This window comes from Marinobacter sp. UBA2688 (genome assembly GCF_002352785.1).
Taxonomy (GTDB): Bacteria; Pseudomonadota; Gammaproteobacteria; order Pseudomonadales; family Oleiphilaceae; genus Marinobacter; species Marinobacter salarius.
Map to the genome: position 1 here is coordinate 6810 of NZ_DELU01000007.1, position 57671 is coordinate 64480.

Genomic DNA, 57671 nt, shown 5'->3' on the forward strand with positions numbered 1-57671 from the left:
GCTCCGCCATCCATGGCTCCACACAGTTTTGGAAAGCATCCCCCACCCACTCCCCGAACTAATGCAGATGCCTACTAATTAAAGGCAGGAGACAACGAATGAGAATTGGTGTTTTAGGGGCCGGTCAGCTTGGCCGGATGTTGGCTCTGGCTGGCTACCCGTTGGCCAAGACGTTTGTTTTCTATGATATGTCCGGTAATCCCAGTGCCGGGCTGGGTGAAGTGATTATTGATCGAGACGGTCAATACCTGGACGACCTCATTTCCCGGGTAGATCGGGTCACCTATGAGTTCGAACACTTGCCGGTGGACGTAGCAGAGCGAATTGCCAAAGAAAAGCCGGTTCACCCCTGCCCCCGAGCGCTGCAGGTTTGCCAGAATCGAGAAGCTGAAAAGACGCTCTTTGGCGAGCTTGGCATTCCCACACCAGAATGGAGAATTGCAGACAGCGCAGAGTCATTGCAGGCCGCTGCCGAAGAACTCGGTTGCCCGGTGGTTGCCAAATCCAACACCGAAGGTTATGACGGCAAGGGACAGGCAGTTCTTCGTTCACCGGAAGACGCAGCAGAGGCCTGGAAATCCATTGGTCATCCGCGTCTGATCGTCGAGAAATTCGTCGAGTTTCGCCGCGAAGTCTCCATTATTGCCGTGCGTGCCGAGGTTGGCGAACTGGCCTTCTATCCGATGGCGGAAAACGCTCATCACGAAGGCATCCTGCGTTATTCCATTGCTCCGGCACCAAAGCTGGAAAAACATGTCCGGGAAGACGCAGAACGTTACATCAAGGCGCTGCTGAACGAACTGAATTACGTCGGCGTACTAACGCTTGAACTCTTTGAAACCGCCGAAGGTCTGGTCGCCAACGAAATGGCACCGCGGGTCCACAACTCTGGGCACTGGACCATCGAGGGTGCCATGACCAGCCAGTTCGAGAACCACATCCGCGCCGTGAGCGGCCACCCCTTGGGAAGCACCGACGCTCGAGGTGTCAGCTGCATGATCAACATTATTGCCGAGCATGGCGACATTGAACGAATCCTTGAACTGCCTTACGCTCATGTACACCTCTACAATAAAGGCGAGCGCCCGGGCCGGAAACTTGGCCATGTGACCGTTCTGGCGGACAGCTACGAAGAATTGGTCTGGCGGGTAAAGAACTGCGCCCAGTTTTTACCCGGTTGTCCAGAGTTTAAGAGCACCCTGTCTGAGCAGTAGGCAGGGTGCACACAAGGGGTTGATATAACTCAAAGCGCCCCTATATTTAATAATGGCTTACATACACATAAACAGAGAGAATCAGGGAGAACGACCTCATGGCATTTGAACTTCCCGCACTGCCCTATGAAAAGAACGCACTGGAACCACACATCTCTCAGGAGACTCTTGAGTACCATTACGGCAAGCACCACAACACTTACGTAACCAAGCTCAACGGTCTGGTCGAAGGCACCGACAACGCCAACAAATCGCTCGAAGACATTATCAAGAGCGCCAGCGGCCCACTGTTCAACAACGCTGCCCAGGTCTGGAACCACACCTTTTACTGGCACTGCCTGAGCCCGAACGGTGGTGGTGAGCCTACGGGAGCGGCCAAGGACGCGATCGAAAAAGCCTTTGGTTCTTTCGAAGACTTCAAGAAAGAATTTAACGACAAGGCCGCCAACAACTTTGGTTCAGGCTGGACCTGGCTGGTGAAGAAGGCCGACGGCAGCGTTGCCATTGTTAATACCAGCAATGCCGAAACGCCGCTGACAACCGCCGACAAGCCGGTACTGACGGTCGACGTCTGGGAACACGCGTACTACATCGACTATCGCAATTCCCGTCCGAATTATCTGGAAGCGTTCTGGAAACTGGTTAACTGGGATTTCGTCAACGAAAACCTGGCATAACAGCGCTTCGGATACCTTGCAGGCCACAACCTGCACGCAAAAACGCCCGCACTTCGCGGGCGTTTTCGTATCTGTGATACAAACGATCTTACAAATTGATACACCCGTAGCCTGAATTATCTGGAAGAATTGCCGATACTGGGTACAGTAGGTAAAAACTGAACCATACTTGAAAAAGAATATGTCAGCCGAGAGCCCCTTTGCCCCAGGTGAGCGATACCGGGTCTCATTCAGTTGGAACGAATCAAACAGGCCTCCATGCAAAATTCTTATGAGGTAGAACATCGCCTGGGGTACCGGGTGCTGCGATGGGTACTCGCCGTGGCGTTAATTAGTGGGGTCATCGTCAGCACCGTGCAGGTCATCCTTGATGCCGGACGGGTATCGCAGTCTCTCGATGATCAGGCGCGGCAAACCATGGCACTGGTCAAGGACGCATCAACCCAGGCCGTTTTCAGTATCGATGCTGACCTTGCCCAACAGGTGGTCGACGGCCTGTTTGCTCAGGAAGCCATGCGTGTCGCACGCATTACCCACCCCGACGGCGAACCTCTCGGCAGCCGTGACCGCCCTTTGAAAGAAAGCGCCTCCCGCCGGATTACGGACCCGATTTTTGAATCTGAACGTTACTATCGCAAAGAGCTTTCCCGGGACACTGGCACCGGCAATGTTTACGGTTACCTTGAACTAAAGTACGACACCGGTCCGGCTGCCCGAACCTGGCTTGAGCGCGCTTCCATCACCTTCGCCTCCGGCATCGCTATTGCCGTCATTCTCGGAATGGTGCTGTTTGTGGTTTTCCATCTACTGCTGACGCGCCCACTGCTACGAATTGTACGCTCAGTTAAACAGGTCAACCCGGATCACCCCGATGACAATCTGATCCACCTGCCTCACGGCCATCAGAAAGATGAATTGGGCCTTTGGGTCAACGCCACCAACAACCTCCTGGTTGCGATTGGCGACAGCCAGACCCGCCACCGGGAAGCAGAAGATCGTGTTACCCGGCTCTCAAGGTACGATCAGCTAACCGGCCTGCCCAGCCGAGACACCTTCATGGAGTTGCTCCAGGCCGATATTGCAGACGCCAGTGATGACAACTTGGTCCTGTCACTGATCTGTTGTGGCATCGATGACTTCAAGTCCATCAACGAGCAGTGCGGTTTCCGCACCGGCGACATGATCCTGCAAACCGTGGCCGATCGCCTTACGCAGAAGCTCGGCGGTACGCGCTTTACCATCGCCCGACTGGGCAGCGACCAGTTTGTTGTGGTGGAGAAGGGATTGAGAGACGGATTTCAGGCCGCCGACACTGCCGACCGTATACTGGCCACCCTAAGCAGCCCGATGATCTTCGATGAGCAGACCATCACCATGACCGCCACCCTCGGCATCGCCCTATTTCCAGGAGACGCGAGTCAAGCCGACAGGTTGCTGCAAAACGCCGAACAAACCATGGCCCTGGCCAAGGAAGGCGGACACAATTATTTCCAGTTCTACGTTGCCAGCGTTGACCAGGAAATTCGTGAACGTAAACAGCTTGAGAAAGATCTCTCCATCGCGCTCCACAACCAGCAGTTCCACTTGGTTTACCAACCACAGATCAACCTGGAAACCCACCGGATTATCGGGGCGGAAGCTCTGATTCGCTGGGAACATCCAGAGAAGGGCCTTGTGCCACCGGATCACTTCATACCGGTGGCCGAGATGAACGGCAGTATCGTGGAAATCGGCCAGTGGGTTCTGGATCAGGCCTGCTGGCAGGCGGCGCGCTGGGCCAGAGACGGCATGCCCCTGCGCATTGCGATCAACCTTTCAGCGGTACAATTACGTCAGAACCACATCGTGGACGAGATTCTGGATACCCTGAAACGCCACAACATCCCCGCCGGACGTCTTGAACTGGAAGTGACCGAAACCAGTTTCATGACCAATCTGGAAGACGCCGTGAAGAAGCTGAAACGCCTGCATAAAGCGGGCATCAGCATAGCGGTGGATGATTTCGGTACCGGTTACTCTTCCCTGACCTACCTCAAGCGCATGCCGGTCCAGCATCTGAAAATCGACAAGCAGTTCATTCATGACCTGCTTGTCAACGAGGAAGACACCCGCATTGCCAACACCATCATCGACCTTGGCAAGAGCCTGAATCTGACGGTGGTGGCTGAAGGCGTTGAGACAGCTGAACAGGAATACTACCTCGCGCAGCGTGGCTGCAAACTGGCCCAGGGCTACTACTTCAGCAAGCCGCTCAAACCCCACGATTTCGAGGTATTTGTTGCTGGCTTTCACAACAAAATTGTCGAGAATAATGTCTGACCACTGAGTCACCCCACCAGGAACGCAAGGAGCCGCCCATGGGAACCACACTGATCGGCCTGATTGTTATTGCAGTCGTTGTTGTCTACATCGTGTTTATCTACAACCGCCTGGTATCCCTGAGAAACCAGTTCAAGAACGGATTTGCCCAGATTGATGTTCAACTCCAGCGCCGCCACGACCTGATTCCCAACCTGGTGGAATCGGCCAAGGCCTACCTTTCCCACGAGCGCAACACCCTTACCGAAGTGATGGAAGCCCGGAATAATGCGGTCAGCGCTCAGAAGGACGCTGCGGGCGACCCAGCAGATGGAGGCAAAATCCAGCGCCTGGGAAGCGCCGAGAACATGCTCTCTAAGGCGCTCGCCAACTTTTACGCCGTGGCGGAAAACTACCCAGAGCTTAAAGCCAACGAAACCATCCAGCAGTTGATGGAAGAGCTTTCCAGCACAGAGAACCGGGTTTCCTTTGCCCGCCAGGCCTACAACGATGGCGTCATGGGCTACAACATCTTCCGTGAACAGTTCCCCAACAACATCGTGGCCGGACTGTTCGCTTTCAAACCTTCCTCCCAGCTGGAGCTGGAATCTCCTGAGGCCCGTCAGGCGCCGAAAGTCGCCTTCTGAGGCCCGTTGCCATGGCACATCCCGGTTTTTTCCAGCGCCAGGCCAGCGCCCGTCGCAACACGGGCTTGCTGGTGGCTCTGTTTCTGGCCGCGGTCGTGATCATCACGCTCCTGGTTTGTCTGGTGGGTTATCTGGTAACCCGCAGCGAATACACCGGGCTGGCGTTTGCCGACTGGCTACTGAGCCGCCATGGGCTGTATACAGCGATAGCGGTCGTTGCCCTGATCGGTATTGGCTCTCTGATCCGCTGGGCGGACCTGTCGGGCGGTGGCGAGCGTGTTGCAAAAATGGTCGGCGCCCGTGCGATTGACCCCGCCACCAGGGACACCGACGAGCGTAGGCTTCGCAATATCGTGGAAGAAATGTCCATCGCCAGCGGCATCAGTGTGCCCGAGCTTTACGTGATGGACCACGAGACCGGCATCAACGCCTTTGTGGCCGGCTATACGCCCGGCGAGGCGGTCATGGTGGTGACCCATGGGGCCCTGACACAACTCACCCGTGATGAGCTCCAGGGCGTCGTTGGTCACGAGTTCAGCCATGTTCTCAACGGCGATATGCGTCTGAATGTCCGTTTGATCGCCATCCTGGCCGGCATCCTGATGATCGGACAGATCGGTGCCTTCCTGCTCAGGGCATCCTTCCACCGCTCCCATGTATCCAGCCACTCATCCCGTGACCGTCGGGGCCAGGCTGTTTTCGGGCTGGTAGGTTTGGCGCTGCTGGTAATCGGCTATGTGGGCGTATTCTTCGGAAGACTGATTCAGTCCGCGGTATCACGGCAACGGGAAATGCTGGCGGATGCCTCCTCGGTACAATTCACCCGTAACCCCGAAGGCATTGCCGGCGCGCTGTTCAAGATTGGCCTCAAAGGGGGCTATCTGGACACCACCAGCCATGCCAGTGACATGAACCACATGTGTTTTGGCGAAAGCGCACGCATGAAATTTGCAGCATTGCTGGCGTCCCACCCTCCGGTTCAGGAGCGTATCGAAGCCATCCAGCCGGGTATGTTTGCCCGCCTTCGCAGCAGGCTTAGAGACAGCGAACCGGGAAGTGCCCTTCGATCCATGGGCTCGCACCAAACCTCCGAAACCAGTGCAGATACGGCCCATGGAGCGGTTTCCGGCTTCAGCGCAGCCAGCCCTCGCGCCTCCACATCGCCCCTGAACACCCGGCCATCGGCAGATATCTCAACAACGGTAGGCACCGTCAACAAACGCAGCGAAGACTACGCCGTGGACCTTCTCAACCGACTGCCATCAACATTTCGCAACCTGCTTTACACCCGGGCCGGCGCCATTCAGCTGTGCTATGCGCTACTGATCTACCAGCTTCCTGAGTCATCGCAACAGAAACGGCTGGCGCTGGTCACCGCCAACGCCCTCTTTGCGCCCAACGCCGACCTGTTGAACAAACTGCTGCCCGCCCTTACCTCACTGGGCGAGGCAGTACGATTCCCGGCGCTGGAACTGGCCATGCCGGCCCTGAGAAAGCTCGATCCGGATGAGCGCAACCAGTTAATGTCGTGTACGGAGGTGTTGATCAGGGCAGACAACCGTCTGAGCCTCTACGAACTGGCCATGCATACCTTTCTTCGACGCCACCTGGCGGGAGACTCGGCCCGCCCGGTTCCGGTACGCCACCGCAGCTACCGGACAGTAACCGACGAGTTGCAAGTGCTGTTCAGCCTGATGGCCCGGGCGGGTGCTCGTCAGGGCATCGACAGCCAGGGACTGTTCACTGAGGCGATGGCAGGTTTTACCGACGGACGTAAGGAGCCGGAACTTCTGGAGACGGTGTCGATCAAGCATCTGCGGGATGCGCTTTTGGTGCTAAACACCCTGTCGCCGCTGCTAAAACCGGCAATTCTCGACGCTTGCGGCCATTGCGTGCTTGCGGATGGAGAGATCAAGACCACGGAATATGAGTTGATCCGCCTGGTGGCGGATCAACTGGACTGCCCGATGCCGCCACTGGCAGCCTGAGATCAGCCCCTTGGCCAATCAGTCAGGCTGAGGCCGGAACAGCGAGTCTTTCGTTGGCGGTCCTTCCGGGTCTGGCAGGCCCAGCTTCTTGCGCACACCGAGATTGATCTCCCACAAGCTCTGGAATTTCTCATCCGTGGCGGCTACAGCATCGGCCTTGCCAAGCATGATCGTCGGGCGCAGGAACACCAGCAGGTTACGTTTCACCCGGCGCTCGGATTCGGAGGAAAACAGACGCCCCAACACCGGGATGTCGCCCAGCAGGGGAACCTTACTCTTATTCACCTGCAAATCATCGGTCGTCAAACCACCCAGAACGATGGTTTCACCATCATCTGCCAGGACCGTAGTCTTGATTTCACGCTTGTTGGTAATGATATCGGAGGCGGACTCCACGCTGTCACCAATATTCTCGGTGGTCTGCTCCACCACCAACCGTACAAGACCATCGGCGCTGATAGTGGGTGTCACCTTCAGGGTGAGACCGATATCGCGACGCTCAATCGTGGTAAATGGGTTGGTTGTACCGTCACCTGTGACAGTGGACTGACCGGTACGGAAAGGTACGTTCTGGCCAACGATGATTTCGGATTCCTGGTTATCCAGGGTAATGATACTGGGAGTAGACAGCAGATTTGCCGCCGCCGAGGTCGACAGAGCCTGCAGCAGCACGCCCCAGGAAACGCCGTTTTCATTCCGCTGGCCTGCGCCAATGGTAATACCGCCGGTGGCCGGTGCAATCACCGAATCAGAAAGGATCGCACCCAATACGTCGCCCAGGCTTCGGCCGACGTTGTTGAAGTTGGTGCCGGCTATTGGCGTAGACTCGCCGGATTCATCACCCAGTGCCAACTGGACGCCCAGATCCTGCCCCAGCTCGTCGCTGATTTCGACGATGGCCGCCTCAATCATTACCTGGGCACGGCGAACATCCAGGGCCTTAACGATCATTTCAGCTTCCTGCATCATCGACGGTTCACCGCGTACCACAAGCGCGTTCAGCCCCTCGTCGGCGAAAACGGAAAAGTTGGTGTTACGTCCGCTTCCGGCACTGCCGCCAGCACCACCAGCCCCCCCGGAAGATTCCTTGGCCACCTCACCCATCACGCCCTTGAGAATCTCAGTAAGATTCTCCGCGTCCGCGTGGCTCAGGCGAATGACCTTGGTCGTACCGCCGGTGGCTGAGGGCTGGTCCAGCTTCCTGATCAGCTCCCTCATCTTGTCACGGAAGGTTTCATCACCCCTGAGAATAAGCCGGTTGCTGCGCTCATCGGCCGTTACGCTGTACTTGCGGGCAGCGTTATCGCCACCACCCTGGCCCAATTCCGCCGGAGCCAGTTCCTGCAGCAACTCGACCATATCGCCCACCCAGGCCTCTTCGAGCTGGATCACCTCCACCTCGTATTTGGACGGACTGTCGAGCTCTCTCACAATCTGTTCGATGCGCTGGATATTGGAAGAGTGGTCGCTGACGATCAGGGCGTTGGCGGCCGCCACCCCCGCCAGGTGGCCATACTTGGCCACGAGCGGGCGCAGGATGGGCACCAGTTCGAGGGCATTGGCGTTATCGATCTGAATAACACGGGTAATCAGCTGCTCTGAGGGCACCTCCGTAAACCGCTCCAGCGACTCAGCGGATTGTTTGGCGTCCACCTGCTGAACCACCTTGATCACTTCCTCGCCGGGAATGGCGGTGAAGCCATGCACCTGCAACACGGCCAGGAACAGGTCGTAAATCTCGTCCTTGTTCATGGGGGCGCTGGACAGGACGGTCACCTTTCCCTTTACCCGTGGATCCACAACAAAGCTGTAGCCGGTGATATCGGCCACCTGGGTCACAAAGGCGCGAATGTCGGCGTCCTTGAGGTTCAGTCGCCAGGTCTCCGTTTCCTGCCCGTAAGCAACAGACATCAGGGGCATCAGCAGGGCCAGAACAAAGGCCCGGAATAATTTGGATCTGTGGTTAAGCATCTGGCGTTATTGTCCTGTATCGTTAAATCCGTTCATCGCCACTGTTCAGGTATGGCATAGCTCACGGTCAGAATGGATCCGTCCCGTTCAATTTCTATTTCCAATTGCGGCTCAGACCGCCAATTCTCAAAAAGCATCATATCCTGCTCAAGATCCCCCAGCCGCTGGCCATTGACGGCAGTGATGACGTCACCGGCCCTGAGGTTGACAGCATTGAGCATGGCATTGGAACCATCGTACACATAACCGGACGTACCTCCCTCCCCGGTCGGGCTAAGCCCGTATGGTGCAAGCGCCGCAACTCCCTGGGAATCAAGCTGTTCCCGTGCCTCACTCAGGAACTGCTCCGGCGAAGACGCCGGTTCCGCCAAATCTTCTTCCACGCCCTCAACCAGGCCAGTGGAAAGCTGTTCTTCAAACGTCAGGGTTTCGTATTGCCCATTCCTGCGAATCAGCACCCGGCCTGGTTCCACTTCCGCCAGTTCGGCGTTACCGGGCAAGACCTCACCCACACGATAGTGCTCAGTTACTCCATTGCTTCCCGCAACTATAGCACCGGAGTCCTCCGGGCGCTCTGCCACCAGCACACCTTCAAGCCTGAGGTTGAGCCTGGTTTCCGGTGCCGACCGGCGTACCACTTCTGCGACACGGGTTTGCTCTTCCGCCCTGCCAAACACCTGATGGGCCGCCAGTGGCTGTAATCGGCCGCCACCTGAAGCGCTCGCGCGGCTGTCAGAGGCGGGTGCCATGGCCACCGGGCGGTCATCCCAGGCGATGAGCCAGGTTGTCTGCGCCAGTACCAGGGCAACATAAACCACGAGGCCCGCCAGTAACAAATTGGCCAGCAACCGGGGCAGTCGCCGGCTACCGATAACAGCCGCCATTGCTGTCACAGAGCACCTCCTGGAATCAAGGGCTGCTTGACCCTGAAGACGACATCACTGGGGTTAGCAGAATCTGGCCAGGGTTGGTCGGCCAGGTCGATCATGCGTTTATAGACTCGCAACTCCATCATACCGTTCCAGCGAATCTCGGCATCCGCCGCGGGGCCATCGCCGCCCTGCTCCGAGATGACCAGCGCAACGCCATCGGCCGTACTGTCCATCGTCGCCAGCATGGGCGGGAAATCTGCCTGGCCAATATTATTCCCCATGGGCCAGGTAACCTGGCCTCCTGCCCAGCGGCCAACGCCGTCGGCCTGGGTCACGCGGTTGTCCTGCCACGACAACACCAATCGATCAATGGTGACGTCACCTTCGATGACTGCTCCACCGCTGCGTCGGATCAGGTCCTCAAATTCAGCGACTGCCAGATGGCCACTGGCGTTGAGGGTGCCTGCCCCCTGCCACCCGAGACTAACATTGCCATCCACGGAAGACTGTGACGACGACACTGAAAAATCGACGGGTAACGATAATCCAGAAACGGACGGCATGCCCAGCCGCCACTCAAGCCTCACAGGATAACCGGCGACCACCACGCCGGCAGCGCCTGACCAGACCCTGCCAGACACCTGACTGACCTGGACTTCCGGCGGAAGCGCAACATAGGCAGACGCCTGATGCCAAAGCCATCCGGCCGGTACGAGAACCACCAGCGCCACCAGATAAACCAGCACACCGGCCAAGGTCAGCAGGAACACTTTGCCGGGTCTGAGAAAGGCTTTTGCTGGGGTTTCGCTCATACAGTGTCACAAAGATAAATGGCCGGTTGCCGAGTCTAGCAAAGCCATTTCGCAAGTTCATGACAAAAAAACAAAAAACCCCGCATCGGTGTGAACCAATGCGGGGTTTTCCGGGTTTATGGGGCCATTCCTCAGAAATTGAGAATTGGTCCGGGTCCGGTCGGCATTACTACATCATGCCGCCCATGCCTCCCATTCCGCCCATGCCACCCATGTCCGGCATACCGCCGCCGGCGCCTTCTTCTTCCGGCTCGTCCGCAATCATCGCCTCAGTGGTGATGATCAGGGAAGCCACGGAAGCGGCTGCCTGCAGCGCGGAACGGGTCACTTTGGCCGGGTCAAGGATACCCATTTCCAGCATGTCACCGAACGCTTCGGTAGAGGCGTTATAGCCATAGGCACCTTCGCCTTCCATGATCTTGTTCACAACAACGGAGGCTTCACCACCGGCGTTGGTCACGATCTGGCGCAGCGGAGCTTCCATGGCACGGCGCAGGATGTTAACGCCCGCCTTTTGCTCTTCGTTGATGGCGTCAACCTTGTCCAGAGCCGCAATGGCGCGAATCAGGGTGACACCGCCGCCCGGCACAATGCCCTCTTCAACCGCAGCGCGGGTGGAGTGCAGAGCGTCTTCAACGCGGGCCTTCTTCTCTTTCATTTCCACTTCAGAACCGGCGCCAACCTTGATGACGGCTACACCGCCAGCCAGCTTGGCCACGCGCTCCTGGAGCTTTTCCTTGTCGTAGTCGGAAGAGCTGTCCTCAATCTGCTTACGGATCTGCTCAACGCGGGCTTCGATATCACCCTGAGCACCAGCACCGCCAATAATGGTGGTGTTTTCCTTGGTGACGTTGACACGCTTGGCAGTACCCAGGTCATCAATGGTGGTGTTTTCCAGAGACAGGCCGACTTCTTCGGAAATAACAGTGCCGCCAGTCAGAATAGCGATGTCCTGCAGCATTTCCTTGCGGCGGTCACCGAAGCCGGGTGCTTTTACAGCATTTACTTTCACAATGCCGCGCATGTTGTTCACGACCAGGGTCGCCAACGCTTCACCTTCGATGTCTTCAGCAATAATCTGCAAAGGCTTACCAGCCTTGGCCACAGATTCCAGAACGGGCAGAAGCTCACGGATGTTGGAGATCTTCTTGTCAACCAGCAGGATGTACGGGTCATCCAGTTCGGTGGACATGTTTTCCTGGTTGTTGATGAAGTACGGAGACAGGAAGCCACGGTCAAACTGCATGCCTTCCACTACGTCCAGCTCGTCTTCCAGGCCACGGCCTTCCTCAACGGTGATAACGCCTTCCTTACCCACTTTCTCCATCGCGTCTGCGATAAGCTGGCCGATGGTCTCGTCGCCGTTGGCGGAGATCGTGCCTACCTGGGCAATGTTGCGGCTGTCGTCACAGGGCTTGGACAGGTCACGGATGGCCTGTACTGCTGCGATTGTCGCCTTGTCGATGCCACGTTTGAGGTCCATCGGGTTCATGCCGGCAGTAACGGCCTTGATGCCCTCACGAACAATGGCCTGTGCCAGAACGGTCGCCGTGGTGGTGCCGTCACCGGCGGTATCATTGGCCTGGGAAGCAACTTCCTTGACCATCTGGGCACCCATGTTCTCGAACTTGTCTTTCAGCTCGATTTCCTTGGCGACGGATACGCCGTCCTTGGTGACGGTTGGTGCGCCGAAGGACTTGTCCAGAACAACGTTGCGGCCTTTCGGGCCCAAGGTTACCTTAACTGCGTCCGCCAGGATGTTAACACCCTGAACCATGCGTTTACGGGCGCTGTCACCGAATCTAACGTCTTTTGCTGCCATGTCATCTATTCCTGTTCGTTAAACCCAATTCAATCGTTCAATCGGATTGCTGCGTAACCGAGCGTTTACTCGAGAACGCCGAAAATGTCGTTTTCGCTCATGATGAGCAGGTCTTCGCCGTCAACCTTTACGGTGTTACCGGCGTACTGGCCAAAGACCACGGTGTCACCCACCTTTACCGCCAGCGCACGGGTTTCGCCATTGTCGAGAATACGGCCATTTCCTACGGCGATAACTTCACCCTGGGACGGCTTCTCTTTGGCATTACCCGGCAGTACGATGCCACCAGCTGTTTTCTCTTCTTCTTCCTTACGGCGCACGACAACACGATCGTGTAGCGGACGAATTTTCATTGCTCGATATCTCCAATGTCAGGTTAGGTTTGGCAATGATGGTTGCGTTAAAAGCCGGGGCTTTTAACCAACTGTTTTACAGCGGTTATTAGCCCGCAGCGAACTTGTGAAACCTATGTGGGGGTGGCCGATGCGTTTTCAACACTTCCCCTGAAAAATTTTTCAGTTTTTTTTCGGACCGCCATCGCCGTGATCACTATCCTCTCGGCCTTCGGTATTCCGGTTCAGGCGATCGTAGTCGCGCTCGGTTTCGTCGCGGTATTCCCCTTCAATAATGTCATCGTTCCTGTCGAAAGGATTTTGACGCCCGAACGGCCCTTCGCGGCCACCAAAGGGCCCCTGCCCCTGGAAAGGCCCCTGCTGGCCTGCGGTAAATGTGAAACCGCCGGACTGGCCGGCCACCACCATTCGCTTCAGGGCCTGGGCGGCGAACCAGTGGCGGGTGCCCGGAATCAGGCAAAGGAAGCCAATGGTGTCGGTGACGAATCCCGGCGTCAGCAGCAGGGCGCCGCCCACGGCCAGAATCAGGCCTTCCGCCACTTCCTTCGCTGGCAACTCACCACTATTGAGCCTCTGATTGGCTTTCAACAAGGTGGCGAGCCCTTGCTGCCTCAGCAGCGCGGCACCAATGATGGCCGTCAAGAGGACAAGGCCAATGGTATTCAGGGCGCCAATCATGGTGCCAACTTTGATCAATATCGTCATTTCGACGATGGGCATGACAATGAATAAAAACAGAAAAATGCCCAAGGGAGCCTCCGTGGATGAGCGTTGGTCTGGTTGCTGCGACCGTAAAAACCTCTGATATACTCGCCGCTTCCGCTAATGCTTAACCTTAGGGCAAAACATGAAACTTCAAGATTCCGTGATCGCAATTACTGGCGGCGGCCAGGGTTTGGGCCGAGCCATGGCTGAGTATCTGGCAGCCAAAGGGGCTCGTCTGGCGCTGATTGATCTGATGCCGGAGAAGCTGGAAGAGGCTGCAGCCGCCTGTAAGAAAGCCGGTGGCGATGCCAGAACCTATATCTGCAATGTTGCCAAGGAAGACGATGTCGAGCAGACATTTGAGGCTATCGTAGCGGATTTTGGTCAGCTTAATGGGTTGATTAACAACGCTGGCATCCTTCGGGATGGGCTGATGGTGAAGGTTAAGGACGGCCAGGTTGAGAAGCGCATGGAGCTGTCGCAGTGGCAGTCGGTGATTGATGTGAATCTGACGGGGGTTTTCCTGTGCGGCCGTGAGGCGTCTACGCAGATGATCAAGAATGGCGATCAGGGTGCGATTATCAACATTGCGTCGATTTCCCGTGCGGGGAATATGGGCCAGAGCAATTATTCTGCCGCCAAGGCGGGGGTTTCGGCATTGGTGCCGGTGTGGGCCAAAGAGCTTGCCCGTTATGGCATTCGGTGCATGGGCATTGCGCCTGGCTTTATCGAGACTGAGATGACGGCTTCGATGAAACCGGAAGCCCTTGAGAAGATGACCGCTGGCATTCCCCTGAAGCGTATGGGTAAGCCGGAGGAAATTGCGTCTGCGGCGGCGTTTATTTTTGAGAATGACTATATGTCGGGGCGGATGATTGAGGTTGACGGGGCTTTGCGGCTCTAGGGTTTGAGCTTTGCTCCCTGTTCCCTAGCCTTAAGGGTTTGGGGCTGGCTAGGGGGTGGTGCCAGATTTTTCTTGGAAAAAGAACTCGCTTTGCTCGGACATCTTTTTCTGGCAGAAAAATTTGGCACCGCCCCCTGCCCGACTTAACTTCTGGTGGGATCGCTACGTGACTCCAAGCTACACCACACTAGAAGTCACGGGCGCCACTGAAATTGCTTCATCGAAATCCTGCCATCAACCACCAGAACGCCTTCTTCCCGCAGGCTTTGGGCCTGTTTCTCATACGCCTCGCTGCCGATGGGGAATGCGATCTGGCCATTGCTTCTGATCACGCGATACCAGGGAATGGCGTGCCCTTCTGGGAGTTTTCCCAAAGCTTTACCGATGTACCGGGCCTGCCGGCCCAGGCCGGCCATATCTGCGATCTGGCCGTAGCTGGCTACGCAGCCAGGGGGGATAGCGGCAACAACCTGCCAGATTTTCTGGTCTTTGGTGGGTTCGGTCATGATGACTCGGCCGTCTCGTTGCGAGGCGCCAAGGCGTCCAGGCGTTCGCCTTTTTGCATCATGTAGATGGCGAGCAGTATGGCGGGGACGCCCATCAGCCCGGCCAGCAGGAAGAATTCCGCGTACCCATAACCGGCCACGACAATGCCGGAAAAGCCACCGAGGAATTTTCCGGGCAACGTCATCAAGGAACTGAACAGAGCGTACTGCGTGGCAGTGAACGAAGCACTGGTCATGCTGGATAGCCAAGCTATCAGGGCCACGTTGGCGATGCCGCCGCTGAGGTTGTCAGCACTGACCACGAGCGCCAGGGTGCCCAGGTCCGGGGGGTACTGAGCGAGTACCACGAACAGCAAGTTGGTCGCGGCGGTCATGACGGCGCCGGTCAGCAGCATGCGGCGAACGCCATAACGCACAACGAGCACGCCACCCAGAAGCGACCCGGCGATTGTCATGAAGAAGCCGAAGACTTTGGTAACGTCCGCCACTTCGGTCTTGGAGAACCCCATGAAATCGAGGTAGAACGGATTGGCCATCACGCCCATGGCGATGTCCGATATTCGGTAGACCGCCACGGTGATCAGGATCAGGATGGCCAGTTCCCGGTAGCGCCGGAAAAAATCCAGGAACGGCCCGGCGACCGCCGCGTAAAACCACCCGACAAACCTCGCCAGGCGTGGGTTCAGGTGGGTGCGCTTCGCCGCTTCCTGCTCAATTTTTCCGGCAATGTCCTGCGCAGCGGCAAAGTGATTGACCTCAGGCTCCCTTACGATCAGCACGGTGGCCATGCCCACACCAACCAGCAAAGCCATCACCTCGTAAGACACCTGCCAGGACCAGAACTCTGCCAAGTACAAGGCTCCCGCACCAGCCACCAACAATGCCAACCGGTAGCCGAAGATATAGGTAGCTGCCAATGCCGCCTGGAGCCGCTCTTCGGCAATTTCAATCCGATAGGCATCAATGGCCACATCTTGCGTAGCGGAGGAAAAGGCCACCAGCAGTCCGCACCAGGCCATCATCTCAGGCGCTGCCGTGGCGTCCACGTGAGCCATCAGATAAAGGCCGCTGGCAATGCCCGTCTGGGCGAGCAAAATCCAGCTTCGGCGTTTTCCCAACAGTCTGTCGAGAATCGGCAACTTCAGCCGGTCGACAATTGGCGCCCAGAACACTTTGATGGAGTAGGTAATCCCAAGCCAGCTGAAGAACCCAATGGTGGCGGTCTCCACACCGACATCCGCAAGCCTTGCGTTCAGGGTGGAGAACACCAGCAGGAATGGCAGCCCCGCCGAGAAGCCCAGAAACAGAAGCGCAATAACCTGCCACCGGGTGTAGGTGTCGAGTGTTTCTTTCAGCAGGGTCCGGTTCAAGCCGTATAAAATGGTGCTGCTCCCCGATCAGTCGCGGAAGTTGTTGAACTGGAGAGGAATATCGAGCTCTGCTTCCTTCAAAAGGGCAATGGCTGTCTGCAGGTCATCACGTTTTTTCCCTTTCACCCGCACTTTGTCACCTTCGATGCTGGCCTGGACCTTGAGCTTGCCGTCCTTGATCATCTTGACGATCTTCTTGGCCATGTCGGTTTCGATTCCCTGCTTCAATTGCAGATGCTGCTTGACCAGTTTGCCGGCTTTGCTTTCTCCGTCTTCGGACAGCGCCCGGGAATCGATATTGCGCTTGGCGAAGGCCATGCGCAGCATGTCCATCAACTGCTCCAACTGGAATTCCTGCTCGGCGCTGATGGTGATGCCTTTGTCGTCCAGTTCGATGTCCGCTTCCACGTTCTTGAAGTCCCAGCGATTGCCCAGCTCGCGCTTGGCCTGGTCCACGGCGTTGGTCACTTCGTGCATGTCGATTTCAGAAACGATGTCAAAAGAAGGCATGATGTGTTCTCACTTTTTACAATTATCCACGTCAGGGCACGTACAAAACGCTATACTGGTGCCCTTCTGGTTGCGCAAGGTGCCAAAGCATACCAAGACCGGGCCGGCACCGCATCTGACAATGGACTGGTGAGTAGTAGTTAACAATGCCAAATCTTGATCTTCCCATCCTCGTGGTAGACGACGCCAAATTCAGCAGTATGGTGGTGGGCCGAACCCTCCGCAATGCAGGGTACCGCGACGTGCGAATCGCCAACAATGCCCCTGCCGCGCTTGAGTTTATTGACCAACGCCCAGTCAGTGTGTTGATTGCCGACTGGTTGATGCCGGAGATGGACGGGCTGGAGCTGACCGATCAGGTCCGCCAGCAGGATGAGCAGAACAACCACTACACCTACGTGATCCTGCTCACCGCCCGGGAGAGTGTGGAGGCCCTGTCAGAAGCATTCGACCGGGGCGTCGACGATTTCATCTATAAATCGGACATGACCAAGCAGCTGATCCCAAGGATTTTCGCGGCCGACCGCATGGCGGACCGCCAGAACACCCTGCTGCGCGCCAATTCCCTGTTGATCGAGAACAACCGCGAACTGGAAAGCAGCAACATCATTGATCTTGAAACGGGCCTCTGCAACAACCGTTATGCCCGGAATAAGCTGGGCAAATGCCTGCGGCAGGCGGAATCCCGAGGCGGTGCTTCTGCCTATGTGCTCTGCGGCATTCGCAACTGGCAGGAACTCAAGCGTAAGCACGCTCCCTCGGTGATGAGTGAGCTGGCCGTTGGCATCGCCCGCCGCCTGAGCCACCTGATCCGGCCCATGGACTCCCTGTGCCGCGTGGGCGACAACCAGTACGCGATTATCGCTCACTTCCCAAACAGCGATCATTGCTCCACAACAGCTTTTCGCCGCGTATTCGACGGCATTAACCACAAAGCTCTGAAGACCACGGCGGGTTACATCTCGGTTGAGGCAGGCATGGTGCTTTGCAGGGCGGATGCCCAAAACGGCACCCCCTCGGTTCAGGAGATGGAGCGTGCAGCAGTTCAAGGCTTGGTTGATGCCTATGAGACCCGGCGGTTTACCGAGACCAGGCCAGAGCTTGAGAAAGCCTGAAGGAAGAGTGTCGGATTACGCTACGTAACACTGCGACACACATCACAAACAGACTTCCATGAGCGAAAACCCTATTCTGAAATTGTGGATTTAAGCAGTATCCCCCATGGCGGAGGAGCCGAGTAGTACCTCCGCCGCCAAATGGGGAAAGTCCGCAGAATTAACGAATTTTTCAGGCACTTTCGTTCTTTCCTTGTTTTTAAGCCAGCTTCTTAGCTGGCTTTTTTCTTTTCTGCTTCCGTTATACTGATGGCAACAATAACCCCAAGACGTTGCCGTAATCATGAAGACCCTCGGAACCGCCTCCGTAGCAGCCCTAAGACAATATGTCCGCGCCGCCAATGCCCAAGGCCTGGATACCTCAGCACTGTTCAGCAACGCCGGGCTTGATGCGTCGATTCTCCAGACCGACGACGAGCGTATAAACGGCGAGCAGTTCCAGGCATTCATACGGCTGCTTTGTGAACAAAGCAATAACCCCATCCTCGGCCTTGAAACCGGTGACTTCGTGCAACCGGGGTCCTACAGTGTTCTCGGGTATATCACCATGAGCTCCGCCACGCTGGGAGAAGCAGTAGCTCGTATAGCCCCGTTCGAGAAACTGGTCGGCGACATGGGAACGACGCAAATTGCGGGTAGCGGCGATCACATCAAACTGATCTGGGCCTGCAACTACACCGACCCGGTCGTTCGCCCCCAGATGGTGGACAACGTCTTCGCCTCCTGGATCAACTACGCCCGCTGGCTGGCCGACAACAACGCCGCCTCGCCAGTGGAAGTACACCTCGAACACCCTTCCCCCGGGCCGGAGTTGGAGAGCGCCTACACGGAACGCTGGGGCTGCCCGGTACGTTTTCGTTCCAACGAAGATGCCATTGTTCTGCACAAAGACCTGCTGGGCACTCCCCTACGCCAGCCTGACCCACTGCTGCGAAAAACCCTTGAAGCCCACGCCCTCAGCCAACTGGCCACGCTGGAAACCGACACAGCCCTCACCAACCGGGTTAAACACAGCATTCGCAAACAGTTGATGCACGGCATCACCCGCCAGGACATGGTCGCAGACCATCTGGGCATGACCAGCCGAACGCTGCAGAGAAAACTTAGCCAGGAAGGTGTTTCGTATCAGCAGTTGCTGGACGAGGTAAGACAGGCAATGGCGGAAGATTTTCTGACGAACAGCGAACTGGGCATTCCGGAGATAGCGTTGAGGCTGGGGTACAGCGAAACAACGTCGTTTCACCGAAAGTTCAAAGCAGAGACGGGGAAGACGCCCGGAGAGTTCCGGGCGTCACGGGAGGCCACTTAAAGCTTGCGACCCTTGCCAGCCGCAATCCTCAACCGAAGCGCATTCAGCTTGATAAAGCCTTCAGCATCCTTCTGATCGTAGGCGCCCTGGTCTTCCTCGAAGGTCGCAATCTTCTCATCGAACAGCGAATCGTCAGACTTACGCCCAACCACATCCACGTTGCCCTTGTAGAGCTTCAGGCGCACGGTACCGTTTACATAAGTCTGGGTCTGATCGATCAGCGCCTGCAGCGCTTCCCGCTCAGGGGACCACCAGTAACCGTTGTAAATCACCTCCGCATAACGCGGCATGATGCTGTCCTTCAGGTGCGCCACTTCGCGGTCCAGGGTGATGGACTCAATCGCACGGTGGGCGCGCAGCATGATGGTGCCGCCCGGAGTTTCGTAACAACCGCGGGATTTCATACCCACATAACGGTTCTCAACAATGTCCAGACGACCAATCCCGTTCTCGCCGGCGACCTTGTTCAGGTGTTCAAGCACCTCGTGAGGCTTCATGGCCTGGCCATCAATCGCCACGATATCGCCTTTCTCATAGGTCACTTCGATATAGGAAGGCGTGTCGGGCGCTGCTTCCGGAGACACACTCCAGCGCCACATATCTTCCTCGGCTTCCGCCCAGGGATCCTCCAGGTTGATGCCTTCATAAGAGATATGCAGCAAGTTGGCATCCATGGAGTATGGGCTCTTGCCCTTCTTCTTCTCCACCGGAATGTTGCGCTCGTCGCAATAAGCCAGCAGCTTCTCACGGGAATTCAGATCCCACTCACGCCAGGGTGCAATCACCTTCACACCTGGCTTCAGCGCGTAGGCACCTAACTCGAAACGAACCTGATCATTGCCCTTGCCGGTAGCGCCGTGGGAAATCGCGTCCGCACCGGTTTCGTTGGCAATCTCAATCAAACGACGGGAGATCAGCGGGCGTGCGATGGAGGTACCCAGCAGGTACTCCCCTTCGTAGATGGTGTTGGCGCGGAACATCGGGAACACGTAGTCACGAACGAATTCCTCGCGCAGGTCCTCAATGTAGATTTCCTTCACGCCGAGCGCTTTCGCTTTCTCACGCGCCGGCTCAACTTCCTCGCCCTGGCCGATGTCGGCGGTGAACGTCACCACCTCACACTCATAGGTATCCTGCAACCAGCGAACGATTACCGAGGTATCCAGGCCACCGGAATACGCCAGAACCACCTTTTTAATATCAGACATGCCCTTGCTCCAGACTGAACAGAATGGATGTATTAAAAATAAGGGGCGTATTGTACGGGACAGCGGGGGGAATGGCTATTGGGGCAAGAGGGCGACCTCGTTACTGGCCGCGGATGCCCCCGGCAGGGCACCAGGTGGCATCTTGGATAGAATGCACGGTATTCACACCAGAACGTCGTATTCAGACAGCCTGCTGTTGCTTGGAGGTAGCCTCTTCGCGGATGCCATCCCAGCCGTCTTTGATTGAGCGCAGAAGGTCCGCGACTTCATCAAGCTTAGCGACGTCATTCTTGGCATTCGCTTCAAAAAGGGTCCGCTCCATGTAGTCATAAAGCGATTCCAGGCGCACGGCCAGATCGCCACCCTTCTCGAAATCCAGAAAGCCACGGAGGCCACCGATGATTTCAATCGCTTTGGAAATCAATCGGCCTTTGCCCTCAAAATCCTTCGCCTGCATCCTGGCTTTGGCCATGTTAATGCGTTCCAACGCTCCGTTGTAAAGAAGCTGGATCAGCTTGTGAGGATCGGCATCCGTAATGCTGGTTTGGGCGTTTACGCGCTGGTAAGCCTGTAAACCGTTCATAAGTGACCTCTTTATTCGCTTTTCGTGCAATAAACATCAATTGTTATTGCGATTATTCTGTGGTGCCAGCGCAGCAAGCTGCTGGCTCACAAAGTCCTGTGTACTGTTCAGTTGCGAGATCAATGAATCCGCAGCTGTGAATTGACTCACCAAGCGCTCTCGATAGGCTGTAATTCTCTCTTCCAGCCGAATCTGATTTTCCTGAATTCGCTCCAGATCGCGGTTCAGGCTCTCGGTTCTGGTATCAATTGCACCATCGGCACCGACAAAGTTGGTGATCAGATCAACCGTACGTTCGCCAACACCTTCAATAAATTGTATCGAGCCTCGACTTCCAGTCTGATCGCCCAATATTTGTACCTGGAGCCCAGACGCAGCACCGCTGTTTTCGCCCAGAAACAGTGTTTGCCCTTCGCCTTCAGCTGTTCTTCCGTCAATGGTACCCGCAACATCGAGGCCATCCGTGCTTGTGGCGGCATCCAATCCAAACGTAGCCGCGCTTTCAGCGGACGACAAGGTGACCGAAGACTCGCTGCCGTAGGTGGAGGAAGAGAAAACCAGCTCACCCCCAGCCCCCAGGCTCACCTGAACGGACCCATCTGACGCGTTCAGCGCGTTGTTGCTATTAAGCTGAGCCTGAATCTCGTCAACCAGATCCTGTGCACTGTTGTAAGTCTGCTGTGTAAGCTGAAGGTTAACGGAGGTATCACCATTAACCAGCAGTGAAAACTCATCATTTGTTCCGTCAATAGTAACGGGAAAAGTGGCTGCGGCATTCCCGGCAAGCGTGCCTTGGGTCGCAGCCTGGGTCACGTTGATATCATAGGTTCCAGGTTCGGTGTTTACACCACTGCGAACAAACTCTACCTGGCTGTCGGTAGCCCTGCCCTGTTCGGCAAACAAGGCCGTGACATCGTCCGGATTAGCCTTTAACTGCGCCATGAACTCTTCGCGGTCAAATTCCAGAGAGCCAGTCTCGAAATTTGTGGTAATACCCACATCCGCCAGACTTCGGACACTTGCGTCTTCAAGCCCGGGAACAACGCGGGTCAGCACTTGGCGGAGTTGGTTCTGAATACCCCGAATAACGCTATCGCCAGTCAGAAGGCTTCCGCTACCGCTCTCTGCATTGAATCCTGCCAGCGCATCAATGGTTTCCTGCAGGCCATTAAATTTCTCGACAAAGCCCTGGACACGGTCTGCTACCGCTCCGAGATCCTGTTCAACCTTAACCGTGGACGTACCAGTGGCAGTCAGATCAAATGTCAAACCATCAATGACGTTCTCAAAACTATTGGTAGAACGGGTAACCTCTACGCCATTGATACTCATCACGGCGTCCGACGCGGCGATTGTCTCATTGAGACCGGCGCCCGCATCCATTGATGTGTTAAACGCAAAACGGGAAAGCCCCTGGGCATCGGTATCCGTGCCGGCGCTGTCGCCCGATACGGAAATACTAACGGCGTTTGCCGTACCGGTTTCGTCTGCCGATAGCACGAGCTGGAAACCACTACCGGTATCGATTACGCCCGCTGAAACCCCTGCATCAGAATCGTTGATTGCGTTTGCCAGGCCCTGCAACGTGTCGTTACTGCTGTCTATAACAATATTGGTGGTGTTGTCACCAACAGAAAGCGTCATTGTTCCCTGGCCAACACTGGTCTTGTCGCGATCCGCGAATACATCACGCGACGCGAGCGCCTGAGCGCTGGCGAGACTTGTCACATCGACACTGTAAGTACCGCGGTTAGCCTTGGAGCTGTCCACAGACACAGCAACGTCTTCGTTGGACGACGTTGCAGAAAAGGCTTTGAGATTATCTGGAGCACTCAATTGCCGCATTGGAAGGCGCAGCTCTGTTACTGCACTGCGAAGCGTGCCATAGGCAGAAATCAGCGCCTGGGTGCGCTCGGTTTTCTGAGCCAAACGATTTTCCGTCGGTGCCCGTTCCGCTTGCACCAACTGATCGACCAACTCGGAGGTCAGAACACCAGACCCGATACCCAACGATGATATATTTGCCATAGTATGTGCCTCCTCAGGAGGGCAATTTCCAATGCTATTCCATATATCGGCCTGAAGCGGCAAAACTTTGCCTTTTCTACCGACCAATTTTGTAACCACATGTAAGCAAAACACCGCCGGCCCCTTTCGGGTGCGGCGGTGCTGAACAACCGTTTTCAACGTCAGGCCAAGAGCGGCAAACTCTAGACCTTCGTGTTGAATAACGTCAGCGGTTCATCCTGCTGCAAGTTTTCTGCCAACCTCAACGCAACTTCATCCGGAATTTGCCGAATAACCTCTTGGGTGGACTGATCGACGACCTTGACGATCGTCTGTCCCCGCTCGTTATCCACTTCAAACTGCAAATCCCTCTGGACCGTCTGAACGAAATCGTTCAGTTGAGACACGGCATCATCCAATTTCTCTTTCTGTGCCTCACTGCGCCTTTCGAGCCTCTCAGCTTTCGAAAGTTCCTGAGCCCCGGACAACAACTCCGAACGCTCAGCAAGACCAGGTGATGAAGGTGCAGTCAGGGCGGAGGCATTCCTGCCTTCGGCCTGAGATGACGAAATTGCCCGAGCCGGAGCTTGCTCGCTGGAACGAATCAGCTTCAAATCCGGGCCATTCAGGTTAACGCCATTCATAGCTCACCTCGCTATCCTCATACAGCAGTAAACCGGGGCCCAAAGACCCCGGCCTTGCCGTTATGCCCCTGTTACTGCAGGAGGGACAGAACCTGCTGCGGGCGGGCATTCGCCTGCGCCAGTACAGAGATACCAGCCTGCTGGAGAACCTGCGCCTTGGACAGCTTAGCAGTTTCAGATGCGAAGTCTGCATCCAGAATCCGGCTGTTAGCGGCCGACAGGTTTTCGGCAGTTGTGCTCAGGTTGGCGATTGTGGATTCAAACCGGTTCTGGGCAGCACCCAGGTCGGCGCGGATACCACTGATCTGCTCAAGAGCCGCATCTGCAATCTCGATTGCGCTGTTAGCGCCTGCAACAGTACCGATGTCGATAGAAGACACTGACTGGAGGTTAGAACCAACCACGGTGTCTGCTGCAACGTTCAGAATGCTACCAGCGGTTTCCGCAACCGAGGAACTGACTGAGAACGCGCCGGATGAAGCGAACTCAACAGAACCAGAAGCAATCGTGCTGTCAGTGCTGCCAGCGGTCAAAGTAACCGCACTTGGATCACCACTGCCCTGCAGCGTGGCGGTACCGGTAGCGTTACCTGAGTTGGCAAAGTCCTGCAGACGGATGTCTTTACCATCAGCCTGGGTCAGTGTGATTTCGCCACCGTTTGCTTCAGCCGTAACACCAGTGGTGCCTGAGGTATCGTTGATCGCTTTGGCCAGCGCACCCAGGTCAGTGGTAGTTACCGCTGCGGAGATGGTCGCTGTATCGCCACCACTACCAAGCGTGAAGGAAACCGTACCATCGTCAGACAGACCAGCGAGGGTTGCCGTGGTCGATGCGGTGGCCGTTACACCAGTCGTGCCGGTTTCAGCGTTAACAGCAGCTGCAATCGCTTCTGCAGTATCGCCTTGGGTAATACCAATGACCTCAGAGCCTTCAGTTCCAGAAACGGTGATGTTCTGTGTAGCAATGGTGTTGTTGGCAACCGTTGCCACATCAGCCGCAGCTACCGCAACAGAACCTGTGCCCTGGCTGACAGTGGTATCACTTTCACCGGATACGGTGTTGTTACCAAGGTCGGCACCACGAGCACCGGTCACGGATACTGAGATGGTCTGGTTAGCGTTGGCACCAACCTGGAATGACTGAGCAGTGAAGCTGCCATCCAGAAGGTTGAGGCCGTTGAACTGGGTAGTACCGGCAATACGGTCAAGCTCTTGCTTCAGCTGGTTTACTTCGCCCTGAAGTGCAGAGCGGTCAGAAGAAGAGTTGGTAGAGTTGGCCGACTGAACAGACAGCTCACGGATACGCTGCAGGATGTTGGTGGTTTCTTCCAGAGCACCTTCAGCAGTCTGAGCCAGAGAAATACCGTCGTTGGCGTTACGCTGCGCAACGTTCAGACCAGAGATCTGGGACTGAAAACGGGTCGAAATTGCAAGGCCAGCAGCATCGTCCTTGGCGGAGTTGATACGCAGGCCGGAAGACAGACGCTCCAGAGCTTGGTTAGAAAGCTCCTGGGATTTGTTCAGCTGGTTCTGAGCTGACAGTGACGCAACGTTAGTGTTAATACCGAGAGCCATATTGCTTCTCCTTCGACATATGTCGTTATTTCATGGAAAAGGAATGGCGCCCATTTTCAGTTTGGGAGCGCCTCCCTGTTATTGCGCTTAACGGCGCCCCCGTCCGTACCTTTAGAAAAAATTAACGGTATTTTGTAAGGGAATGTAAAAGCGGCAATAGTCTTCCTTATACCGCTATATGCTGACGATTGGATTCATGCCCCAAACATCAAAACGACCAATAAAACCAATACTAATCAATATCTTAAAAACAAAACTCCGAAACTGGCACAACCTTCGCTTACCTCCCTGCAAAACGGCAATTAAATGAACTTCCGCCGGCAAGGCGTCCATTTTGATCGGGCACCGGGTTACCGGCATCTCTGAGCAGGGAGAAATGTTATGCCTCAGATCATCAACACCAATATCGCGTCGCTGAATGCTCAGCGAAACCTGAACACTTCACAGGAAGACTCCAACGTTGCCCTGCAGCGGCTGTCATCCGGCCTGCGCATCAACTCCGCCAAGGACGACGCTGCCGGGCTTGCCATCTCTGAGCGATTCACATCGCAGATCAAAGGCCTCAACCAGGCCATTCGAAACGCCAACGACGGTATTTCTCTGGCTCAGACTGCTGAAGGCGCGCTGGGCGAATCCGGGAACATCCTGCAGCGCATTCGGGAACTGGCGGTACAATCCGCCAACGCAACGAACTCCGCATCTGACAGGAAGGCCCTGCAGTCCGAAGTAAACCAGCTAAAAGGCGAGCTGGAGCGCATTGCCACTACCACCGAGTTCAACGGGCTGAAACTCCTGGACGGCACCTTCCAGGCCCAAAAATTCCAGGCTGGCGCCAATGAAAACCAGAGCATCGCCGTTTCCATCGAAGGCGCCCGAACCGCCGACCTGGCCAACAACACGCTCGACGCGGCCAACGCAACCCTGAACCAGGGCACCGGTTCAACAACCGCAGCGAATGCGACGTTACCCGCACAAAACACGATCGCCACGCAGAATCTCACCATTTCCAGCTCGTTGGACAGCCAGGTGGTGCCCATTACAGCAGGTGACACGGCAGAAGACATCGCCGCAGCCATCAACGACATCGGTGCCACGACGGGTGTGAACGCGACGGCAAGAACATCGGCGACCCTGAGCAACACCGCTACCACGCCAATCGCCGTGCCTCAAACCGTGTCGCTCACCCTTTCCAATGGGAGCAGCTCAGCGACCATTTCCGCGCAGATCACCGATGCAAACGACCTCTCAGCGATTGCACGTGAGGTGAACGCCGCGTCTGGTAAGACCGGCATTACCGCGGAAGTTGCTAACGACGGCAGTATCACGCTGATTCAGGAACAGGGTAAAGACATCACTATCGAAGACTTTACCGCTGCCGGCTCTCAACAGTTGGCGGTACAGGGTAGCGGCGACCCGAGCGCCATCGAACTGACAAGTGGTGGCGCTAATGCCACACGGATTGCCGGTGAGTTGACGCTGGACTCGTCCGTTAGCTTCGCCGCGACGTCTGACGCCACCCTGGCCGCAGGCAGCGTCCTGAACAGTGCACAGAATACCGCCGCCGGCTCTACGCCTGAAGAAGTGGCAGGTATCGATATAAGCACCGTTGACGGCGCAACCAGCGCACTCGCAGTTGTGGATGCGGCATTGGAAACCATCAGTGGCATTCGTGCCGACCTGGGCGCTGCCCAGAATCGACTCGAGTCGACCATTGCCAACCTGAGCACGACCTCTGAGAACCTGTCGGCCGCGCGTTCACGGATTCGTGATGCAGACTTTGCCGCCGAATCCGCAGAACTCGCCCGCACCCAGGTGCTGCAGCAGGCCGGCTTGTCGGTATTGGCCCAGGCCAACGCAAGGCCACAGCAGGTTCTGCAGTTGCTGCAGGGTTAATCGGGTTTCGTCACAGAGTCAAAGGGGTAGCCCCATGCAAGCACAGCACAACATCCATGCCACAGACGCACAAAAAGCCCACATTGCACGGCTACTGCTGCAGGCAAACCTGGCTTATGCCGAGTCAAACAGCCCGACATCGCTGGTTCAGCGTCTCAAGGCGCGGCAGGAATGCCGTGACTACCTGAATGAGGTTCTGGCGCAGGAACCCGGTAACGCAGGCGCGCTGGGCTTGATGGGGCGTGTGGAAATGGACGAAGGGGCACTTGATAAGGCACACACCCTGTTCACGGACAGCTTGAGCCATGACCCGGCACAGCCCCAGCAGTTCACCAACCTGGGCTACTGGGCAATCAAGTCCGAGCGCCCGGCCCTGGCGGAGCAGTATTTCATCCAGGCCCTGGAAATGGACCGGCAATCCGCCGCCGCTTTCGGCGGAGTCGCCCATGCCAAGCGCCTTCAGGGCCAGTTCGACGTAGCCTACCTGCACTACCGCAAACTGCTGGAAATGGGCCTGGAATGGCCGTCTATCTATAGTGGCATGCTGACCTGTGCGGAGCATCTGGATGTGAAAAGGGCTGACACCAAACTGGCCCGCGACGCTATCCTTTTGCTGCGACATGACGGCCTGCCCCACCAGGAAATCGGCCGTTTCGTAGGCGCCATCATCCGCCAGCAATACGATCTGGAAAACCCGAATGCTCAAGTCGCTCTGGACGCCGCCAGCGAGGACGAACTGCTGATCCTGGCACTGGAAAAAACCCTGATGCCAGACCCAGCCGTGGAAGAGCTGGCCACCCTGCTGCGCCGGGCGATTATCGCGGAAGTCGCACAGACTGTTGAACTGCGGGACGAACTTCAACCGCTGGCACTGGCCCTGGCGGTCTACGCCGATCGCACCGGTTACGCCCTGACCGCGGAGGACGACGAAGAACGGCTGGCCTCAGCCATCAACGACAGCATTTGCGCCCAACTTGCCATGGGCGAGCAACAGGATGGCATGATCGGTTCGCTGATCATCAGTGCCATGTACGGCGCTCTGTTCCATCAGAAGTATGCTGTACACCTTGGCCGCTGGAACCTGGTGGACTGGCCGGTTGCCATGCAGGGGATGATGGCCGCGAGCTACTATAACCGCGCGTCGGAAGAGGCCATCAAACAGAATTTCGACGAGAAATCAGCCGAGCTTTGTCTGGAGAAAACCGATGTGCCCCAGGCCTGGCCCAACTGGTCGAAACTTGCCTATCGCTCCGAAACCAGCCTGAAAGCCATAATGGCGACCGAGCTGGGCATGAGTACCGAGCAATTGCCGGAAACGATCCGAATCATGGTGTGTGGCGCCCAGTCCGGCCAGCGCGCCATGGAACTGGCGCACTACCTGAAAGACGTGGAAGTAATCGCCGTGGATGAATCCCTGGCCAACGTTGCCAAGGCAACGCGACTCGCGGGCGAGATGGGCATCAGCAACATCGTGTTCTGGCCCTGGTCCATCGCCCAGCAATTCGTCGCCGATGACCACAAGGTGCACTGGATCGAAATCGGGCGCCTGCCGTCAACAAGCATGACCGAGGTGTCCCTCGCAGCCCTGGTGAGTTCAGCGACCGGCAACGGTGCTGTTGTCCATATGCACACCGCCGTCAACGAACAGACCGATGGCGACAAACAGATCCGCCGCCTGATCTCCCAACACGACCTCAAACCGACACGTACGGCCCTGCGTCAACTCCGACGGATGGTACTGACCAATCGGCAGGATCCGATGTGGCAATCCTTGGTTGCCGAAACCGACTTCTACGGCCTGGGTGGCTGCCGCGACCGTTGGTTCAGTGAGCAGGATTCCAGGCAGCTAAAAGAGCTGATGGCGCTGCTCAGCAACGAAGTGGACTGGAAACTGGCAAAAGCCCGGGACACCGACGGCCACAGCCTCGCCACCAAGCCTGTACAGAAACAGATCCAGGCTGAGGCTCTGGGAAGCGAGGTGCAAAGCTTGATGGGTCAAGGCCTGTCCGTGTACTTCCAGCGCCGGCGCTAGACGTAAGGAATCAGGGATTCACCATAGAGGTGAAGCTCTTCCAGAACATGCCGCTTTTCCGGCGTAAGCTCCGGATCAGCGGCAAGATTCTGCAAAATCTTGAAGAACTCCTCCAGAGACCGCCACCCTTTCTTGGGCTGCATCAGCCGCTGCTGACGAAAGACTTCCCACTTCTCCTGCTCTTCGGATATCAGCGTATTGGGGTAATTCCTGGCGCGATAGCGAAACACCATTTCTTCCAGACGACCATCCTCAAACCGTACTTCCTGCTCTCCCAGGGTTTCTACCGGCTGTTGCAATAGCCAGTTGAGCTTCTCGCGGTCGGTTTTGCTGATAAAACCGCCAGCGTAAAGCTGTTCGTCCGGATCCGTCAGGTCACCTTCATGGGGGTGATCGAAGGCCTGAGCGATTCGGGCTGGCAGATCCGGCGCCTTGCGCAAAATGGCCAGGTGCTCACGCAGCTTGTCGCCGTCCAGTTCCAGCTCGGCAAGCCGCTCCTCAGAGAGGGATTTCAGCATGGTGGCGGGGGCCAGTACCGGGCACTTGTTCAGTTGCACGCCTTTGAGTGGAAAACGGCTGGTGCCCTCCCCTAACTCCGCCTGGGAAGTAAATACCCGCTCACGGATCTGCTCAGGCGTAGCGTAAATCAACTCGCTTGGGTCTTCGCGCAGGTCGTACACGATCACCAGGTTCTTGTTGGTGGGGTGATCAGCCAATGGCGCCACCATTGCGCAGCAACCACGGGTGGCCGGGTACTTTGCGGAAATGTGGAACACTGGCTTCATACTGGCAGTATCCAGCATGGCGCGGGCGGAGTGCTTGTCCTTGTTTTGCAGCACAAACTCAAACAGCTTTGGCTGCTTTTCCTTGATCAGCTTTGCCACCGCGATGGTAGCCTCTACATCCGACAGAGCATCGTGAGCGGCTTCATGGGCAATGCCGTTGGCGACCGTGAGTTCTTCCAACTTGAAACTGGGGCTGCCGTCTTCCTTCTTTGGCCATTGAATACCCTCTGGTCGCAACGCGTAGGTCAGGCGCACCATGTCGATGATATCCCAGCGGGAATTGCCGTTCTGCCATTCTCTGGCATAAGGGTCACGAAGGTTACGGTACAGGGTATGGCGGGACACTTCGTCATCGAAGCGCAGGCTATTGTAACCCACGGCGCAAGTGCCGGGCTGGCTGAAGGCCTCGTTGACCTGTGCGATAAACTCCGCCTCGGGAAAACCGTCTTCCAATGCCTTTTGTGGGGTAATGCCGGTAATCAGGCAGGCTTCTGGCGAGGGCACGTAGTCGTCAGCCGGTGCGCAGTAGATAATCAGCGGGTCTTCGATGATGTTCAGATCTGCATCGGTGCGCACCCCGGCAAACTGGGAGGGACGATCGTGTACGGGGTCGACACCAAAGGTTTCGTAGTCGTGCCAGTAGAAAGAACGGATCACCGAGAGAACTCCTGCATTGCGTGAATCGGTCGAATGCAGGGTAGTGTAATCAAAACATCCCGGTACCGCGATCCACGTAATGCGTGCGCTCCCGCTGAACACCGTTCTGCAGTGTCTGCATGTCCAGCGTCATGCTGGTGGGCAGATTCAGGAACACGCCTTCAGGCCCCTGAATGGCGCCAGGGCCTCCCAGGTCCTGCCAGTCCACAGACTCACGCTGGAACGCCAGGAACAGGTCTTCCGTAAAGCCAACCGTGCCATCGCCATTGTCCACACCAATATCCATGGACAGCAGATTGGTCAGCGGCACACATTGACTGCAGGTTCCGTCTTCACCCGCCAGACCGATCTGGGTTGCTCGGTGATTGGTGGCCACTCCTGCATCATCGAACAGCATGGCGTCCACCGGGTTGCCGTCTGCATCGTTGATTTTCAGGTTCAGGTTGCCACTGAAGCTGGCGATCTCGCCAGAAAGCGTGCCCCGAGCCTGGTTCAGACCAAAGCGGAAACCGGAGAGCTGACCATCCCGTTCAGCCAGTTCAAGATAGGGTTCAACACCCTCAAACGGAACCACCTCGTCCACGTTGTAGGTGTTGCCGTCGATCTGGACACGAGTGTCGTCGCGCACGTAGTGGCCGAGCGCGAAATTCTTGATATCGAGATCGGCGCCAGAATCATCCCCGCCCATCACCACACCATCGGCGTTCAGCCGGGTTTCTGCGTCCACGCCCAGTGTCACGCGGGTAAACCGGTGGTTTACTCCATCCACATGATCCACCGTCATCATTGCCTGCCCTTGCACCTGGCTCATTTCCTGTTCGGAAATAGGCTCCAACTCTGCCAGGGCAACAGGCGACATACCCAGACAGATGGTGAGAGGGACAGCATACCAACAAGCATCCTGTCTCATAGTGTTGTGTCTCTGAATCAATTCTTATTATGACTGCAGGAGCACTATATCCCAGGCTGCCGAGCCAATAGAGTGAGATAGTTCACAGGGCATAGAATTCACTTCAGGCACTGCTATACTGGGGTTAAATAATAAACGGAGCCCCCATGACCACCCGCGTTCTTATCTGCGACGATTCCTCTCTCGCCCGAAAACAAATGGCGCGCGCTTTACCCAAAAACTGGAACGCTGAAGTTACCTTCGCATTTGATGGCCGCAATGCTCTGGAAAAGCTCCGCGCCGGTGCCGGCGAATTGCTGTTTCTGGACCTCAATATGCCGGAAATGGATGGCTACGAGGTTCTGGACGCCATCAGGAAAGAGGATCTCCCCGTGTTGACGATCGTCGTTTCCGGCGACATCCAACCAGAAGCGCGGGCTCGAGTCCGCAAGCTCGGCGCCATCGAATTCATAAAAAAGCCTACGGACACCGACCTGGTTTTAAAGCTGCTGCAGGACTACGGTTTTCTGCGCCCTGAGGATCTGGTTGAAGAACACGAGCAGAGCGCTGCGTCCGATACGACCAACACCACTTCAACCAGCGCACCGATTAGCCTGAACGACTATCTCCAGGAGATCGCCAACGTTGCCATGGGCCGTTCGTCCGACTTGCTGGCAAGACTGCTGCGGGTATTCGTCAAACAGCCCATCCCCCGGGTGGAAATGATTGCTCGCTCGGAGCTCAGCATGGCGATTTCGGCCGCCCAGGCCGACAGCAGCTACTCCGCTGTCTGCCAGGGATTCACCGGCGCAGGCGTTGCAGGTGAAGCACTTCTGTTGTTTGCTGACGCCAGCTTCAATGACATGGCCGAACTGCTCCATTACGAGGACATGGACACCGAAAGCATTCAGGTAGAGGTGCTCATGGACATGTCCAGCATCCTGTTTGGCGCCTTCCTCAAAGGCATTGGCGACCAGCTGGATCTTAAACTCGGTCTTGGTCACCCAACCGTCCTGGGCCAGCATCGACAGATCGGAGACCTGCTGGAACACCACAGTACTCGCCACGAAAAGCTGCTGTGTATTGAAATCAGCTATGAACTGGAAGACCGGGAGATCAGTTGCGACATGCTGGTACTGCTGACAGAAGATTCAGTGCCCTTCCTTGAACAACGACTACAGTACCTGGTGGATTAACCATGGCCATTAAAGAGATCGGAGCAAGCACCTTCCACTGGCTGGTGGACATGCTGGAATCGGTGGAAGTCGGCCTGGTGGTTCTGGACCTGGACTTCCGCGTGCAGGCCTGGAATGGTTTCATGGAACACCATAGCGGCATCACCGCCAGCAAGATTCGCGAGCAGGTTCTGTTTGACGTGTTCCCGGACATCCCCAAAGCATGGCTGACCCGCAAGGTCGACTCAGTCGCCATGCTAAACACCCGGGCATTCACCTCCTGGGAACAGCGCCCTTACCTGTTCCGCTTTCGCAACACACGCCCGATAACCGGCACCGAAGACTTCATGTACCAGAATCTGACCATCAGCCCCCTCTCCGGGCCAGACGGCCAGGTCGAGAAAATCTGCCTGATGGTCTACGACGTCACCGACATCGCCACCAGCAAACGGGCACTGGAAACCGCCAACGAACAACTGGCCAAGCTGAGCATGACCGACCGCCTGACCGGTCTGCTCAACCGTGGTACCTGGGAAAACCTGATCGACGCCGAATACGAACGCTACCGTCGTTATGGTCACAACACCTGCCTGATCATGTTCGACATAGACCACTTCAAAGCGGTGAACGATACCTACGGCCACCTGGCGGGTGACGAAGTCATCAAGTACACCGCCAAGGTTATGAAAGACAACCTGCGCCAGTCAGACAGCCCCGGCCGCTATGGTGGCGAGGAATTCGGCATCATCCTGCCGGAAACCGATGCCGAAGGCGCCAGGGTGATTTGCGAGCGCATAAGGGAAGCCATACAGAACAGCACGGTTCAAACCACGGCAGCGCCGATCCAGTACACCGTCAGCATTGGCATCGCCCCCTTAACGGATAGGCCGGAGAATCATATGCAGTGGTTACAGCAGGCGGATGAAGCGTTGTACGCCGCCAAGGAAGGAGGAAGAAACCGTGTGGTGGTATTCGGGGAGCAATCGTAGGTCGGATTACGCAAAGCCGTAATCCGACACCACGTTAAAAACGACTCAATCAGTCCTGCTGCCAGCTCTGCACAGTTTCTTTTCCATGCTTCTGGCGCCACTCGTTCAATACCTTGTGGTTCCCACCACGCGTCTTGACCACTTCACCGGTGTTCGGGTTCTTGTAGGTCTTCATGGGGCGTTTGGGGCGGCTGCCGCTGGCTGTGTCGGCCTTGGCGCCTGAAATGGACGGATCAATGGCGCCCAGAATCTGCAGAACGTCTTTTGGCGACTTGTCATACTTCTTCATCAGGTCGCGAACCTTGTTTTCAAACTCAAGCTCGCTTTTCAGCGCCTGGTCCTGCTCCAGTTTCGCCAGTTCTTCAGAGAGCTTTTCCATAAGCTGTTTTTTCTGGTAGTAATCGTTAATCTTTGCCATGGATACAAACCCTTATTTAAATAACTGCTATTGATTTGCCGATATTCGAAGGCCGCAATTAGTTCAGACAACCAAGCACGGAACCTGCGAATGGATAATTTTTGAATATGACGGTTATGACTGAAAGTCACAAGAAATAGTAATCCATAAAACAGACCATGGCAAAGTAATTCATTTACGGAAAAGTAACCAAAAAAAACCAGCCCGCAGGCTGGTTTTTTTATTTAAATAGCCGAAGCGTTTATAAACGCAAATCAGCTTCACCCAGTGGCAATACACCTTTCAGATCAAACAGAACCCCATTGTCTTTCATATACTCGCGTAGATTATGGGACGAACGCGCCACATACTCCCTATGTGGCACTGCCAGAAGCACCGCATCATACTGGGCTTTCTCCGGATTCTGGTTCAATGTAATTCCGTATTCGTGCTCAGCCTCTTCATTGTCGGCCCAGCAATCCGTTACATCCACCTTGCAACCAAATTCAGACAACTCCTTAACCACATCAATAACGCGAGTATTACGTAAATCGGGGCAGTTCTCCTTAAACGTAAAGCCCATGATCAACACTCGAGCGTTGGCAACCGTATGTCCGGCCTTGATCATGGCCTTCACCAATTCAGACGCGGCATACGGGCCCATGTTGTCGTTCACTCGGCGGCCCGACAGGATAATTTCCGGATGATAGCCAATGGCCTGGGCCTTGTGAGTCAGGTAGTAAGGGTCCACGCCAATACAGTGCCCGCCAACCAATCCCGGTTTGAACGGGAGGAAATTCCACTTGGTCGATGCGGCAGCAATCACTTCGTGAGTATCAATTTTAAGCTTGGAAAAAATCATTGATAACTCATTCATTAGCGCAATATTCAAATCACGCTGGGTATTCTCAATCACCTTGGCGGCCTCGGCCACCTTAATGGAACTGGCCTTGTGAGTACCAGCGGTAATAATACCGGCATAAAGCGCGTCCACTTCATCGGCGATGGCCGGCGTGGAGCCAGAAGTTACCTTCTTAATCGTGGCAATACGATGTTCTTTATCACCCGGGTTAATCCGCTCGGGGCTGTAACCGGCGTGGAAGTCCTGATTGAAAGCAAGGCCGGATACTTTTTCCAGAATAGGGACACAGACTTCTTCCGTGGCACCGGGGTAAACCGTGGACTCATAAATAACAATATCGCCGCGTTTGAGGACGCTACCCACGCTCTCACTGGCCTTGACCAGCGGTGTTAAATCCGGGGATTTGAATTCATCAATTGGTGTGGGAACCGTCACAATATAGATCTGACAATCGCGAATGCCGTCCAGGGAGTCGGCAAACGACAACCCTTTTGAAGCAGCCAGCTCTTCGCGGGAAACCTCACGGGTAAAATCCACGCCATCTTTTAGTTCGGCTATTCGCTTTACGTTGATATCAAAACCAACAACGTCCCGCTTTTCCCCAAATGCGGCGGCCAAAGGCAAACCGACATATCCCAGGCCGACGACGGCGATCTTTTTCATGATTCCAACAATCCTTTTTTTACAAATAACTGGTTTACGCCAAACCAGGGATCATTATCCCCGTTAGTCCGGCGGAATGAAATTGGCTTTTCAACGATTCTTTGGCTTTCGCATCACCATGCACAATCCTGATCTCCGTTGGTGGCGACTCAATTCCGCTTACGAACCGCAGCAAATCGGATTGCCCCGCATGGGCGGAGTAACCACCCACTTGATGAACCCGGGCGCGAATCTCGTAACGCTGGTCGTCAAACTCCACCCAGCCACCACGAGGCCCACAGGCGAGAATATCCCTGCCCGGCGTGCCCTTGGCCTGATAGCCCACGAACAACACATCGTTGCGTTCATCCGCCAGCATAGCCTTCAGGTAGTTCACCACCCTGCCCCCTGCACACATGCCAGAGCCAGCAAGCACCACGCAGGGGCGGTGTGACTTTGCCAGATAATCCACGGCATTGAGGTGGTCTTCATGGCTGTTGATCAGCGTAAGTTGTTCGAACGAGAGCGGGTGCCTGCCCTGACTGACCAATTCGGTGGCTTCAGCGTCCCAGAAAGGCTTGAGGTCCCGGTAGATACGGGTAAAATTGGCGGCCAGAGGCGAGTCCACAACGATCTCGAGATCCCGCCAAGGCAAGTCCGGCCCGACTTCATCGCTGCCGAACTCATGAATCAGACTTTCAATTTCATACAGCAGATCCTGAGTACGCCCAATACTGAACGCCGGCACCAGAACCGTCCCGCCGTCCTCAAGGGCGTGCTCCAGCACCGCCTTGAGACGATAACGACGCTCTTCCCGGCTCTCGTGGTCCTTATCGCCGTAGGTGCTTTCAATCACCAACCTGTCAGCACGCTCCGGCGGCTGTGGCTCAGGCAACAGTGGCGCATGGGAAGCCCCAAGATCACCACTGAACACGACACGCTCGAACTCACCATCGCTCTCCGCTTCGCACTCCACATAAGCCGAACCAAGAATATGCCCGGCCCTCTGCAACCGAACGGAAAGCGACTCATCCTTGCCATCGAACACCGAATGCCATTGCTCGTAGGGCACCGGCACAAGACGGGATCGAATCAACCCAAGCACCTTCTCAATCAGGGACCGGTCCCGGGTGAAGCCAATCTTCAGGGCATCCTCAAGAATCTCCGGCAACATAATGGCCGATGGCTCCGAACAGATAATCGGCCCGTCAAACCCGGCAGCCAGAAGATAGGGAATGCGACCGACGTGGTCGATGTGCACATGGGTAACCACCAGCGCACGGATATGGCTAATGGAGAAATCAATGGCGAGATTCGACGCACTCGCGCCGTTACCGGCTTCCGCACCCTGGAACAGGCCGCAATCAATCAGAATACCGGAACTGCCAACGACCAACTCGTGGCAAGAACCGGTTACACCTGACACCGCTCCGTGGTGTTTTATATCGATCATTCAACACATCCTTGTTATTCACAATTCGCTTTCTGCCAGTATATTCCCAAACAGCTCAAAATCCCCAGACAAACGGGATCAAACCGATAGCGGTTGAGCCTACGAGCAGGCTCAACGGAAAGCCCAAACGCACGTAATCCATAAACTGGTAGCGGCCGGGGCCATAAACCATGAGATTGGTCTGATAACCCAGAGGCGTAATAAACGACGCCGAAGCAGCGAACATTACGGCCACGGCAAACGGCAGGAAATGAACGCCTAATTGTTCAGACACCGCCAACGCAATCGGAAACATAAGCACCGCTGCCGCGTTGTTGGTGATAGCTTCGGTAAAGGCAGCGGTGAGGATATACACCAACGCCAGAGCGAGCCAGGGCGTGAGCGGGCCGAACAGGCCCAGCAGGCTGGAGGCTACCCACTCGGCCCCACCGGTTTCCGTCATGGCATTGCCTAGCGCAAAAGAGGCCGAAATCACCACCAGTACTGGCAAATCCACACTACGGCGGGCACGGCTGGCCGTAATGCACCCAGTGACAATCATTGCGCCCGCGGCCAGGAAGGCCGCCTCTATAATCTGTAATAGCCCGGTAGCACTGGCCACAACCATCAACAACAAAATTCCCAGCGCCCGGGGCGCCCGGTGAAAATCCGGTGGCGTGGAATCGTTCAGGGCGCTGACCAACAAAAAGTCCCGGCGGAAGCGGTACTGTTCTACAAATTGGTGACTGGCCTCCAATAAAAGGGTATCGCCCATCCGGAAGGTGATATCCCCCAGTTTACCAGGCACCCTACTCCCCTCACGCGAAACTGAGAGAATCGCGGCGTTAAAGCGAGTACGGAAACGGCTTTCCCGCACGGTCTTCCCCAGAGCCGTGAATTCCTGTCCCAGCACCACTTCCACCAGGCAGCGCTGATGGTTCGCCAGATCCAGCTTCTGGATACTGGCATGGGCTGGTTTCAGGCCTTGAATCCGACGCAACTCACTGGCGCATTCCGGCGCGCCCACAAAATACAACCTATCCCCCGGTTGCAGCATCCGATCCGGCTCCACCGCCGTAATCAGCCGGCCACCCCGGTCGATCTCCGTCAGGTAACCGTAATTCAGTGCGCGCAAACCAGCCTGAGCCACGGTTTTGCCCACCAACGGGCCAGCGGCGTCCACTTCCACCTCTACGCCGTATTCCCGAACCTGCTCCAGTTCCTCCCGCATGCCTCCCCGGTCCGGCAATATGCGAGATGCCACCAGCACCAAATAGCATCCACCCACCAACAACAGCGGCACGCCCACCCAGGCCAACTCAAACAACCCCAGATTAATACCCAAGCGCGCCTGCAGCATGCCATCCACCACCAGGTTGGTGCTGGTACCAATCAACGTGCAGGTGCCGCCCAGAATGGCGGCGTAGCTCAAGGGTAAGAGAAGGCGTGAGGATGGAATACCCAGGCGCTGGGCCCAGTCCTGAATGGCGGGGATGAACATCGCCACAACGGCCGTATTGTTCATGAAGCCGCTGAGGATACCAGTCGGCGCGAGCATCCGAAGCTGCGCGCCTTTCTCGGTTTTCGGATGCCCGAGTAGCAAACGGGCAATCCACTGAACGGCCCCGGTTTCTTTCAGGCCGGCGGCTACCACATAGAGCGTTGCAATGGTAATCACGCCTGGGTTTGCAAACCCTGCCAACGCGTCAGCCGGCCCCAGGATGCCGGTAATCAACAGGAACGCCAGGGCCGCCATCAGCACCAGATCGGCCGACACCCGTGTAATCACCAATGCTGCCAGAACCGAGAACAAGGTAAGCAGGGTAACAATGGCTTCCCACGCCATAGGCGCTTACGCTCCGGTGGCTTGTGGCGACGTAAAGATCAATTGCCGGTCCAGCAGGTAACTGATCAAGCGATTCACACAATCATCCACCGACATCTGCGACGTATCCAGGCGCACTTCCGGGCGTTCAGGCGCCTCATAGGGGGAATCGATACCCGTAAAGTGTTTGATCTTTCCCGCCCTGGCCTTTTCATAAAGACCCTTTGGATCCCGCTCTTCACACGTCTGAAGCGGGGTATCCATGAACACCTCAATGAACTCACCCGCGGGGAACAGGTTACGCACCAAGCGCCTATCACTGGTGAAGGGTGAGATAAACGCACTGAGAACAATCACGCCGGAATCGGTGAACAACTTACTCACCTCGCCAATACGGCGAATGTTCTCCACACGGTCTTCATCAGAAAACCCCAGATCCCTGTTCAGGCCGTGGCGCACGTTATCGCCATCCAGCAGGAACGTGTGGTAACCACGCTCAAACAAGGCAACATCCAGAGCATTGGCAATGGTGGACTTGCCGGAACCACTCAGGCCCGTAAACCACAACAGGCACGGGCTCTGGTTCTTGATGGAAGCGCGGTCCGCCCGGGTGACTTTCTGGTGATGCCAGACGATATTTTCAGACATGAAACAGCAACCTTGCTCTTGAAACGTATTTTCTTACACCGACAACCGGTGCACTTTATCGCCCTGGCGATCCGCAGCCACAACATCGGACTGCCCGTTACACCACACCAGGTCCTCCAGGTTGCCGTTGGGCGCGTAACCCGTTTTGGCACTCTTAAGAACTTCGATAATCGCGCTGCAATCGAATGCCTGGCTCGCCCGCTGCAACTGACTGAGGAAGTCTTCTACCTGCTCCCAGGGAAGATAAACTTCCCGTGCCATCATGATTCGTGGGTGCGAAGTACCTTGCGGATCGTCACCAATCAACAGTTCTTCATACAGCTTTTCCCCAGGGCGAAGGCCGCTAAAGGTCACCTCAATATCACCTGCGGGATTGCTTTCCGTTTTCTCTTCCAGCCCCATGAGGTGAATCATCTTGCGGGCCAGGTCCGCAATCTTCACCGGCTCGCCCATATCCAACACAAACACCTCGCCACCCAGGCCAATACTACCGGCCTGCAGAACCAGCTGGCTGGCTTCAGGAATGGTCATGAAGTACCTGATAATGTCTGGATGGGTAACAGTAACCGGGCCGCCGTCGCGAATCTGATCCCGGAAAAGTGGAACGACGGAGCCAGAAGAACCAAGCACGTTGCCGAAACGCACCATGGAGAACACCGTCTTTTTCTGCCGCTGAGCCAGCGCCTGTAGCACCAGCTCCGCCAGCCGCTTGCTGGCGCCCATCACATTCGTGGGGCGAACCGCCTTGTCTGTCGAGATCAACACAAAACGCTCAACACCGGCAGCAATGGCCGCTTCCGCCGTGTGCCAGGTGCCAAACACGTTATTCTGCACGCCTTCTATCACGTTGTGTTCAACCAAGGGTACGTGCTTATAGGCGGCTGCGTGGTAGACCGTCTGCACACCAAACGCCCTCATGGCAGACTCGCAGCGGCGGCGATGGCCCACATTACCAAGCAACGGATGCAGTTCTACACCCAGCCCCTCAACACGGTTAATCGAGCTGAGCTCCCGCTCGATGGCGTACAGGGAAAACTCGGACTGCTCGAACAGAACCAAAACACGAGGGCGATGGCGGATAATCTGGCGGCATAGCTCTGAGCCAATCGAACCGCCCGCGCCAGTGACCATCACGGACTTTTGATACAGGCTCTTGGCAACAACGGCGGAATCCGGCCGAACCGGGTCCCGCCCTAACAGGTCTTCAATTTCCAGATCCCGAATGTCATTAATTCGCGCCTGGCCCGCCACCAGTTCCGACATGGAAGGAACGGTCTGGACCGGGATCGACAAAGGCTCCAATTGCTTCAGCAGCTTCTTGCGGTCGATCTGCGAATGCTCATCCAGTGCCAGCAATATCCGCTGCACACGGTACTTAGGCATATGCTTGGCGATGTGACTAATGCTCACCACTGGCAAGCCATTGATCATGGACTTGTGGTTGGCCCGGTCAAAAGTCACGAACACCACTGGCCGGTATTCCGTGCCCTGCTCCAAGGCTGACGCCAGTTGCATGCCGGTTTCGCCAGCACCAACGATGGCAACCGCCTCCTTCGCCATCTGCTTGGGGTGGTTCACAATCATACGCACACCCAGGCGGGTGCCGCTTACAAACAGAAAAGCCAGGGCGCCATAAATGATGGGCACGGAACGTGGCACAAACACCTGCAACAGGTAGCCCAGAATGATCAGGGATACACTAGAGGCAATGACCCCATAAATAATGGTGATAAATGCTCTGTCACCCAAATAACGAATGACTGCCCGGTACAGCCCAAGGCGGATAAACACGGCAATGGTAAACACCACCGTAATGGCAGCAACCGTTAATTGCTCTTGGGTAGGCAGCCAGAGGTGCTGCTCCAGGCGCAGGGCAAACGCAGCCCAGATGGCAAAGAACAGGAAGAACGCATCCGACAGAACGGAAACAACCCGTTTATGAAACCTGGGAAGGTTCAGAAATGACCTGATCATAAGATTGCCATCTCTACGCTTTGCCAACTTGTCCCTGTTCAAGCGGTTGCCTCCTTCATTACCCGTGCGAGCACCTCACACGTGAGTTTGATTTCATCGGCCGTCAACGTAGGGTGAACCAAAAACATCAGACTGGTATCACCCAGCTCCCTGGCCACCGGCAAGCGCTCTGCCGGAGCCATTCCTGCGTCCTGTATCGCCTTCTCAAAATACACTTCCGAGCAGGAGCCGGAGAAACAGGGCACGCCGGAACTGACAATCTCTGACATCACCCGATCTCTGTCCCACTCTGGTTTAAGAGTAGTAGGCTCTACAAAAACATAACACTTATAACCAGCATGGCCGATGTGTTCCGGAACATCCGGCACACGCAGCCCCTTGCACTCCCGTGCTACCTGCCAGATAACCTCGCAGTTGGCCCGACGTCGCTCAGTCCATTCCGGCATGCGCCGCAACTGAATCCGGCCAATCGCGGCCTGCATCTCCGTCATCCGCCAGTTGGTCCCAAAACTCTCATGCAGCCAGCGAAAGCCCGGCGGGTGCTCGCGCTCGTAGACGGCTTCCCAGCTTTTACCATGGTCCTTGTAGGACCACATGCGCGACCATAGCCCCCGATCATTGGTGGTCACCATCCCACCCTCACCACCGGTGGTCATGATCTTGTCCTGGCAGAAGGACCAGGCTGCCACGTGCCCCAGGGACCCAACCGGTTTGCCCTTGTAGGTCGCCCCATGAGCCTGAGCGCAATCCTCAATCACCGATAGGCCATGGCGGCAAGCCAGTTCATTCAGGCCATCCATGTCACAGGGCCAGCCCGCAAGGTGCACTGCAATAATCGCCTTGGTGTTGTCGTTAATCAGCGGCGCAACCGTCTCAGCCGACCCCCCCTGGGAATCCGCATCCACATCCGCAAACACAGGCCAAGCGCCCGCGTTAACAATACACGTTACCGAGGCCAGGAAGGTTCGGGAAGTGACAATAACTTCATCACCAGCACCAATACCCAGCGCCTTTAGGGCAAGATCCAGAGCCACCGTGCCGTTAGCCACAGCCACGGCATAGTCAGTGCCGGCAAATTCCGCGAACTCCCGCTCGAATTCACGACATTCCTGGCCTGTCCAGTAGTTGACACGGTTAGAGAGCAATACGCGGGAAACCGCATCGGCCTCTTCCTGAGTGTAGGAAGGCCAAGGAGGAAACGGAGTATTAAGCATTAAGACGCCTTTTAATCTACAAGAACTACTAATAACTAGAGAGGCTTGGCGGGGTTACCAGCAACAACCATGCCGGAAACGACATTCTGGAGAACAACGCTTCCCATCCCTACGACTACTTCATCACCGATGGAAATAAGCTGTTTAACGCAGGCATTCGCCCCAATCCATACTTGCTGGCCCAGTATCACACCGCCAGCCAACGTGGCGTTGGGGCTTATGTGTGAACACTCCCCCACATGGCAGTCGTGTTCAATAACAGACCCGGTGTTAATAATAGCTCCGGGCCCGACGACGACATCTGCATTGATTACAGCATTGGCAAAGACCACAACTCCCCGACCAAGCTTCACATAGGGACTAACCTTTGCGGCAGGATGGATAACAGAAACAACGCTAGCTCCAGCGGCATCAAGATCTCGAAGCTTCTGTCGGCGGATCTGATTGTCCCCGATACCCACCACAACGCCATCATACTCTTCCAGGCTGTCCAGAAGCTCGGCACTACTTCCAACAACAGGCCAATGGCCGTTCGTGGTCAGCCCAGGCCAAGCATCGTCAAAAAAACAAATGCCTTGCCATCCAGCCAACTCTGCTGCATCTGCGACCACTTTACCGTGGCCACTCGCACCCAGAACAGCGAGGCGCATCAATCCTTGGTCCCGGTAAACTTCGACATCGTCACCTCTCCCTCACCTCTGATCCCTTCGCGAGCTAAAACCTTTTTTACAGTGAGGAACAAAATCTTCAGGTCAAGCCAAAATGAACAATTGTCTACATACCATACATCCAGCTTGAACTTGTCCTCCCAGGAAATCGCATTGCGCCCATTCACCTGCGCCCAACCGGTTATTCCGGGTCGCACTTCATGGCGGCGATACTGCTCAGTGGAGTATCGCGGCAGATACTCCATGAGTAGCGGACGGGGCCCAACCAAGCTCATATCGCCTTTAAGCACATTCCAAAGTTCAGGCAGTTCGTCAAGACTGCTCGAACGCAGAAAGTTGCCAAGCGGTGTCATTCGCTGATCATCTGGCAGCATGTTTCCAAACCCGTCCCTCGCATCCAACATGGTTCTAAATTTCACCATGTAAAACGGTTTCGCCATTTTCCCGGGGCGGATTTGGCGAAAGAATACAGGGCCTCCCAACTTGAGGCGAACCAGACAGGCGACCAAAGCAATAACAGGCGCAAATAACAGAAGCGCTGTTGCAGACAAGGAAAAATCAACGATTCGTTTAAACATCAAATCCCATGGCCTTCAACATAACTTCATTTACCTTGCGAACGTCGTACCTTTCTTCTACTAACTGCCGCGCCCTGGCTCCTGCCGTGGCAATCAGCTCAGGTTTCTCAATAAAACGCAGCATAGCGTTAACCAGAGCATCCACTGACTTCACGGGCACTAAATATCCATTCTCACCATTAACCACGGTTTCCCGGCACCCAGGCGCATCAGTAGTAATTACGGGGCGACCCATGGCCATCGCTTCAAGCACGGTACGCGGAGTGCCCTCGCGGTAACTCGGTAAAACATAAACATGAGAGTCAGTAATACTTGGTCTGACATCCAAAAGTGCTCCTTCCCAGACAATGTCCCCAGCATCATGCCACTTACGAACCTCAGTTTCAGAAACGCCATCAGGATTTGGGTCCAGACCACCAACCAGATGAAACTCAACGTCCGGGTGCCGGGTTCTTATCTCTGCCGCTGCAGCGGCATATTCCCGTATGCCCTTATCTCCTAACAGGCGTGCAATCAAAAGAAACCGAAGCGGCTTTTTCGGCAGAGGTGTCGGTGAGAATGCTTCAACATCAACACCGGAGCCATTAACCACCACCACCGGAACGTTGTTGGGCAAGAGTCCCAACCGCTGAAAGTCGGCACGGTCATCTGGATTCTGGAAAAATATCAGTGTGGCTCGCCGTAATGCAAAGCGATAGAGCGCCCTGGCGACGCCCTGAACCAGCGCCCGCTTTCCCTTGGCTTCACCCGTGAAGGCATAACCAAGCCCAGTAACCAACGCGGCACGATTCGGGACGCGGGCAATCCAAGCGGCTATAAGTCCCCATATAACAGGCTTAATGGTATAGCCAAGAAAATATTCGGGCTGAACCCTCTGCATAAGGCGAACTAATTGACGCAAAGTTGTCAAATCACCTAAAGGGCTCAATCCAGCGCGAGATAGTGAAACGCTATAACTTTCGATTCCTCGCTCAGATAGCCACCCAATAGTTTCAGTATCTTCATGCAGGCCGGGGGCCGCCGTATATACTGAGTGGCCATGCTCCCGAACAGCAGATATCAACGACCCTCGAAAATTCCGCAACGAGGATGCCAGCGAGCCTAAAAACAGAACTTTAGCAGTCATGTATCTTCAGTATATTGGGAGTGGAAAAGTGTCGCCGAACTTTACGGCGACTGGCGGAAGGCAGCCCTGATGAGTGATAACAGCCTCGGCGCCTGCGCCTGAAGCGAATACCACTCTTCCACTCGTTTTCGGCCATTCGCACCCATATTATCTCGAACCGAACAATCAACGCTTAGCAAACTTCGCAATGCTCTATCCCACTCTTCTACCGAATCTGCCAGCAAGCCATTTTTTTCCGGTTCCACAATTTCACAATTTACCCCAACCGGCGAAGCCACCACAGGTATCCCACACGCCATGTACTGAATCAGCTTATAGCCACACTTCCCGCGTTCCCAGGGTGAGTCCTGAAGCGGCATTATACCTATATCAAACTGTTGAATAGACTCAACTTCTGTTTCTTCAGACCAAGGCCAGGTTTCAACAGAGGTACCTGCGAAATCTTCCTCGCGAGCTCCAACGGCGATAAAACGAACCGGCATTTCCTCCTGGATTGATTTGAAAATCGGTAAAAGCTGCTTCAGGTAACGACTGGTTTGGGGTGTGCCAATCCAACCAACAATAGAAGCCTCAGTGCTTGATTTCTTTTTTGGTTGGTAGCGTTCTAAATTTACAACAGTAGGAATGATTTCGACCTTGCTTACACCTGCGCGGCGGGCCCGTTCAGCAAGGTAGTCATTCCCGGCAATAACCGTCGAGGAGTGACGCATCACGGTGTCGATTTTCTCCCGCAATAGCTGCCTGACCCAAGTGTTGGAATGGCAGTCATATCGGTGGAAAAGAGCATCGTCGTAGTCGACTACATAGGGCACGCCAATCAGCCGGAGGAAGCGTTCGGCGATAGCGGGCATGAAGGGAAACAGCTCTTTTTCGATGATAACAACATCAAACCTGCGGGCCCCCAATAGAGCCAGAATTCTTCCACAATATCCTTTAACCACCTCGCCCCAGCGAGAGCCGCTATCATAAAGTGCTCGCAAATAGACATCAGACAGCAAGGGTTCTACTGTCACTTCAACACTTTGTGAGTGGAAGTAGGGCAAATATTGCAGAAACCGCACACGAGAACTGGCGCCAAGAGGCCCGTACCGTGAAAGAAGTAGAACCTTCATGGATTATAACGCCCCTCACCTTGGAGAATATGCCCCATGGATCGCCAGAGCATGCGATAGGCGGCCCAAGTGTGCTTGATACCAACAAAATCACCGCGTAGCAGACACCATATGGATCTTGTGAAGGGTTCCAAAAGGTTGGTTACCGCAACCAATGTCCAGGCTTGCCAGCGCGGGAAGTGTTTGAAGGCATATAATATTCGGCCGCGAAGCGAGTAGAACAGCCGGTGAGCCTTTACTTGGCGAGACGTACCGCCACCGGCATGGAAGGCTCGGGCTTCGGCGAGGTACCAACTATCAAACCCAGCTGATTTGCTGCGATTCGCAACGTCCACTTCTTCAAAATACACGAAAAATCTCTCATCAAAGCCACCACAAGCCTCGAAAGCTTCTCGCCTAACAAAAAAGAAAGCGCCCATTACCTGATCGACCTTGCGGGTATCCTTATGATCCCAATTACACATACGCATTCCAGACCCATATAAACCTGGCACCTTATCCATACCCAAAGCCGATGAAACCAAACGTCGCAGGGTGGGAAATCTCGCACAGGTTCGGCTTACCTTGTCATGTTCATCAATTAGTTGAATACCACAAATTCCGACCTTTGCATTTTCCGGCTGCTCCATAAAAGCCAAAGGTACTGAGAGCGCCCCCTCCTCCAGGCGTGTATCCGGATTCAAGAACAAGATATAGGGGGCACTTCCAGCCTGTGCACCTATATTGCAAGCCGCCGCGAAACCCAGGTTTTCGCCAGTGTGAATGACCTCCACACAGGAAAGGCCTTCTACTGCGGCTACAGAATCATCAGTGGAACCATTATCTACAACGATAATGCGGCTTAGCTCACCTTTGTTATGGCTAAGGGCAGAATTTATACACTCTTTTAACTGGAGGCCAGCGTTCCAGTTTACTGTAACTATATCAATCATACTTAGGCCGTCGGGTTAGATAGGCATTAATCAGAGCCACTGGGAGAAAGATCACCCAAAGGTAATCAAACTTCCCTAAATAGGGATTAGTGGCGTTCATAATGAGAAATGCGCTTAGCGCGGTAATTAAGGGAACAAAAAGCTTCGCAAATTCGGCGTTCTTTCGAGACAGCTGAATCCCTTTGAACGCTACCCAAAGAACAGCAGTTGAATAGACCAAAAATCCGATAAACCCGACATTCATCAACAATGCCAGATAAGACAATTCAAAAGCCCAAGGCATTTCATGCGAACGGACAACATCGACAGTACTACCGAGTCCATGACCAATTAGCGGGGAATTGGTGAACGCCCCCCAGAGAGAAGCAGCTTGCACATAACGTGCCCCACTGGACGCCTCCTGTCCTTGGAACGCGGATACAAATATTTCTACCAACGCAACCGGGTCAAGCCCGATAGCCACGATAACGCCAGCTATTGTCAGAACGGCAAGGACAGAAGATCTAAAAGTTAGCGAAAGAAGTGGCACAGACTTTAGACGACATGAGGAAAATTGTAGGAACGGTAGTATGATAAACGGAGTTAGCAACATCACCAGCCAGAATACCCTGCGCCCGGAACCCAAAGCAGCTAGGACAATAGCAAATAAAAGCAGGTAAATACCGAGTTTTCGCAAGCTACGAAGCTCACCACGTCGTACTAAAATATAAGATAGAACAAATGGAAAGCCATACATCACCGTAGTGAGTCCATAGATACGAAACTCAATGAAGCCGCCATAGTTACCAAAAGCGGCCCCCTGAAACTCAAGTAGCGGGTATATGACACCGCCATAGCCCCATAGGCCCGCCAGCATGACTGTGATCGCCATTAGGGTAGCCAAAGCTATACCCAACAGTAATGCGGACTCAATCGCTTTAATTACTCGCGCATCATGGGCTAGGCCAATAAAAAGAACATAAAGTACCGGCCACACAAGATAAACTGACGTAACCCTCAAAGCTCCAGGAGCAGAGTTAATCACACCCCAGAACACGCCAAATAGGCCCACCAGTAATGTAACCAACCAAAGTAGAATAATATCGCGGTGAACCCGCCATGTACGCAGCGAAAGCACTATGGCAATAGTTGTGATCAATACGAGAAATATGGCGCGTGGCGTTTGAAGACTTGTGGGAACAACGAGCATTAGCACAAAGAAGGCTTGAATTAGGAACAGCCATATTTTTTCGACTGCCCTGAACATTCTTTGTTCAAAACCAAAGATAGTAGACTTATAAATAGCTGACATTTTTAAAAACAATAGGTTTTGGAAAAAGCCGTTGATTCACGACTTGAAAGGCTTGGTAAGGTTATTGTAGACGGTTGCTCGCCCTAGCATAGAAAACAAAAACTTTACTAAATAGCGAATATTAAAAGGTTCACATCTGAGAGCATTAAACAATAGCCTACGACCACTCAGAACACCAGTACTCATTTGCGCATCACCAATCCGATGCAGCCAAGCGGCCTTGAGCGCTTTATTTTCATTTATGGCATTACGGTGCACCTCATAAATTCTTTCAAGTGCTATTCTATGCGCCTCACTATTTCCTGTAATACTGCCTCTAGTTACATATGCCAGAAGTGTGGGCTCCTTCAGATACTTAAAACTGGCTATTTTTGACAACCTGAGTGATAAATCCCAGTCTTGATAACGTGGCATCGAAGCGTCAAAACCTTTTACTTCATTCAGATACTTTTTCTTTACGACGAGCGAAGGCGTGCCAACATAATTCTGCCAAAGTAAAGATTCATAAGCATTGCTATGCTGAAATCTATTTTTCCCGACAGGCATCAGCCGACAATTGTCTCCCGAAATCTGGATATAAGATGTAAATATTGCACCTATTTTTTTATCTGCTTCAAGCTCATCTAATGACTGCGCTAGTTTAGCACATGTCCACTCATCATCACTGTCTTGGAAAGCGACAAGATCAGCACGCGCCATCCGAATTCCGACATTTCGCGCTTCCGCACCACCAACGTTCTTTGGAAGTTTTTTGTAATGGATTCGATCGTCCTTAAATCTGGATATCACTTCCTCTGTGTTATCTGAAGAAGCATCGTCCACAATAATTAGCTCTAGATCCTTAACTGTTTGCGAAAGAACGGAGCGAACTGCTCGTGGGAGCTCCTTGGCTCGGTTGAAAGTGGGCATAACTACACTAACTTGAGGGATTTTTGACATTTAAAGAATCCAGAACCACCTGTCATTATCGGTTATTTTAAAGCCGAATTTCAGCGTTGATTTAATTTAAAAATACTCCAGATCATAGAGAAGGTAGGAAATTCCTTACGAAGCCGGGGCTTTTTTATACACCAGGCTCAACACCTCCCGAATACCCTCTCTGTTAAAGACAAGGCTAGCCACAAGATAAACGACACCACCAGAAAAGATGGAAAGTACGACACTGAACTCGGCCCCCAACAACACCATAAAAGGCATCGAAAAGTGTAGCACTAAGCCCATGACACAGCCACACAGCGCTGGCCTAAGGGCCGACATTGCATACCCAATTGCACACGGTCCTATCAATCTCCGGGTCCAGAAGAAATACATAAAAAAGGTCAGTGTGGCCTGGATGCTAATTTGAGCTAATAGGACATATTCCAGAATCCCTTTTTGCGCGGATAGCCAAATCACCGGAGGGATAAACAGGAGAAGAGCCAGGTTCCAGTAAAAAGCCCAGTCCGCCTTACCCAGCCCCATGGAGAGTGGTCCATTGAGGTTGCCAAGGGATCGCAAGAGTACGTAAATGCACATGAGTCTGAGTGCTGGCACGAGTGCCCCCCAATCTGGCCCAAGCACCAGATGAACTACGGGGTCTGCAATGATCGCCAGCCCGATAAATAGTGCAGCATTGACCGTAGTAACTCGGTTGACGAGGCGGAAGTAAGCATGTCGAACACGAGGTTTGTCCGATTGAAACTGGGCAATGGCAGGAAAAGCAACCTTTGTTGCGATTGAATTGATCTGCTGCATGATCATGAGCGTCCAAGTCATAGCCATCGAATAGAGCCCCAGCGCCGCACCACCAAGAAAGGCACCCACTATGACTTGATCAACCCGCGAATTCAGCAGTGTGAGGCCGGTTGCCCCGGTTCTGTACAAACCGAATCGGAGCAAAGACTTGCTATGCGCAAATTCCAGGGCAAATCCATTCAGCAACTTGCGTCGACGTGCGAGTATGACCAAGCCGGTTTGACGGATTGCACTGCCCAGTAGCCCAGCCGCCACAATGGACCAGAGCCCGAACCCATTGTAGACGCCTATGATAGCGACGGAGGCATTTACAAAAGAGCCCGATATGGAGACTCCGGCGAGGACATTAAATTCCATCGACTTTTGCAGCAAAGCGTTAACCTGCTGACCAACCGGCTCCATCAGGAACACGACAGCGACCCAGGGCAGAAGCTCTGCGAGCGCTTTTTGGTCAAACACCTGGGAGAGTGGCTCTGCTAATACCTGAACGGCACAAAAAAAGAAAAAACCAAGCATCCAGTTGACCGAATACAAGGTAGCCAACTGGCGAGACGTCGGATTGGGGAAGTGGATGATTGCCTGCGATAAACCAAAATCAGAAATAGCCACCGAGAACTCTTTGACAAGCATGATAACCGCAACGACACCCATGCTTTCCGGCCCAAGTATCCTGCCTACCAGGACAAAAGACAGGAAGACCAGCCCCCGCGAAATCAGAACATCCAGCGTCACCCAACGCACAGACTTGAAAGACGACATCAAAAATCTCTCTTCACGAGTATGGTTGCCACGTAGCGTCCTGATGATAGATGCACAAGCTAATGATCCTCATTCTTCAACCGGAGCATGGCTATGCTTTTGAGTAATAGTGCCCGAAACGGCTGCAGTTGCCATTCCGCAAAATGGCTATACTACATCATTGTGCTGCCGCGATAGCCCGGAAGCGCCCCCAGACTACATATTCAGCAAGTACGCAGACTGGTCTAATATCACTTTTTACATACCCACCATTGTTGACACCGGAATAGGATCAGTGCACGTCGATGCTCATCAAGCATTGTCCGAGCCGGTCGCCAGAGCAACCACACGACCCCATAGCTGTTTGGAGCAGCACGGCGATTTGAAGAGACTTTGACCTGGTTTAGCAGACAGCATGTCGCCTTGTCCCATCTTGGCTTACCAAACTTGGTGGCCATAATAAAGGGGGCTAGGCTCACAACCTCGATCAAAAAATCGAAGGCCTGGTGAGAATCGGGGTAACTTTTTAGGGGACGAGACATCAGAACCAATGCCCTGTGCGCATTATTTCTGACCCAATAGCCTTCCTTTAAGCCAGTTGTAACCCCCTAAATGTGATAGTTTTCATAGCTATTTATTTGATGTCCTTGATTACTTGACTCATGAATGAGATTTTTTCCAGTAACCATATTTTTCCATCTGATCTCCACATATTCTCTCGAACATAAGGTTCTGCTCCTCAGTCCATCGCTCCGGCTTATTTTCCGTTCTATATCCTTCATTTTGGTTAATCTTCTTTTTTGTATGAAAAGCCCAAGTCTCCCTATCTACTTTTAAACCAACACGATCGCCGATATTATATTGAAAGTAATCGTAATCATGGATCAACTTTTCAAACTGAACCGTGACATCACATACCTCTGAAAGCCAACGATTCTCCTCTGACCATATAAAACAAATCTTTTCAAACCGAGTCATGTTCAACCATACATTGCTTGGAATTATCGATTCGTGAGGCACCATACTTCCATAAATTGAGTCGCTCTCGGTAAATGTATGCCGATTGAGTATCGAAGAAACCAGATCCCGACCATCTCTTACTATATGGATAACAGGAACATTTGGTAACGAAACTTTTAAGTCTTTAACACATCTTCGGAGCGCCCCGTTTACTTCACCGTATTTCTTTTTATTATTATCCTTCCTTAAAAATATTTCTTTTAGCCGAAAACGATTAATGTAGTTCCTAGAAAATTCCGGATACTCTAAAGCTAAACGGTGAAAGTACTGCTCTGATCTAATTGGCTCATGTACCACTTGAGCTTCACCCGATGCATTGAGAATCTCAGAAAAGAGCGTCGTTCCGGTACGGCCAGTACTAGTAATCAGAAAAAAATGGTGATCAAGCGAAGACACTATTCTTTGATGCCGAATGGGAACTAGCGATATAAACCAATAGTACAATATATGACCTTTTGGAAATCGGTTTAGAGTTTTTCTCAAGCTATCGAATATATTCATTTAAGTCTCACAGTGTAACAATATTCAAATTCTACTATTAAATATTAGAGGGAGTCTCTGAATAAGTCCCCAACATGGCCATCGTCAATTACACAGCATTCGTGGCCAAAATGGATCAGGCGACTTCGCTGAAACTGGGCACCCTAACAAGAAGCGCAAAACCCGCTGCGAAGCCTTTCTGGAAAAAAGGTGGCCCGCTATTACCCAAAGAGCCTGAAACTAGATGCTTGCCGAACGAAACCACCACTCACAACTTTCGTTATTTTTTGAAGCGCTACGGCCTCAGCGAAGTGCTGTTCAGCAACGAAGGACATGCCGGCATGAAGATGAACAATGGCTTCGGTTATGCTGGTTATCTTGGCATTCACAAGCAGGCTAAACACAAGCAAAGTGGAAACGTCTTAAGGTCTATTGCCAGGCGGCCCTGCACCAAGAGGCAACTTGATGTCGACGAACTAAAAGCAGAAAAATCCAAGCCCCATTCCGGTACACCAACAGGTCTTTGGCCATAGCAGGAGGCTTGGCCAAAAACAGCAATCAGCCGCACTTGCTAACTGCGTTCAGCAATCTGCTGATTGACGAAAATCAACAGTTAATCGGACCCTTCCATCGACACCACTTACCTCTTCTCCGAGTCAGGTTTGCGAGCTACAACAATGTACATCCACGTCCACTGCTCTGTTTTATCCACTCTATCGAGTAGATAAAATCCCCCCTGGAGAAACAGGCCAATCGCATCAATAATTCTCAACCAGCGCAAAGGACCTCGATTAAACCTGTATATGTTGTAAACCAGCAGCTGTCCAAACGTTACCCAAAACCCGGAAAGCGCCCTAATTTCTATATCCTCAAATCCAGCTTTCCCAAACAAATACTCCAAACCGTACTTGGAAAATCTATAAAAATCCCTCGGTTCCTCATGCAAATGCCAAATAAAAGGCACGCTGTAAATAGCATAACCCTTGGGCCGGAGAACCCGATAACATTCCCTCAAGGCAGCCTCAGGTTCTTCCAGGTGCTCCAGTACAGCACTGCATAAAGCAGAATCGAAACTAGAGTCCTCGCAAGGTATGTCGTAGGCAGTGCCAAACAAATCAACGTTATTCTTGCTATGAAAGGACGCCTCATGATCCACCCCTACGTGTTCAGTCACGTTTGGCTTCAACATCTTTTCGTACGGTTTGATACCGCACCCAATATCTATAAGACGCCCTTCGAAATATCGCTCAGAGAGTCTCTTTAAGGCATTGTCGTGAATTCGGTTTACGAGAATATTTTTTAATTCCTTGGCCATTCAGAGCTCTTTTGCATCAAATGAATTGTTGAACCAGCAAGGGTGTTTCTAGTTCAGCACGGACCGATCTACTTGAGATCATAGAAACTTTTTACACAGCGCACTATGTAATGAAGATCCTCTTCGGTGATCCCGTAAAACAGGGGCAGGCGCACAACGCGATCACTAGATTTCGATGTATGGATATCCTCACCGTGAAACCGGGAATAACTCAGTCCCGCCGGCGAGTTATGCAAAGGTACATAGTGAAAGACCGCGTAGATACCCGCATTTTTCAGGTATTCCAACAATTCAGTGCGCTCATCAAGAGACGATGCCTTAAGATACAGCATGTGGCCATTATGAATACAATGAGCGGGCACGGTTGGCAGTTCGACCAGACCTCTCGCTGCTATCGGCTTCAATTCCTGAATATACCCGGCCCAGACATCCCGGCGGAAATCGGTGATTTTATCAGATTCCTGTAACTGCCCCCATAGATAAGCAGCTTGGATCTCGCTGGGCAAATAACTACTTCCGATATCTACCCAGGAATATTTATCGACCATCCCCCTAAAAAATTGGCTTCTATTAGTTCCCTTTTCTCTAATTATTTCAGCCCGTTCAGTAAAACTTTTCTCATTTACGATCAAAAGACCACCTTCGCCACCACTGGTGATATTTTTGGTCTCATGAAAGCTGTAAACGCCAAGATGGCCAATCGCGCCGAGGGGACGACCTTTATAGCTGGCCTTGAATCCCTGAGCAGCATCCTCAATGACATAAAGGTCGTGCCGTTTCGCGATGTCCATGATGGCATCCATCTCGCACGCCACCCCGGCATAATGAACGGGTACAATCGCCCGCGTCCTCGGGGTGATTGCTGCTTCAATGAGCTTTTCATCGATATTGAGAGTATCGGGGCGAATGTCAACGAAAACCACCGTTGCGCCTCTCAATGCAAACGCATTCGCCGTGCTCACAAAGGTGTAGCTCGGAACGATTACTTCGTCACCAGGGCGCAGTCCGATAAGTATGGCTGCCATTTCTAACGCATGAGTACAGGAAGGAGTCAACAGAGCCCTCTGGCAGCCAAGCTTCTCCTCAAACCATGTTTGACACTTGACTCCGTAGGGGCCGTCCCCCGAGAGTTTGTCACTGCGCATCGCATCAAGAACATATTGTTCTTCGTTGCCCGTGTGGGGAGGACGATTAAATGGTATATCGTAGGTCACTAGCACCCCTCAAATCGAGACCGAAAAGAAATTTGACTGATCACAGACCCGTCCGCATCAGCAGTAATTAGGCACAATTTCAATAGGCCGGTACCACAAACGACAACTGGACACTGATTTGCGAAGAAAATGATTTTACCTAAGTGCCTGGTTCGGTCTTCAACCACCACATCCCCTACAACCTCAGCATCCAGGATTCTCGCGTGAGCGCCGTTAAGTAATGCAGATGCGCCTTTATAGGGGTACCCGACCGAATCAATAAATCGCTTCACCGCAGCTGAATCAAGTGACCAGTCAATAAGGTAATCATTCTCATCCCGCCACATACTGTAGGTTGCCTCTCGTTCATTCTGTTCGTAGGAGGCCAGCTCACATCCTTTAAGAATTTGGCCCGCAATAGCCTTAACAAGTTTGGCATACAGCGGTAGCAAGTGATCGATTGCGCGCTCAATTCTGATTGGGTAGGAAATGTTCCTCGACTCTTGTGCCAGTATATTTCCTCGGTCATATTCCTCATTGGCCAAAAGCGCCGTGACGCCAATGGCTGGCTCACCATTGATCAGCATATTTACAAGAGGTGCAAAACCTCGGTATTTCGGCAGAAGGGAATCGTGGAAAACGATCAAGTTCCTACCGCCCCTGATCATCCACTTCCAGCCTATTGCAAAGGAATAGTTTGCTTCGGACGCCCTTGCCGGCGGAACCACATTCCTTTCATAAAAGGGAATTCCCTTAATAGAACAGAATTTTTCGACTTCAATAAAATAATCTTGAAGCATACCCTTATCCCTTGCACCAACCACGAAGGCTATGCCCCGAACTCCAAAGGTCTCAACAAAGGATTCTAGGCAGAAAAATCCTTTTTTACCGACGAGATAAAACGCGAACTTAATCATTCATTCAAATATATTTTTGTATTGTTCAATCAGTTTATTTTCAGAAAAAAACCGCCGAATGATCTCCGAATTATTATCAGCAATAGTTTCATCTAGTCTTTCCACATCAATATTATCAACACAAAATGTCTTTACACCTATGCCATCAAAAAAGCCCTTGGAAGTCACACCTTGACGAAGGTAAACTTTTTTTCCCATGCCAAGCAGCTTCACAATATTCCCCATGCCCTGCTGCCGGCTGTGGTTAAAAATTGCAATGTCTATGTTTGACAAATATTCAGCATACTTACTGGCAGACATAAACTTATCAATCGCACAAAATTTTTCGCCGAAAATTTCATTTCCGGCTCTTTTAACTTCTCTGGCATTTACAGGATCACCGTAGGAAAGCGGTACGCATACCTGAATTTCTGATTCCTTGAATCGCTCAAGCTTTCTAAATATTTCATGATGTAGATTGGTTGGATCAGCTGAATTCCCCACCTGAATGCGCAATACCGTTCTGTCTTTCCGGGTCTCACAAATCTCATGAAAGACATTGCTTGGATACATAATGCACTCTTCATAAGTACCTTTCGCTCCATACATCTCTTTGGCAATCAGGTAGTCGCCCGGAACATAAGTCACCAAATAACCCAGACGTTTTATTACAAATCGCCTGAAAAACTCGTTTTTGTGCCAGCGCCAATCTTTTTTTTCCATCCGCCCAACATACAGATCACCGCCCCACATAACCCAGTGGCATTTCCCCAAAACTTGTGAATTTAGGAACAGCAAATAGAGTAGGTGGTTGCTAAAAAGCCCATGAATGATGATTTGGTCGGCGCACCTCATTTCTCTCGAGATAAGAAAGCTGCTACTCAGAAGATTCTGACAAACTAACATATCAGGATCCGGCTCCAACTGAGCCCCATCAAAAACGCCGTGTACGATGAATCGATGTGTCTGATGAGAAAAGTGATTTTTGACAAGGTCACGGAACGGAGGCATGAATTTTGGGTCCCACCCAAAGATGTGCAAAATGTTCCGACTCATAATCTGCCTTCTCTAAACGCAACGTTCAGACTAATAACTTTCATTTAAAGGACACACACTTCTAAGGGGTTTTATATGAATACTTTCAGTCAGTAATACTCTCGGAGTTCAGGCAGAGCATTTTTGAGGCTTTGCCCGGCCTGATCCTTGACTGACATCAATAACCCTTTCGGGCTATCTACATCCCAGTTAATTTTAAGCGTTGGGTCATCCCATTCGATAGTGCGCTCGTACTCTGGCGCATAAAAATCTGTACACTTGTACTGAAAATCCGCAGTTTCGCTTGTGACTAGAAAGCCATGACCGAACCCTGGCGGTACCCACAACATGCGGGAATTATCCTCTGACAGGTATTCGCCGACCCACTGGCCAAAAGTGGGTGAATCGGGTCGTAAATCTACGGCTACATCAAACACTTCACCTCGGGTTACCCGCACCAATTTACCCTGGGGTTGTTTGATTTGATAGTGCAGGCCACGCAGCGTGTTTTTTACCGACCGGCTGTGATTATCCTGCACAAAAGTTGCCACTATACCCGCTTCGCGGAATGTCTGTTCGTTCCAGGTTTCCAAGAAAAAGCCGCGCTCGTCGCCGAACACTTTGGGTTCAATGAGTTTTACGTCTGGAATTCTGGTTTCGGTAATCTTCATAAAATTCGCTTACTTGGCTGATTTGACCAGTTTCTTCAGGTAGGCACCGTAACTATTTTTTCTGAGGTTCTCCGCTTCGGCCAGCAATTGTTCCTCGCCGATAAAGCCCATGCGATAGGCGATTTCTTCCAAACAAGCGATTTTGAGGCCTTGGCGTTTTTCCAGGGTTTCGATGAAGCCGGCGGCGTCGTGTAAGGAGTCGAAAGTACCCGTATCCAGCCAGGCAAAACCACGACCGAGCAGTTCCACCCTCAGGTCGCCCTTTTGCAGGTACGCTTGGTTGATACTGGTAATTTCAAGTTCACCCCGGTCGGAGGGTTTTACCTGTTTTGCGATTTCCACAACGTCGTTGTCATAGAAGTAGAGGCCAGTGACCGCA

The 57671-nt window shown here is 53.8% G+C and carries 51 protein-coding genes (1 of these 51 only partly in view); 13 read left to right on the plus strand and 38 right to left on the minus strand.

What is annotated here, in order from left to right:
- Positions 1–98: 98 nt before the first annotated feature.
- The 5 genes from B3M52_RS01425 (at position 99) to B3M52_RS01445 (ending at position 6824) form a co-directional block, all read left to right on the plus strand.
- Positions 99–1214 carry a 5-(carboxyamino)imidazole ribonucleotide synthase gene (locus tag B3M52_RS01425; RefSeq protein WP_041332467.1) on the plus strand — a complete coding sequence of 372 codons (1116 nt, stop codon included), beginning with the start codon at positions 99–101 and terminating at the stop codon, positions 1212–1214.
- 98 nt (positions 1215–1312) lie between these two features.
- The gene (sodB, locus tag B3M52_RS01430) at positions 1313–1891 is read left to right on the plus strand and encodes a superoxide dismutase [Fe] (RefSeq protein ID WP_036210113.1); all 579 of its coding nucleotides are present in this window, start codon (positions 1313–1315) and stop codon (positions 1889–1891) included.
- A 258-nt stretch (positions 1892–2149) separates the two neighbouring features.
- Positions 2150–4210: a putative bifunctional diguanylate cyclase/phosphodiesterase gene (locus B3M52_RS01435; RefSeq protein ID WP_075196563.1), complete on the plus strand. Its 2061-nt coding sequence runs from the start codon at positions 2150–2152 to the stop codon at positions 4208–4210.
- A 38-nt stretch (positions 4211–4248) separates the two neighbouring features.
- Positions 4249–4836: a LemA family protein gene (locus B3M52_RS01440; RefSeq protein ID WP_041332466.1), complete on the plus strand. Its 588-nt coding sequence runs from the start codon at positions 4249–4251 to the stop codon at positions 4834–4836.
- Between the two features lie 11 nt (positions 4837–4847).
- Positions 4848–6824 (plus strand): M48 family metallopeptidase, encoded by a 1977-nt coding sequence (locus B3M52_RS01445; RefSeq protein ID WP_075196450.1) that lies wholly within the window; start codon positions 4848–4850, stop codon positions 6822–6824.
- 18 nt (positions 6825–6842) lie between these two features.
- Here the strand turns inward: B3M52_RS01445 and gspD are convergent, their stop codons facing one another.
- From gspD to B3M52_RS01475, 6 genes are all read right to left on the minus strand, one after another.
- The gene (gspD, locus tag B3M52_RS01450; protein ID WP_075196451.1) at positions 6843–8795 is read right to left on the minus strand and encodes a type II secretion system secretin GspD; all 1953 of its coding nucleotides are present in this window, start codon (positions 8793–8795) and stop codon (positions 6843–6845) included.
- 32 nt (positions 8796–8827) lie between these two features.
- Positions 8828–9679, minus strand: a complete 852-nt coding sequence (locus B3M52_RS01455; RefSeq protein WP_036210102.1) for a type II secretion system protein N — start codon at positions 9677–9679, stop codon at positions 8828–8830.
- Between the two features lie 5 nt (positions 9680–9684).
- Positions 9685–10479: a type II secretion system protein N gene (gene gspN / locus B3M52_RS01460; protein ID WP_075196452.1), complete on the minus strand. Its 795-nt coding sequence runs from the start codon at positions 10477–10479 to the stop codon at positions 9685–9687.
- A 169-nt stretch (positions 10480–10648) separates the two neighbouring features.
- Positions 10649–12301 (minus strand): chaperonin GroEL, encoded by a 1653-nt coding sequence (gene groL / locus B3M52_RS01465; RefSeq protein WP_036210097.1) that lies wholly within the window; start codon positions 12299–12301, stop codon positions 10649–10651.
- A gap of 65 nt (positions 12302–12366) precedes the next feature.
- Positions 12367–12654 carry a co-chaperone GroES gene (groES, locus tag B3M52_RS01470; RefSeq protein ID WP_007155569.1) on the minus strand — a complete coding sequence of 96 codons (288 nt, stop codon included), beginning with the start codon at positions 12652–12654 and terminating at the stop codon, positions 12367–12369.
- A gap of 162 nt (positions 12655–12816) precedes the next feature.
- Positions 12817–13404, minus strand: a complete 588-nt coding sequence (locus B3M52_RS01475; RefSeq protein WP_036210095.1) for an FxsA family protein — start codon at positions 13402–13404, stop codon at positions 12817–12819.
- A 97-nt stretch (positions 13405–13501) separates the two neighbouring features.
- Here B3M52_RS01475 and B3M52_RS01480 point away from each other — a divergent pair, with 97 nt between their 5' ends.
- Positions 13502–14263: an SDR family oxidoreductase gene (locus tag B3M52_RS01480; RefSeq protein WP_075196453.1), complete on the plus strand. Its 762-nt coding sequence runs from the start codon at positions 13502–13504 to the stop codon at positions 14261–14263.
- A 194-nt stretch (positions 14264–14457) separates the two neighbouring features.
- Here the strand turns inward: B3M52_RS01480 and B3M52_RS01485 are convergent, their stop codons facing one another.
- Genes B3M52_RS01485 through B3M52_RS01495 form a run of 3 tightly spaced genes read right to left on the minus strand, consistent with a single transcriptional unit; the run spans position 14458 to position 16649 of the window.
- Complete coding sequence (locus tag B3M52_RS01485) at positions 14458–14769, minus strand: MGMT family protein (protein WP_075196454.1); 312 nt, start codon at positions 14767–14769, stop codon at positions 14458–14460.
- Positions 14766–16139 (minus strand): AmpG family muropeptide MFS transporter, encoded by a 1374-nt coding sequence (locus B3M52_RS01490; protein WP_414673591.1) that lies wholly within the window; start codon positions 16137–16139, stop codon positions 14766–14768. Before B3M52_RS01490 ends, B3M52_RS01485 begins: the two co-directional genes overlap by 4 nt.
- 27 nt (positions 16140–16166) lie before the next feature.
- Positions 16167–16649 carry a YajQ family cyclic di-GMP-binding protein gene (locus B3M52_RS01495; protein WP_075196455.1) on the minus strand — a complete coding sequence of 161 codons (483 nt, stop codon included), beginning with the start codon at positions 16647–16649 and terminating at the stop codon, positions 16167–16169.
- Positions 16650–16795: 146 nt separating this feature from the next.
- Here B3M52_RS01495 and B3M52_RS01500 point away from each other — a divergent pair, with 146 nt between their 5' ends.
- The gene (locus tag B3M52_RS01500; protein ID WP_007155700.1) at positions 16796–17764 is read left to right on the plus strand and encodes a response regulator; all 969 of its coding nucleotides are present in this window, start codon (positions 16796–16798) and stop codon (positions 17762–17764) included.
- Between the two features lie 283 nt (positions 17765–18047).
- A complete protein-coding gene (locus B3M52_RS01505) occupies positions 18048–19073 on the plus strand; it encodes an AraC family transcriptional regulator (protein WP_075196456.1) in 1026 nt (341 codons plus the stop codon).
- Here the strand turns inward: B3M52_RS01505 and B3M52_RS01510 are convergent.
- From B3M52_RS01510 to B3M52_RS01530, 5 genes are all read right to left on the minus strand, one after another.
- Positions 19070–20281 (minus strand): argininosuccinate synthase, encoded by a 1212-nt coding sequence (locus B3M52_RS01510; RefSeq protein ID WP_036210071.1) that lies wholly within the window; start codon positions 20279–20281, stop codon positions 19070–19072. The genes B3M52_RS01505 and B3M52_RS01510 overlap by 4 nt on opposite strands.
- Before the next feature lie 181 nt (positions 20282–20462).
- Entirely contained in the window at positions 20463–20864 is a 402-nt protein-coding gene (gene fliS / locus B3M52_RS01515; RefSeq protein WP_007154096.1) for a flagellar export chaperone FliS, read from the minus strand.
- A 36-nt stretch (positions 20865–20900) separates the two neighbouring features.
- Complete coding sequence (gene fliD, locus B3M52_RS01520) at positions 20901–22892, minus strand: flagellar filament capping protein FliD (RefSeq protein WP_075196457.1); 1992 nt, start codon at positions 22890–22892, stop codon at positions 20901–20903.
- Positions 22893–23074: 182 nt separating this feature from the next.
- On the minus strand, positions 23075–23515 hold the full coding sequence (locus B3M52_RS01525; RefSeq protein WP_041332462.1) for a flagellar protein FlaG: 441 nt from the start codon (positions 23513–23515) through the stop codon (positions 23075–23077).
- A gap of 71 nt (positions 23516–23586) precedes the next feature.
- Positions 23587–25089, minus strand: a complete 1503-nt coding sequence (locus B3M52_RS01530; RefSeq protein ID WP_007154099.1) for a flagellin — start codon at positions 25087–25089, stop codon at positions 23587–23589.
- A 381-nt stretch (positions 25090–25470) separates the two neighbouring features.
- Here B3M52_RS01530 and B3M52_RS01535 point away from each other — a divergent pair, with 381 nt between their 5' ends.
- Both B3M52_RS01535 and B3M52_RS01540 read left to right on the plus strand, forming a co-directional pair.
- A complete protein-coding gene (locus tag B3M52_RS01535; RefSeq protein WP_075196458.1) occupies positions 25471–26982 on the plus strand; it encodes a flagellin in 1512 nt (503 codons plus the stop codon).
- Between the two features lie 34 nt (positions 26983–27016).
- Positions 27017–29014: a tetratricopeptide repeat protein gene (locus tag B3M52_RS01540; protein ID WP_075196459.1), complete on the plus strand. Its 1998-nt coding sequence runs from the start codon at positions 27017–27019 to the stop codon at positions 29012–29014.
- Here the strand turns inward: B3M52_RS01540 and sbcB are convergent.
- Together sbcB and B3M52_RS01550 are read right to left on the minus strand one after the other, a co-directional pair.
- Positions 29011–30456, minus strand: coding sequence for an exodeoxyribonuclease I (gene sbcB, locus B3M52_RS01545; RefSeq protein WP_075196460.1), 1446 nt, complete (start codon positions 30454–30456; stop codon positions 29011–29013). The genes B3M52_RS01540 and sbcB overlap by 4 nt on opposite strands.
- Before the next feature lie 49 nt (positions 30457–30505).
- On the minus strand, positions 30506–31366 hold the full coding sequence (locus B3M52_RS01550) for a hypothetical protein (RefSeq protein WP_036210042.1): 861 nt from the start codon (positions 31364–31366) through the stop codon (positions 30506–30508).
- A gap of 146 nt (positions 31367–31512) precedes the next feature.
- Here B3M52_RS01550 and B3M52_RS01555 point away from each other — a divergent pair, with 146 nt between their 5' ends.
- A complete protein-coding gene (locus tag B3M52_RS01555) occupies positions 31513–32541 on the plus strand; it encodes a response regulator (RefSeq protein WP_041332458.1) in 1029 nt (342 codons plus the stop codon).
- 2 nt (positions 32542–32543) lie between these two features.
- A complete protein-coding gene (locus B3M52_RS01560) occupies positions 32544–33509 on the plus strand; it encodes a sensor domain-containing diguanylate cyclase (protein ID WP_075196461.1) in 966 nt (321 codons plus the stop codon).
- 49 nt (positions 33510–33558) lie between these two features.
- On the opposite strand, the gene B3M52_RS01565 is transcribed toward B3M52_RS01560, so the two are convergent.
- The 16 genes from B3M52_RS01565 to B3M52_RS01640 form a co-directional block, all read right to left on the minus strand.
- The gene (locus B3M52_RS01565) at positions 33559–33927 is read right to left on the minus strand and encodes a histone-like nucleoid-structuring protein, MvaT/MvaU family (protein ID WP_007154106.1); all 369 of its coding nucleotides are present in this window, start codon (positions 33925–33927) and stop codon (positions 33559–33561) included.
- Positions 33928–34168: 241 nt separating this feature from the next.
- Positions 34169–35431, minus strand: a complete 1263-nt coding sequence (tviB, locus tag B3M52_RS01570) for a Vi polysaccharide biosynthesis UDP-N-acetylglucosamine C-6 dehydrogenase TviB (RefSeq protein WP_126812125.1) — start codon at positions 35429–35431, stop codon at positions 34169–34171.
- Positions 35432–35465: 34 nt separating this feature from the next.
- Complete coding sequence (locus tag B3M52_RS01575) at positions 35466–36863, minus strand: MBL fold metallo-hydrolase RNA specificity domain-containing protein (RefSeq protein ID WP_075196463.1); 1398 nt, start codon at positions 36861–36863, stop codon at positions 35466–35468.
- A 55-nt stretch (positions 36864–36918) separates the two neighbouring features.
- Positions 36919–38688 (minus strand): SLC13 family permease, encoded by a 1770-nt coding sequence (locus B3M52_RS01580; RefSeq protein ID WP_075196464.1) that lies wholly within the window; start codon positions 38686–38688, stop codon positions 36919–36921.
- 6 nt (positions 38689–38694) lie between these two features.
- Entirely contained in the window at positions 38695–39315 is a 621-nt protein-coding gene (gene cysC / locus B3M52_RS01585) for an adenylyl-sulfate kinase (RefSeq protein ID WP_036210023.1), read from the minus strand.
- A 33-nt stretch (positions 39316–39348) separates the two neighbouring features.
- On the minus strand, positions 39349–41289 hold the full coding sequence (locus B3M52_RS01590; protein WP_286748568.1) for a polysaccharide biosynthesis protein: 1941 nt from the start codon (positions 41287–41289) through the stop codon (positions 39349–39351).
- 38 nt (positions 41290–41327) lie between these two features.
- The gene (locus B3M52_RS01595) at positions 41328–42503 is read right to left on the minus strand and encodes a DegT/DnrJ/EryC1/StrS family aminotransferase (protein WP_286748569.1); all 1176 of its coding nucleotides are present in this window, start codon (positions 42501–42503) and stop codon (positions 41328–41330) included.
- Positions 42504–42538: 35 nt separating this feature from the next.
- The gene (locus tag B3M52_RS01600) at positions 42539–43156 is read right to left on the minus strand and encodes an acetyltransferase (protein WP_151982601.1); all 618 of its coding nucleotides are present in this window, start codon (positions 43154–43156) and stop codon (positions 42539–42541) included.
- A complete protein-coding gene (locus tag B3M52_RS01605) occupies positions 43153–43749 on the minus strand; it encodes a sugar transferase (RefSeq protein ID WP_286748570.1) in 597 nt (198 codons plus the stop codon). The genes B3M52_RS01600 and B3M52_RS01605 overlap by 4 nt, the downstream gene beginning before the upstream one ends.
- A complete protein-coding gene (locus B3M52_RS01610) occupies positions 43742–44875 on the minus strand; it encodes a glycosyltransferase family 4 protein (protein ID WP_151982605.1) in 1134 nt (377 codons plus the stop codon). Before B3M52_RS01610 ends, B3M52_RS01605 begins: the two co-directional genes overlap by 8 nt.
- A 41-nt stretch (positions 44876–44916) precedes the next feature.
- The gene (locus B3M52_RS01615; RefSeq protein ID WP_286748571.1) at positions 44917–45987 is read right to left on the minus strand and encodes a glycosyltransferase family 4 protein; all 1071 of its coding nucleotides are present in this window, start codon (positions 45985–45987) and stop codon (positions 44917–44919) included.
- On the minus strand, positions 45984–46919 hold the full coding sequence (locus B3M52_RS01620) for a glycosyltransferase family 2 protein (RefSeq protein WP_286748572.1): 936 nt from the start codon (positions 46917–46919) through the stop codon (positions 45984–45986). Before B3M52_RS01620 ends, B3M52_RS01615 begins: the two co-directional genes overlap by 4 nt.
- Entirely contained in the window at positions 46912–48210 is a 1299-nt protein-coding gene (locus tag B3M52_RS01625) for a hypothetical protein (protein WP_286748573.1), read from the minus strand. Before B3M52_RS01625 ends, B3M52_RS01620 begins: the two co-directional genes overlap by 8 nt.
- A gap of 36 nt (positions 48211–48246) precedes the next feature.
- Positions 48247–49149, minus strand: a complete 903-nt coding sequence (locus tag B3M52_RS01630; protein ID WP_286748574.1) for a glycosyltransferase family 2 protein — start codon at positions 49147–49149, stop codon at positions 48247–48249.
- Between the two features lie 105 nt (positions 49150–49254).
- Entirely contained in the window at positions 49255–50703 is a 1449-nt protein-coding gene (locus B3M52_RS01635; protein WP_286748575.1) for an MOP flippase family protein, read from the minus strand.
- Positions 50704–51342: 639 nt separating this feature from the next.
- A complete protein-coding gene (locus B3M52_RS01640; RefSeq protein WP_286748576.1) occupies positions 51343–52203 on the minus strand; it encodes a sulfotransferase domain-containing protein in 861 nt (286 codons plus the stop codon).
- A gap of 74 nt (positions 52204–52277) precedes the next feature.
- Between B3M52_RS01640 and B3M52_RS01645 the strand changes: the two genes are divergently transcribed.
- Positions 52278–52715, plus strand: coding sequence for a hypothetical protein (locus B3M52_RS01645; protein WP_286748577.1), 438 nt, complete (start codon positions 52278–52280; stop codon positions 52713–52715).
- A 107-nt stretch (positions 52716–52822) separates the two neighbouring features.
- Here B3M52_RS01645 and B3M52_RS01650 read toward each other — a convergent pair whose 3' ends face one another.
- The 6 genes from B3M52_RS01650 to rfbA form a co-directional block, all read right to left on the minus strand.
- Positions 52823–53497: a class I SAM-dependent methyltransferase gene (locus B3M52_RS01650; protein ID WP_286748578.1), complete on the minus strand. Its 675-nt coding sequence runs from the start codon at positions 53495–53497 to the stop codon at positions 52823–52825.
- 68 nt (positions 53498–53565) lie between these two features.
- A complete protein-coding gene (gene rffA / locus B3M52_RS01655) occupies positions 53566–54711 on the minus strand; it encodes a dTDP-4-amino-4,6-dideoxygalactose transaminase (protein ID WP_286748579.1) in 1146 nt (381 codons plus the stop codon).
- Complete coding sequence (locus B3M52_RS01660) at positions 54711–55490, minus strand: formyltransferase family protein (RefSeq protein ID WP_286748580.1); 780 nt, start codon at positions 55488–55490, stop codon at positions 54711–54713. The genes rffA and B3M52_RS01660 overlap by 1 nt, the downstream gene beginning before the upstream one ends.
- A 117-nt stretch (positions 55491–55607) precedes the next feature.
- Positions 55608–56642 (minus strand): TDP-N-acetylfucosamine:lipid II N-acetylfucosaminyltransferase, encoded by a 1035-nt coding sequence (locus tag B3M52_RS01665; RefSeq protein ID WP_286748581.1) that lies wholly within the window; start codon positions 56640–56642, stop codon positions 55608–55610.
- A gap of 89 nt (positions 56643–56731) precedes the next feature.
- Complete coding sequence (rfbC, locus tag B3M52_RS01670) at positions 56732–57292, minus strand: dTDP-4-dehydrorhamnose 3,5-epimerase (RefSeq protein ID WP_286748582.1); 561 nt, start codon at positions 57290–57292, stop codon at positions 56732–56734.
- Positions 57293–57301: 9 nt separating this feature from the next.
- A protein-coding gene (rfbA, locus tag B3M52_RS01675; RefSeq protein WP_286748583.1) for a glucose-1-phosphate thymidylyltransferase RfbA crosses the window boundary here: on the minus strand, positions 57302–57671 show its end. Its footprint extends 503 nt past the window's final position; the window shows 370 of its 873 coding nt (coding positions 504–873); its start codon lies beyond the right edge, outside the window — the gene reads right to left on this strand; the stop codon is at positions 57302–57304.

Coding starts and splice junctions, on each gene's coding strand:
- B3M52_RS01425 (WP_041332467.1), top strand. CDS start 99: ATGAGAATTGGTGTTTTAGGGGCCGGTCAGCTTGGCCGGATGTTGGCT.
- sodB (WP_036210113.1), top strand. CDS start 1,313: ATGGCATTTGAACTTCCCGCACTGCCCTATGAAAAGAACGCACTGGAA.
- B3M52_RS01435 (WP_075196563.1), top strand. CDS start 2,150: ATGCAAAATTCTTATGAGGTAGAACATCGCCTGGGGTACCGGGTGCTG.
- B3M52_RS01440 (WP_041332466.1), top strand. CDS start 4,249: ATGGGAACCACACTGATCGGCCTGATTGTTATTGCAGTCGTTGTTGTC.
- B3M52_RS01445 (WP_075196450.1), top strand. CDS start 4,848: ATGGCACATCCCGGTTTTTTCCAGCGCCAGGCCAGCGCCCGTCGCAAC.
- gspD (WP_075196451.1), bottom strand. CDS start 8,795: ATGCTTAACCACAGATCCAAATTATTCCGGGCCTTTGTTCTGGCCCTG.
- B3M52_RS01455 (WP_036210102.1), bottom strand. CDS start 9,679: ATGGCGGCTGTTATCGGTAGCCGGCGACTGCCCCGGTTGCTGGCCAAT.
- gspN (WP_075196452.1), bottom strand. CDS start 10,479: ATGAGCGAAACCCCAGCAAAAGCCTTTCTCAGACCCGGCAAAGTGTTC.
- groL (WP_036210097.1), bottom strand. CDS start 12,301: ATGGCAGCAAAAGACGTTAGATTCGGTGACAGCGCCCGTAAACGCATG.
- groES (WP_007155569.1), bottom strand. CDS start 12,654: ATGAAAATTCGTCCGCTACACGATCGTGTTGTCGTGCGCCGTAAGGAA.
- B3M52_RS01480 (WP_075196453.1), top strand. CDS start 13,502: ATGAAACTTCAAGATTCCGTGATCGCAATTACTGGCGGCGGCCAGGGT.
- B3M52_RS01485 (WP_075196454.1), bottom strand. CDS start 14,769: ATGACCGAACCCACCAAAGACCAGAAAATCTGGCAGGTTGTTGCCGCT.
- B3M52_RS01495 (WP_075196455.1), bottom strand. CDS start 16,649: ATGCCTTCTTTTGACATCGTTTCTGAAATCGACATGCACGAAGTGACC.
- B3M52_RS01500 (WP_007155700.1), top strand. CDS start 16,796: ATGCCAAATCTTGATCTTCCCATCCTCGTGGTAGACGACGCCAAATTC.
- B3M52_RS01505 (WP_075196456.1), top strand. CDS start 18,048: ATGAAGACCCTCGGAACCGCCTCCGTAGCAGCCCTAAGACAATATGTC.
- B3M52_RS01510 (WP_036210071.1), bottom strand. CDS start 20,281: ATGTCTGATATTAAAAAGGTGGTTCTGGCGTATTCCGGTGGCCTGGAT.
- fliS (WP_007154096.1), bottom strand. CDS start 20,864: ATGAACGGTTTACAGGCTTACCAGCGCGTAAACGCCCAAACCAGCATT.
- fliD (WP_075196457.1), bottom strand. CDS start 22,892: ATGGCAAATATATCATCGTTGGGTATCGGGTCTGGTGTTCTGACCTCC.
- B3M52_RS01525 (WP_041332462.1), bottom strand. CDS start 23,515: ATGAATGGCGTTAACCTGAATGGCCCGGATTTGAAGCTGATTCGTTCC.
- B3M52_RS01530 (WP_007154099.1), bottom strand. CDS start 25,089: ATGGCTCTCGGTATTAACACTAACGTTGCGTCACTGTCAGCTCAGAAC.
- B3M52_RS01535 (WP_075196458.1), top strand. CDS start 25,471: ATGCCTCAGATCATCAACACCAATATCGCGTCGCTGAATGCTCAGCGA.
- B3M52_RS01540 (WP_075196459.1), top strand. CDS start 27,017: ATGCAAGCACAGCACAACATCCATGCCACAGACGCACAAAAAGCCCAC.
- B3M52_RS01550 (WP_036210042.1), bottom strand. CDS start 31,366: ATGAGACAGGATGCTTGTTGGTATGCTGTCCCTCTCACCATCTGTCTG.
- B3M52_RS01555 (WP_041332458.1), top strand. CDS start 31,513: ATGACCACCCGCGTTCTTATCTGCGACGATTCCTCTCTCGCCCGAAAA.
- B3M52_RS01560 (WP_075196461.1), top strand. CDS start 32,544: ATGGCCATTAAAGAGATCGGAGCAAGCACCTTCCACTGGCTGGTGGAC.
- B3M52_RS01565 (WP_007154106.1), bottom strand. CDS start 33,927: ATGGCAAAGATTAACGATTACTACCAGAAAAAACAGCTTATGGAAAAG.
- tviB (WP_126812125.1), bottom strand. CDS start 35,431: ATGAAAAAGATCGCCGTCGTCGGCCTGGGATATGTCGGTTTGCCTTTG.
- B3M52_RS01575 (WP_075196463.1), bottom strand. CDS start 36,863: ATGATCGATATAAAACACCACGGAGCGGTGTCAGGTGTAACCGGTTCT.
- B3M52_RS01580 (WP_075196464.1), bottom strand. CDS start 38,688: ATGGCGTGGGAAGCCATTGTTACCCTGCTTACCTTGTTCTCGGTTCTG.
- cysC (WP_036210023.1), bottom strand. CDS start 39,315: ATGTCTGAAAATATCGTCTGGCATCACCAGAAAGTCACCCGGGCGGAC.
- B3M52_RS01590 (WP_286748568.1), bottom strand. CDS start 41,289: ATGATCAGGTCATTTCTGAACCTTCCCAGGTTTCATAAACGGGTTGTT.
- B3M52_RS01595 (WP_286748569.1), bottom strand. CDS start 42,503: ATGCTTAATACTCCGTTTCCTCCTTGGCCTTCCTACACTCAGGAAGAG.
- B3M52_RS01605 (WP_286748570.1), bottom strand. CDS start 43,749: ATGTTTAAACGAATCGTTGATTTTTCCTTGTCTGCAACAGCGCTTCTG.
- B3M52_RS01610 (WP_151982605.1), bottom strand. CDS start 44,875: ATGACTGCTAAAGTTCTGTTTTTAGGCTCGCTGGCATCCTCGTTGCGG.
- B3M52_RS01615 (WP_286748571.1), bottom strand. CDS start 45,987: ATGAAGGTTCTACTTCTTTCACGGTACGGGCCTCTTGGCGCCAGTTCT.
- B3M52_RS01620 (WP_286748572.1), bottom strand. CDS start 46,919: ATGATTGATATAGTTACAGTAAACTGGAACGCTGGCCTCCAGTTAAAA.
- B3M52_RS01625 (WP_286748573.1), bottom strand. CDS start 48,210: ATGTCAGCTATTTATAAGTCTACTATCTTTGGTTTTGAACAAAGAATG.
- B3M52_RS01630 (WP_286748574.1), bottom strand. CDS start 49,149: ATGTCAAAAATCCCTCAAGTTAGTGTAGTTATGCCCACTTTCAACCGA.
- B3M52_RS01635 (WP_286748575.1), bottom strand. CDS start 50,703: ATGTCGTCTTTCAAGTCTGTGCGTTGGGTGACGCTGGATGTTCTGATT.
- B3M52_RS01640 (WP_286748576.1), bottom strand. CDS start 52,203: ATGAATATATTCGATAGCTTGAGAAAAACTCTAAACCGATTTCCAAAA.
- B3M52_RS01645 (WP_286748577.1), top strand. CDS start 52,278: ATGGCCATCGTCAATTACACAGCATTCGTGGCCAAAATGGATCAGGCG.
- B3M52_RS01650 (WP_286748578.1), bottom strand. CDS start 53,497: ATGGCCAAGGAATTAAAAAATATTCTCGTAAACCGAATTCACGACAAT.
- B3M52_RS01660 (WP_286748580.1), bottom strand. CDS start 55,490: ATGCTTCAAGATTATTTTATTGAAGTCGAAAAATTCTGTTCTATTAAG.
- B3M52_RS01665 (WP_286748581.1), bottom strand. CDS start 56,642: ATGAGTCGGAACATTTTGCACATCTTTGGGTGGGACCCAAAATTCATG.
- rfbC (WP_286748582.1), bottom strand. CDS start 57,292: ATGAAGATTACCGAAACCAGAATTCCAGACGTAAAACTCATTGAACCC.